The sequence below is a fragment of the Brevibacterium sp. H602 genome (assembly GCF_051172395.1).
Taxonomy (GTDB): domain Bacteria; phylum Actinomycetota; class Actinomycetes; order Actinomycetales; family Brevibacteriaceae; genus Brevibacterium.
Genome location: NZ_JBPIZD010000014.1, coordinates 1 through 56,998 on the forward strand (window position 1 = coordinate 1; position 56,998 = coordinate 56,998).

Genomic DNA, 56,998 nt, shown 5'->3' on the forward strand with positions numbered 1-56,998 from the left:
AGGTAGCAATTAGAGGGATTCTAGGACTTTGCGGACTCCGGCGTTGCGCAGGGACTCGTGGCGGACCGAGGCCCAATAGGACACCTGCTTGGAGAACAGCTCGGGCAGCACCTGCACCAAGCGGGAGTTTCCGTGGGCGAGGAAGTCGGGAAGGATGCCGATCCCGGCCCCGTGCGAGGTCGCGAGCACATGCGCATGCACCGAGGTGGACCGGAAGAATCCCTTCCCGCGCGGAAGTGCGTCGGCCGCCTCGTCGAGATCGTCGACCCGCAGCGAATTCTCGATGTAGTAGACCATCCGGTGGTCGGCCAGATCATCCAGCGTCTGCGGCATCGGATGCGAGGCGATGTAGTCCTGCGAAGCGTAGAGCTGGAGCCGGTAGTCGCGGATGTGCTTGGCGATCGAGCGTGGGGCATCCGGACGCCCGACGACGATCTCGATATCGACGCCCGACCGATATTGCCGGGCCCGCTGCGTGGCGGTGATCAGTTCGATCTGCAGTCCCAGATGCTGCCCCTGCAGTGCGGTGAGAGCCGGAACGGCGTACTCAAGAGCGAAAGCCTGCGGGCAGGCCAGCCGGATCGTCCCGGACAGAGCAGAGTTCGAGTGTGCATCGATGCGCCCCAGAGCGGCCTCGATGTCCTCGGCGATCGGCAGCAGCTGACGCCCGGCGGCGCTGAGCTCCCACCCGTCGGGGGAGGCCACGAGGACGCGATCGCCGTATGCCTTCTCAAGCGCGGCGATGCGCCTGGACACGGTCGTGTGGTTGAGACCGAGGCTGTGTGCCGCGGCCGTGAACTTCCCCAGCCGGGCGACGGCGAGCAGAGTCAGCAGATCCTCGGGGGCGATCTGCGGACCCGAACTGCCTGGTGCATAGGAAGCCATAGTGACCCCATTCTATCTGCGTCCGCGCACATAACCGGTGCGGAAGAGGTGAGGCTCCCCGCCGAGCTTCCGACCATCGACTGGCGTACTGTGAGAGGGAACACGTAAGAGTTGCTGAACATGATGCGAGGAGGCATATTATGGCGACGATTGGATGGGTAGGCCTGGGAAACATGGGCCGCCCGATGACTGCGAACCTGGTCAAGGCCGGTCACACCGTCAATGGTTTCGATCTCGTCCCCGAAGCCGTGGACGCAGCCGCGAAGAGCGGAGTGAACCCCGTGAATTCCATCGCCGAGGCGGTCGCCGGTGCCGATATCGTCTTCACGATGCTGCCCAAGGGTGAGCACGCGCGCACCGCCTACCTCGAGCCCGACGGCGTCCTGGCCAACGCGGACCAGAACACCCTCCTCATCGATTCCTCGACGATCGACTTCGATTCGGCCCGCCTCCTCCACTCCGAGGCGAAGAAGGCAGGCTTCCGCCTCATCGACGGTCCCGTCTCCGGCGGCGTCACCGGTGCCGAGGCCGGCACCTTGACGTTCATGCTCGGCGGCGACGACGCCGACATCGAAGAGGCCCGACCCGTCATCGAGGCAATGGCCGGGAACATCTTCCACGCCGGCGGTGACGCCGCAGGTCAGGCCGCGAAGATCGTCAACAACATGATGCTCTCGATCAGCCTTCAGGGTGTCGTCGAAGGCGCTGTGCTGGCCGATCGCTTCGGCCTCGATCCGAAGGTCTTCCACGATATTGCCAAGGTGTCCTCCGGCGACTCCTGGCCGCTGCGGACCTGGTATCCGGTGCCCGGCGTGACCACCACGGCCGCGGCGAACAACGAGTTCAAGCCCGGTTTCGCCACCGCACTCATGCACAAGGACGTCGGCCTGGCCCTCGCCGGCGCCGAGACCCAGGGAGTCGACCTCCCGGCGGCCACCCTCGTCCATGCACAGCTGCAGAAGCTCATTGACGAAGACCTTGGCGGACTCGACACCTCCGCGCTGATCAAGAACATCGACCCGAACGCCGAGGGCCTGCCGAAGTAAGCACTCAACCGACGCCGAGGCGGTTGGAACAAGCACAGCCCGCTCACCTTGGCAACATCGAGCTGCGGACGATCCAGGTCGAGGAATCACGATGATTTCGACCCGGATCGTCCGCATTTCGTTTCTCGGCCGGGCATCCTCGGCGACCTGAAACTTCGCGCGGCTCATGCAAGACTGGAGACATGAGTACGCCTGATTCCCCCTCACTGTCCGCCGACGACATCGCAGCCATCATCGGCAACCTCGAAGAGGTGGCTGACCGTGCCCGCGCCGCCGCCGAGTCGAGCGGTCGCAGCGGAGACGATGTGCGCGTGCTGCTGGCCACGAAGACGCAGCCGGCGGAGAAGATCCGCGTCGCCCTCGAACACGGGTTCACCCTCATCGGCGAGAACAAAGTGCAGGAGATCACCGGCAAGGCCGAGGCCCTCGCCGACCTCAACCCCGAGACCCACCTCATCGGACCTCTGCAGAAGAACAAGGTCAATCACACGCTGCGGCACGCGCACTGCATCCAGTCCGTCGACAACCTCCCGCTGGCCGAGAAGATCAATAACCGTCTCGACGTCCTGGATGAGACCGTCGACTACTTCATCCAGGTCAACACCTCCCGCGAAGACTCGAAGTTCGGCGTCGCACCCGAAGACGCCGAGGAGCTCATCACTGCGACCCGGGAACTCGGCCGGATGCGGCTGCGCGGACTCATGACGATCGGCCTGCCCGGCAGCAGTCCCGAAGAGATCCGCCCCAGCTACTCCGACCTGCGCGAACTCAGCGAGAAGCTGCGCGGAGCCGGGGTCATGCCCGCCGAGGCGACCGAGCTGTCGATGGGCATGAGCAACGACTTCGAACTCGCGATCGCCGAAGGCGCCACGATCGTCCGAGTCGGCTCGAGCATCTTCGGCGCCCGCGACTACTCCTGACCGGCAGTCCTTCCCGCCGCTGATCGGCAGCAACCGGAACCAACGCCGGATTGGTTGCACTCGGACCCGGCACCGGCCCGCCCGCGGACGGAGCCAACACCGGACCGGGCGCGAGCGGAACTGTCACACAATGACACCGGGGAGGCCTCCTCGGTGGGGGATCTGCGATCATAGAATCATGAACAGCAGTCCAGAATTCTCCGCGTCAGCCACCTCGTCGGCACGGGACGTCAAGGTCCGTGCGCCCGAACTCGTCGGCCGCCGATGGATGAACTCCGGCGGCAAGGATCTGACCCTGGCCGACCTGCGCGGAAAGGTCGTTCTCCTCGATTTCTGGACCTTCTGCTGCATCAACTGCCTCCACGTCCTCGACGAACTGCGCCCGCTGGAGGAGAAGTACGCACAAGAGCTCGTCATCATCGGCGTGCACTCGCCGAAATTCGAGTTCGAACGCACCGTCGAAGCCGTCGACCAGGCCGTCGAGCGCTACCAGGTCGAGCACCTCGTCCTCGACGACCCCGACCTCGTCACCTGGCAGGCCTACACCGCCCGCGCCTGGCCGACCTTGGCCGTCATCGACCCCGAGGGCTACCTCGTAGCGACCATGTCCGGTGAAGGCCACGCGGCCGGTCTCACCGAGATCATCGAGGGCCTCATCGAGGAACACTCGGCCAAGGGCACCCTCCACTCCGGTGACGGCCCCTACGTTCCACCGCCAGCCCCGGAGACGGACCTGTTCTACCCCGGAAAGGCCACGCGGCTGCCCTCGGGCCACCTCATCGTCGCCGATTCCGGACACCACAGCCTCGTCGAATACGACGACGATGCGGCCACGATCATCCGCCGCATCGGCACCGGTGAGCGCGGCGCAGACGATGGCGACTTCGCCTCGGCGAGCTTCAGCGAACCCGGCGGCATCACCGTGCTGCCTGCCGATCTGGCTGCCGAAGTCGGCTACCAGCTCGTCGTGGCCGACACCGTCAACCACACCCTGCGCGGAATCGACCTGGAGAACGAGACGGTCACGACCATCGCTGGCACCGGTGAGCAGCACATGGTCGGCGCCATCGACAACGTCCGCGGCAAGCCCGGTGAACTGGGACGATACGACGGACCCGCGGTAGACGTGAAGCTGTCGTCGCCGTGGGATGTCCTCTTCGTCCCCTCCACCGCCGAGGTGGTCGTGGCGATGGCCGGCAACCACACCATCTGGTCTTTCGATCCGAAGGACGGCACGATCCGCATCCTCTCGGGCACGATGAACGAGGGCCTGGTCGACGGTGACGGCGAGTCGGCGTGGTTCGCCCAGTCCTCCGGTCTCGACCTCGGGCCCGCGGGCGAGGTGTTCGTCGCCGACTCCGAGACCTCGGCGGTCCGCCGCCTCGACCCCGCCACCGGAGAGGTGTCCTCGCTGGTGGGTGTCGGACTCTTCGAATTCGGCTTCCGCGACGGACCGGCCGCCGAAGCCCGCCTGCAGCACCCGCTGGGAGTGCGCAGCCTGCCTGACGGGTCGGTCGCGATCGCCGACACCTACAACGGTGCGATCCGCCGCTTCGACCCGAAGACCGAGGAAGTCACGACCCTGGCGCGCGGCCTGCGTGAGCCCTCGGACATCGTCCTCATCGACAATGAGGACACCCCCGATGACGCCGAACTCATCATTGTCGAGTCCGCTGCGCACGCACTCACCCGGGTGAAGCTGCCCAAGGACGCCCAGAAGGTCGACGAAGGCGCATTGACGACGAAGCGCCCTTCGACCGAGATCGCCTCCGGTCCCGTGTCGCTGACCGTGAGCTTCACTGTCCCGGCAGGTCAGAAGCTCGACGACCGGTGGGGTGATCCCACGTTCCTGCAGGTGTCTGCGACGCCGCCGGAACTCATCTCCTCTGGAATGGGCGGAGCCGAGGGGCTCAGCCGAGATATCGTCATCAATCCCGAGTTCACCGAGGGGGTGCTGCACGTGACAGCGCGTGCCGCAGCCTGCGACGGTGAGCCAGGGGGAGAGATACCTCTGCATGCCGCCTGCCACCTCTACCAGCAGGACTGGGGCATCCCCGTCGAGCTCGTGGATTCGGCTCCGAACGCACTCACCCTCGACCTCCGCGGCACCTGAGCGCTCGGCCACCGGAGCGAGGGCCGCTTGCGGCACCTCCGCGCGGTCCGAGGTCAGGCAGCTCACGCGCGCTGCGCCTGCCTCGCTCGTGTCCGCTCAGCCGATGGTGACGTCGCCGAGGCGGCGCGGTTCGAAGCTCACCTGTGAGGACTTGACGACCACCGAGCCGCCGAGGACGAAGGAGAGCTTCTCGTCGAAGTCGTGTTCGGCGGCGGTGACGATGTCCCGGTAGCGTCCCTTGACCCGCACCTCGACCGTCGAGGGAGTGAGTTCGAGATCGTTTCCAGACGAGGTCAGCCCGATCTGCGGACTGCGCTCGAGCGACCAGGAGACATCGCCGATGATCTCGTTGTCCGTGTCGTAGCCGAAGACGCAGCCGGCCGGCATGAGCGTCTTCGACTTCATGCAGTCCTGCAGATGGTCGGTGACCTGCTCCTCCACGGTCTGTTCGAGCTTGGTCGTGGGCTCGGGCGAGAGCTTCACGGTGGGGGAATCGCCGGGGGCGGTCACCTCGGTGCGTTGGGATCGCGACTTCAGATACGTCGCATCGAAACCGACGAGGTAGCTCGCCGGGAACAGCACGGGCACACTTCCCGTGCTGACCCCGTATCCGTTGACCGTCGCCGTCGACGAGCCGGAGACATCCAGGGTCAGGGTCGGCCATTCTTCCTGTTCGATGGCCCAGCGATTGAAGAGCCCCGCGCTGGCAGGCAGGCGGACCATGTTGAGATCGACGGTCTGCTCCTGCGAGGACAGGTTGTAGCTGAGGCGGACCTTCGCATGATCGTCGTCGACGGAGACGGTCTCGCCCTCGGGCTCGCGCGGAAGGTCGGGAGCCGCCGAGAGCACCTCGTCACTGAGCGCCAAGGTCGACGACGGAGTCGGTGTGGACAGGTAGGAGAAGGCACTCTGCGCATCCCCGCGTTCGATCGCCGAGATATAGGCTTCGGCGGCTCGCGCGGGCGTGTAGACGGTGAAGTTGAGGAGGGGAACCGCTGCCACTGTGAGGACGACGACCGTCAGCGCTGAGATCAGAAGTCTGCGCGACGTTCGCATGGCGCTCCTGATTCGGTTGGGGGCTGAGGGGACTGGGCAGTTCTCAGTCTATCTGCCGCGGATCACTCGACCGGGTAGGCGTGCAGGGCAGAGGTGTCGACCTCGACGAAGACATGCGTGCCGACCTTGACGTTGGCACGCAGTTCGGAGATCGTCGCGCCGAGTCCCGGGTGCAGGACCCCGAATCCGATGGTCGGCTTTTCGCCCGCGTCTGACTCGGCGGTCGCCGCGGAATCCTCAGCCGACTCCGCGGATGCGTCGGACTTCGTCGAATCCGCCGGATCCGGCTGTCTGCGCGGCACTCCGGCGAGGTCGGCGAGGTCGACGTCGAGGGCGAGTCCCATCTCCGTGTCGACCGGTGAGAGCTTCGCCTGCAGACAGGAGCCGCGATCGCGCAGTCCCGTGACGATGGCTTCGAACACCGTCGCCGAGGTGAACGCCGGGTCGTGTTCGTCCAGTGACAGGAGGGCGGCACGCCACCCGAGGGTGACGAACACCTTCCCGTCGAGTTCGGTGCGGGCGCGCACGGCCGAATGGCCGATGGACAGCCATCCCTTCCGGGCCAGCCCGGAATAGACATTGACCCCGCTGAGCTCGGCTGGCAGCGAACCGCGCGGTTCGGTGACGATCTGCTCCAAGGAGCCGAGCGCGACGAGTTGGTCCTTTTCGATATCGGCCACCCCCGCCTCGGCGATGGTGTGGTCGGTCAGCGAATTCGAGCTGAAGACGACACCGCGGCCCTCTTGGGCGACGAGTTCGGCGAAGCGACCTCGCAGCCCGGTGCGCAGATGGCCGGGGACCGAACCGAACGGGTCGATGAGGGTCAGCCACTTCGCGCCGCTCGCCCAGCCCGCGGCCAGGGCGAGGCGGGCACGATCGGTCGCGTCGAGGTCATCGAGGCGACGGCGCAGAACGTCGGGACGCAGTCCGAATGATGTTAATGCAGCCGATGGATCCGCTGCCGATGCCGCCTCCCCAGATCCGGCATCGGCTTCGCGAAGATAGCTCTTCATCCAGCTGCGCACACGCAAGCGACCCGACCGGCGACCGGTCGGGAAGCGTGGTGGTGGTGCGACGTGGGGCAGGGCCGCCGCGGACAGCACCACCGAGGTGGTGCTGTCCGGGCTGCCCATGAGTCCGAGCATTGTCCCTGCTCGCAGACGTCCGAGGTCGATCTCGCGTCCGTCGAGCTGCAGCCCCGCGAGGGACAATTCATCGTTCAATGCGGTTTAGAACTCCGCGGGATCGTCGGAGGCGTTCATCCGCCGACGGGTGATGATGACGGCTGCTGCACCGACTGCGAGCAGACCGACACCGAGTGCCAGTCCTGTCATCTCGGCACCGGTGCGCGGCAGGTCGCTGCCCGAATCATTCGAGCCGCTGCCGTTCCCGGCCCCGTTGCCGCCCTCGTCGACGTCGGTGCCGTTGGTGAGCACGGTGAAGCTTCCGCCCTGGGGCTCATCGAAGCTCTCGGCCTGGGCGCGGACGTTGTAGGTGCCGAGCACGGCCTTGACCTTGGCCTGGACGCCGAACGTGACCTTGCCTTCGGAATCGGCTTCCTTGGTCATCGTGTAGCGGTCGACCTTGCCCTGGGCATGCTCGACCGTGATCGAGACCTTCTCGCCGGGCTGAGCGCCGCTGACACCGATCTTGATGCCGTCACTTAGGAAGTCCTCGGAGCTGACCTCGGTCGGGTTGATGAACATGGAGGCCTGCGCGGCTGCGGCAGGCTTCTTGTCCTCGGTGCCGGGGCTGGCCGGACCGGTGGACTCGGGAGCCCCGTCCTCGGCCTTCTTGTCGTCTTCGGCGCCGTCGGTCTCATCGACCTTGGGCTCGTCGGACTTCGGCGCTTCGTCCTTCGGACCCTCGGCCGGTCCCGGCTGCACGCCGTCGGCAGGAGCCTTGTCCTCGCCCTTGTCGGTTTCCGACGGGCTCGGCTTCGGCGCCTCGGTGGTGGGCTCTTCGGTCTTCGTCTCCGACGGGCTCGGCTTCGGCGCCTCGGTGGTGGGCTCCTCGGTCTTCGTCTCCGACGGGCTCGGCTTCGGAGCTTCCGTGGTCGGCTCTTCGGTCTTCGTCTCCGAAGGCTTGGGAGCCTCGGTGGTGGGCTCCTCGGTCTTCGTCTCAGAGGGCTCCGGGGACTTCGTCTCGCTGGGAGTCTCGTCCGGAGTCTTGATGGGACCGGTGGCCGACTCGCACTTGTCGTCGTCGCCCTTGCCCGGTTCGTCGACCTCGGAGGCCTTGGAGACGACGTCGAAGGTCACCTTCGAGGACTTCTTCTCGGACTTGAGATCGGTGAGGTAGAGCGAGTATTCGCCGACAGGCACTTTGGCACCGTCGGTGACGGTGAAGAAGTAGGTGCCGGAGACCTTTCCGTCTTCGTCGACCGTGAGCTTCTTGTCCGGCGAGTATTCGGTGCCATCGGTGCCGACGACGGTCACCGTGGCCTTCTGGTCCGGGCTGAATCCGGTGCCGGAGAAGCCGATTCCCTTCTTGTCGTCAGCGATGTCGGCGCGGGTCACCTGCGCCTGCGCAAGGGTCGCCTGCGGATCCGACTCGTCGGGAACCGAAGAATCCGCTTCGGAGCTGCTCGATGACTGCTGATCACCCTGGGCGCACAGCGGTTGCTGAGGGACCGAAGCGGTGGACTCTGTCGCTGCGAACGCCGGGGCGCCAGCAAGACCTGTCAATGCAACGGCTACTGCGGGGGCAAGCACAAGACGCGAGGTCTTCACAGTAATGCCTTTCGATTGTTGTCTACCCACGAAAGACGATGGACTCCCGGCATTCCTTGGCTTAAGAAGGGGAAGGCACCATCGTGCGCGGGTCCGTACAGCTCATTACCCTAAAGCATTCACCCGCCGCTATGGGGAGACACACGGGTAAAAATCAGGAGAATTCCCGGGAATCGTTACCGTTTTGTGACATAGTTTCGGCGCGTCGGTGGACTTCGCCGGCCGATTCTGCATGCTCGACTCATGGTTCGGCGGAGGGAGGAGGAGAGAAAGCTTGAGCGTGCGGGGTGCGCAACGACTACCATCGGAAGCGTGACTCTCCTTTCCGACCGCGACATCCGCGCCGAGCTCGACTCCGGACGCATCGCCCTCGACCCCTACGACCCGTCGCTGATCCAGCCGGCCAGCGTCGACGTGTGTCTCGACCGCTACTTCCGGCTCTTCGACAACCACAAGTACGCGGTCATCGACCCGAGCCTCGAGCAGCCCGAGCTCACCCGTTTCGTCGAAGCCGCTCCGGGGGAGCCCTTCGTCCTCCACCCGGGGGAGTTCGTCCTCGCCTCCACTCATGAGCTCGTGACTCTGCCCGTCGACGTCGCAGCCCGGCTCGAGGGCAAGTCCTCGCTCGGACGCCTCGGCCTCCTGACCCACTCGACCGCCGGATTCATCGATCCCGGCTTCAGCGGCCACGTCACCCTGGAGCTGTCGAACGTCGCGACGCTGCCGATCACTCTGTGGCCGGGAATGAAGATCGGTCAGCTCTGCTTCTTCCGCCTCAGCTCGGCAGCGGAGAATCCCTACGGTTCCCAGGCCACGGGCAACCGCTACCAAGGCCAGCGCGGCCCGACGGCTTCCCGTTCGCACCTCAATTTCTATCGGAGGGACATGTGATCACCCGCCGCGAACTGCGGCTGCAACGCGAAGCCGCTGAACGCGCCGCCCGGGAACAGGCCGACGCCGCGCGCTACCAGGCCCCCGACGCCGAGGTTTCGAGCGTCCCGAATGCGACCGGAGGCCAGGTCGGCCGTGACACTGCTGCCCCCGTGCCCACGGCCTCCGACGCTCAGGCCGCGAGCCGGCGGCGGACCGGGATGCCGTCGACGGGACGGCCCGGATACGGCGGTGACACGTCCGCGCCCGAGGACACGGCCACCTCGGCGGATCTGCGGGGTTTCCACCTCATCCTCCTCGATGACGCGGTCGAGGTCTCCGACGTCCTCGCGCTCATCCACAACAAGCTGCCCGATCTGCGCCCCGTACTCGACGAACACGGGCAGATGCGACTGAGCCGGCACTCCCGACTGAGCTCCGGGGCTGCCCTCGACCCGGCCGATGCCGCCGCGCTCGAAGTCCCCGACTGGGCTCGGCATGCCATCGTCATCGACTGCCCCAGAGACCGGCAGCCGACCCCGCCGCCGGACTGGTTCGCCGACGCCGACGGACTCCATGAAGCCTTCCCCAACGGAATGCCGGACCGGGAGGAGGAGCGGATGCTCAGCCTCATGCTCTCCGTCGCCTCCCGCCTCCACACCGGCGTGCGCCTGGCCGACGAACCCGGACTGCCGACGCGGGTGATCATCCCCGACCCGGAGGCGAAGGTCGACCTCTACATCTACTCCTCGTACTGGATGGAGCCGCCGGTCGCGCTCGACTTCGTGCGCCGCCATGCCCCGCACGCCTTCCAGCAGGCCCTGCCCACCCCCGACGAGGATGTGCTGGCCCAAGCGAGCATCGACGATCCGCTCTTCGACCCTTCCGCCCCGGTCATCCTCGACGGCTATGCCCTGCTCGTCCCGCTCGGCGAGATCGATGAATCCGCCGGCACCCTCGAGATCCGAGTGATGGAAGCCGAGTGGGTTCCGCCGATCGTCGCCGCCCACACCGACGCCCCGCAGATCGAATACCACGTGCACTGGATGGACACCGAGTCGAAGCGCTACCAGCCGAACCAGGGACGCCGCTTCCGACGGATGCGCGGTCGGGTGGCCGAGCTGACAGACGCGATCGGAGCCGAGCTGCTCGTCGGCTCGGACGGCATCGGACTCGATGAGAACGGCTTCCTCGTGACCAGCAGACAGCTGCGCGCGTGACCAGTCGTCGGAAACGCGAGTGAGCGGTGTCGTGCCGGGGCAGAGCCTGTCTCAGCTCACACCCAGCAATTGGGGAAACGACACCAGTTCGTGCGAAAATGACATGACGAACCTTTCTCACAAACAGGCATATGACGGAGGTGGCCGCCGGTGATAGTCATGACAGGGGCCTTCTTCGGGGCATCTGTCATCGCCTACCCTCTGGTTCGCCTACTCGGCCGCAACGCCTTCTTCTTCCTCGCTCTCGTCCCCTTCGCGGGACTGCTGTGGAGCCTGTCGACGATCCCAGAGATCTTCGGCCCCGCCGCCCAGCCGGTCGTGGAGAATCTCGACTGGCTACCCGAACTCGGCCTTGCCGGAATCTTCCGCCTCGACGTGCTCTCCTGGATCATGACGCTGCTGGTCACCGGGGTCGGAGCCCTCGTCTTCGTCTACTGCGCACGCTACTTCCCGCCCGACGAGCCGGGACTGGCGCGGTTCGCGGGAATCTTCATGGCCTTCGCCGGAATGATGTACGGGCTCGTCATCGCCGACGAACTGCTCATGCTCTACCTGTTCTGGGAAGGCACCACCGTCTTCTCCTACCTGCTCATCGGGCACAGCCAGTCCCGCCGCCGCTCCAGGCAGGCGGCACTGCAGGCCCTCATCGTCACCACCGCAGGCGGGCTGGCCATGCTCGTGGGCATGATCCTGCTCATCACCGCCACCGGCACCGGGCAGATCTCGACCCTGGTCGACCGAGCCCAGTCGGGCATGGACACCGGCGGAATCATCATCTCCGCCGTCATCCTCATCCTCGTCGGCGCGATCTCGAAGTCCGCGCTCATGCCGTTCCACTTCTGGCTGCCCGGCGCCATGGCCGCACCCACTCCGGTGAGCGCCTATCTGCACGCCGCGGCCATGGTCAAGGCGGGAATCTACCTCGTCCTGCGCCTGGCGCCTGGCTACAACAACATCCCCGGCTGGTCCGAGGTGCTGCTCACCCTGGGGCTGCTGACGATGTTCATCGGCGGTTGGCAGGCGTTGAAGCAGACCGACCTCAAACTGCTGCTGGCCTTCGGCACGGTCTCGCAGCTCGGCTTCCTCATCACCATGGCCTCGTTCGGCACTCCGGACATCACGAAGGCGGCTCTGGGTCTGCTCATCGCCCACGCCCTGTTCAAGTCCTGCCTGTTCCTGTGCGTCGGCATCATCGACCATCGCGCCGGCACCCGTGACCTGACGAAGCTCTCCGGCGGCTGGAGAGCCTTCCCCGTCGTCGCCGTGTGCGCGACGATCGCCGCCGCCTCGATGGCCGGACTGCCCCCACTGCTCGGCTTCGCCGCGAAGGAAGCCGCGTACTCGACCCTGCTGTCCTCGCCGGACAAGACCTCGGTCATCGCGTTCATCGGCATCATGATCGGTTCGATCCTCACCGTCGCCTACTCGGCCCGTTTCGTCTGGGGCGCGTTCTCCTCGAAGCCCGGAGTCGACGACATCGCCCGCCGCGACGAGAAGCTCACCCTCGTCGTCTCTCCGCTCATCCTCACCGCACTGACCCTGGCGCTCGGCCCGGGAGTCGGACTGCTCGACGGCTACTTCTCCGCGTGGACCTCCGGGCTGCCGGCCGTGGCCGAAGGCGACGGGCACTACCACCTCGCGCTGTGGCACGGGTTCGAACCGGCGCTCGCCTTCACCGCCGTCACCGTCGCCGCGGGCCTGGCCCTGTTCATCTTCCGCCGCCCCTTCGCGAAGGTCCAGGCGACGCTGCCGTCGGGGCTGGACTTCCATGAGCTCTACCGAAAGCTGATCGGCTGGATGGAGGCCCTGGCGCTGTGGGTCACCGCCCGCACCCAGCGCGGTTCGCTGCCGTTCTACCAGGGCGTGGTCTACTTCGTCCTCGTCGCCGGACTGGGGCTGGCGATCATCTCCAACGACACGTGGAACATCACGTTCCGGCTCTGGGACACCCCGCTGGACCTCATCGTCGCGGCCGTGCTCGTCATCGTCGCAATCGGTGCCACCCGGGCCAAGAAACGGTTCACCGCCGTCGTCGTCACCGGCATCTCCGGCTACGCCATGGTCGCCTACTTCGCCTTCGTCGGTGCTCCCGACCTGGCCCTGACCCAGGTGCTCGTCGAGACCATCACGATCGTCGTATTCGTCCTCGTCCTTCGTCGGCTCCCGGCACGCATCGGCGAGTCGACCGGTCGACTCACTCCCGCCTGGCGGGCGATCATCGGCGGGGCTGTTGGCATCACCATGATGCTCGTGGTTCTCATCGCCACCGGTGTGCGCGTGGCCGATCCGATCTCCGTCGACTTCGGTCAGCTCGCCTACGAGCTCGGTCACGGCAAGAACATCGTCAACGTCACCCTCGTCGATATCCGCGCGTGGGACACGATGGGCGAGATCTCGGTGCTCGTGGCCGCCGGAACCGGTATCGCCGGCCTCATCTTCGTCCGTGGTCGCGAAGGCCACCTGCACCGGTTCGAACGGAAGAAAGACGGCACCGAGGCGGCCGGCCGCATACGCTTCCAACCCGTGGCCGAGGACGTCGTCGACCTCCACCACGCCGGCCGCGGGGAGGGGCTGTCGCAGAAGCGTGCGTCCTGGCTCATCGCCGGACGGACCCTGGCTCCGCGCAATCGGTCGATCATCCTCGAGGTCACTGCCCGCCTGATCTTCCACGCCGTCATCGTCTTCTCCGTCTACCTGCTCTTCGCCGGCCACAACGATCCGGGCGGCGGATTCGCCGGCGGCCTCGTCGCCGGCCTCGCGCTCGTCGTCCGCTACCTCGCCGGCGGCAAGTACGAACTCGCCGAGGCGGCGCCCTTCACTCCCTCGGGAATGCTGGGCACCGGTCTGGTCACCGCGATCCTCACCGTCATCGGCGGGTGGATCTGGGGTGGGACGGTCTTCGAGTCCGTCTACATCGAGGGTGATCTGCCGGTGCTGGGCCACCTGTCCTTCGGTACGTCGACGTTCTTCGATATCGGCGTCTATCTCATCGTCGTCGGCCTCATGCTCGACATCCTCCGCTCGCTGGGAGCCGAGGTCGATCTGCACCAGGAGCGCGACGAGGCGATGCTGACCAACCGCATCCACGACAATGTGAACTTCTCCGAGGACATGGGTGCCACAGCCGAACATCGGGCCGTGTCCGAGATCATCGACCGCGTCAACGAACTCGACGTCGACAACGGTGCGGAAGGAGGCCGCCTATGAGCGTCTCCTTCATCATGGTCCTGGCCATGGGCGTCCTCTTCGCCGCCGGCATCTACCTCATGCTCGAACGCTCCCTGACCCGCGTTCTGCTCGGCTTCATCCTGCTCGGCAACGGAGCGAACCTGCTCATCATCCTCACCGCCGGCCGCGGCTCTCCGCCCCTGACCGACGGAGAGCACCTGTCGACCGAAGGCATGTCCGATCCGCTGCCGCACGCCCTCGTCCTCACAGCCATCGTCATCACCTTCTCCGTGACGGCGTTCCTGCTGGCGATGATCTACCGCTCTTGGAGGCTCATGCGCGCCGATTCGCTGCAGGATGACGACACCGACCTCCAGGTGGCGATCACGAAGCTCATCGACTCCGAGGCGGAGGCGAGCACCGACTACGACGACACCGAGTTCGGTGACGAAGCGGAGTCCCCGATCACCGGTGCCATCGACCTCGACGACGACGGCACGCCCGCAGAGCGCGAGGACCTCGCCGACGACATCGAGGACGCGTCGACCCCGGCCGAGGCCGATGCCATCGCCGAGGAGGCCGTGGACTCGCAGACGGAAGCACACAGCTCCGAGGAGGCCGAGGTCACCGAAGAGGCCAAAGACGCGAAACAGCAGGGAGACGACGCATGATCGATCTCCTGCCCGTGCTCGTTCCCCTGCCCGTTCTGCTGCCGCTCATCGGCGCCGGAATCGCGCTCGTCCTGTCGAAGCACACGCGGGCGCAGAACTTCGTGTCGATCGCGATCCTGGTCGCGGTCATGGTCATCGCTACGATCATGCTCTTCGGAGTCGATGCGCATGGGCCGCAGGTCGTGGCGATCGGCGGATGGCAGCCTCCGGCGGGCATCGTGCTCGTGGCCGACCGGCTGTCGGCGCTCATGCTCATCGTGTCCTCGCTGGTCACCCTGTGCGTGCTCGTCTACGCCCTGAGCCAGGACGCCAACGACGATTCGAACGAGACTCCGATCTCCGTGTTCAACCCCAGTTATCTGGTGCTGTGCGCGGGCATTGCGAACTCGTTCCTGGCCGGAGACCTGTTCAATCTCTACGTCGGCTTCGAGATGTTCCTCGTCGCCTCCTATGTGCTGCTCACCCTTGGTGCCACGGCGGAGCGGATCCGGGCGGGAGTCACCTATGTGATCATCTCGCTCGTGTCCTCGGTGATCTTCCTCGCCGCCATCGGCGTCATCTATGCAGCGTGCGGCACCGTGAACATGGCGCAGCTGTCCGAGAGGCTCTCGGACCTGCCCGCCGATGTGCAGATGATCCTCCACGTCCTCCTGCTGCTGGGCTTCGGCATCAAGGCCGCGATCTTCCCGCTGTCCTTCTGGCTGCCCGACTCCTATCCGACGGCACCGGCCCCGGTGACGGCGGTCTTCGCGGGACTGCTGACGAAGGTCGGCATCTATGCGATCATCCGCACGGAAACCCTGCTGTTCGCCGATTCCTCTCTGCGGGTGCCGCTGCTCATCGCGGCCGGGCTGACGATGCTCGTGGGCATCTTCGGCGCCATCGCGCAGTCGGAGATCAAGAGGATCGTGTCCTTCACCCTGGTCTCCCATATCGGCTATATGCTCTTCGGCGTGGCGCTGGGCACGAGTTTCGGCCTGTCCGCGGCGATCTACTACACGGTTCACCACATCATCGTCCAGACTGCGCTGTTCCTGGCCATCGGCCTCGTCGAAATGCGCGGCGGGTCCACCTCGACGAGATCGCTCGGCGGTCTCATGGTGCTCTCCCCGGTGATCACGATCATCTTCTTCATCCCGGCGCTCAACCTCTCCGGCATTCCGCCGTTCTCCGGGTTCATCGGAAAGGTCGCACTCTTCCTCGCCGGCTTCGACGACCACGCGTGGCTGCCGACCGTCCTCATCGTCGCCGGCACCGCGACGAGTCTGCTCACCCTCTACGTCATCGGACGTACCTTCAACCTCGCGTTCTGGCGTGATCCGGCCGATGTGGAGGAGCCGAACGAGGACCTCGTCGAGGAATTCACGGAGCGGAAGAAGACGCTGCTGGCGGGGAAGAAGTGGACCTCTCAGATCGGCGTTCCCCCTGCCATGGTGGTGGCCACCTCGGTGGTGGTGATCGCCTCCGTCGTTCTCACCGTCGCCGCCGAACCTCTGTGGGACATGTCGAACCGGGCGGCCGAGAACCTTTCGACGCCGATCGACTACGTCACGAACGTGCTCGGAGGTGATGAATGATGAGCGCCGACCGAGACCAGGGACAGCCCGGAGCCGACGGCCAGGACCGCGCAGCGGCACAGGACCGCGCAATGGACCAGGACAGGGCAGCGGCAAAGGGCCGGGCAGTGGGCCAGGACCGACCACCGGCGAACCGAGCACGGATGAGCCGGGGTCGCGGATTCATCCAGCAGCTCGTGCTGGTGGTCTCACTGGTTCTGCTGTGGCTGATGCTGTGGGATTCGATCACGGTGGTCACCGTGGTCACCGGAATCGTGCTGGCCTTCGTCGTCACGCGCGTGTTCTACCTCCCGCCCGTCGTGCTCTCCGGACGGTTCAACGTCTGGCATGCGACGGTGTTCGGTCTGTGGTTCCTCTATTCGGTCCTCCACGCCTCCATCGAAGTCGCCTGGTATGCGTTCCGCCGCAAAGCGGTCGGCGCCGGGTCGGTCGTCGCCTGCGATCTGCGAACGAGCTCGGACCTCGTGCTCACCCTCATCGCCGATACCGCCAGCCTCATCCCCGGCTCGATCATCATCGACAGCGATCGCGCCATGGGCATGCTCTACCTGCACTTCCTCGACTGCGATTCCGATGAGAAGGTGCGCAAGGCGAAAGCGCAGGTCTACTACATCGAAGAGCTGCTCATCCGCACACTCGGTTCGCACCGTGACCTCGCCGCACTGCGGGCCAGACCGGATCCGCTGGCCGAGGCCGAAGGAGGCCGCTCATGAATGAGATCGTCCTCCACACCCTCGTCGTCGCCGGTTCGGTGCTGTTGGCCGCCTCGGTCGTCATTGCGCTCTTCCGGATCGTCCGCGGTCCGTCGATCCTCGACCGCATGATCGGCACCGACGTCGTGCTGGCGGCGATCATGTGCGGCCTCGGCGGGTATATGGCCCTGTCCGACCGGACGGATCTGCTGCCCGTGCTCATCGTCCTCGCGATGCTCGGTTTCGTCGGTTCGGTGAGCGTGTCGCGGTATGTGTCGAAGTCCGATTCGATGACTCCCGGCGCCGAGGCGGGGGCGCTGTCCGAGTTCAGCGCCTCGGATTGGCATATGCCCCGCGACGCGGACGAGCCGAGTCCCGGAGCGGCCTCTGAGCCCCAGGCTCGGCCCAGCGACGACGTCACCGAGATCGCGGATCCCACCTACGACGCCCACGCCGACAGCGGCGGAGAGGGCGAGGGCACCGGACCCGATCCGGGACCCGATGACGCCGAGCATATTTCGAACGGCGACGGAGAGGAGAGCAATCGTGGTTCTTGACATCATCTCGGCCGTGCTCATCTTCCTCGGAGCTGTCCTGTCCCTGGCCGCCGCGGTCGGTCTCGTCCGCTTCGCTGACCTACTCTCGCGCATGCACGCGAGTGCGAAACCCCAGGTGCTGGGCCTGATGCTCGTCGCTGTGGCGATCGCGATCCAGTTCCCGACCTGGGCGACGGTGACGACTCTGGCGATCATCATCTCCTTCCAGCTCGTGACGATTCCCGTCGCCACCCATATGGTCGGCCGCGCCGGATATCGCACCAAACACCTGCGTCGATCTATGCTGTACCGAGATGAACTCGCCGAGGCGGTCGACCGTGCCGAGGCCCGAGAGATCGCCTGGGAACGCCAGAGAGGAACCGGAACAGACCACCATGACGGCTGACAATCACACCGAGCCCCAACCACTCGTCTTAGTCGCCGATGATGAGCCGGACGTCCTCGGAGCGGTCGTACCGTTCCTCGAACGCTCCGGATTCCGGGTGCTGCCTGCCAGCGACGGACTGCTCGCTCTCGACGAGATCCATCGTCACAAACCCGATGTGTGCGTCCTCGACGTGCTCATGCCCGGAGCCGACGGCCGGCAGGTGCTGCGCCGCCTGCGGCAGGAGGAGAACTGGGTTCCGGTGCTGCTGCTGACCCAGGTCGGCGAGGGCGTGGAGAGGGCGATGGCGCTCGAAGAGGGTGCCGACGACTACCTCAACAAACCCTTCGATCCGCACGAGCTCGTCGCGCGCATCCGTGCCGTGCTGCGGCGCACGCGCAATGACGGGCCGCCCTTGGCCACGGCGCCGGTGCTCGTGTCCAGCTTCGGCCTGCGCGTCGACCGTGTCGGACGCAGGGCGTGGCTGGGGCAGCGTGAACTCGTCATCACTCCGAAGGGCTTCACCCTGCTCGAGTACCTCATGGTGCACAAGGAAGAACTCATCGAACGCTCTCGGCTGCTCGAAGTGCTGTGGGGATTCGAAGAGGCCGTGGGCACTCGCGCCGTGGACTCCCGGGTTGCCGAGCTGCGTCGCGTGCTCGGCGAGGACGCCGCAGAACCGCGGTGGATCGCCACCGTGCAGGGGCGCGGCTACCGTTTCGTCGGTGAGGTCCGCGGCGAGGACGGACAGAGCCGTCTATGACGAACTTCCTTGTCTTCGAGATCCAAGTCTGGCTGTTCCTGCTGCTGCTCGTCATCGTGCTCGGCGGTCTGGCCGTCGGTGCCTGGTTCGGCTGGCGGTATCTGAAGAGGCGTGAGGCCGCGCTGCGGGAATCCATCGAGACGGCCGCGGCCGAGGATTCGATGACAAAGCGCAATCGGATGCTCATCCGACTCGACCATGAGCTGAAGAATCCGCTGACGGCGCTGCGCACCTCGGCGGCGAGCATCCGCGAGGTCGTCCGCGACGGCGGAACGCTCAGCGAGGTGGAGCCGGCCGCCAAGCAGGTCGACGTGTCCTCGCGCCGGGTAGCCCGACTGCTGGCCGATCTGCGCAAGCTCGCCGACGTCGAGACCCGCATCATCGAATACGCCCGCGTCGATCTCGATGCGCTCATCCATCAGGCCGTCGAGGATGCGTCGACGGCGCCGGGGGCCGAGGACCGGATGATTGTGGCGACCGTCGCCCGTGCTCCGTGGCGGCTGCCCGATGTCGCCGGTGAGGAGGATCTGCTGCTCACCGCAATCCTCAACCTGCTGGGCAATGCCCTCAAATACTCGTCGCAGGCCGAAGTCGTTGAGCTGCGCGCCAATGAGCAGATCATCGACGGGCACCGCTGGGTCGTCGTCGAGGTCGCGGATACGGGCAGCGGCATCCCGCTGGCCGAGCAGGAGAACGTCTGGGACGAGCTCTCCCGCGGTTCACGTGTGCGAGCGGTCGCCGGCTCCGGCATGGGCCTCTCGCTCGTGCGCGCCATCGTCACCCGGCACGGCGGATCCGTGCAGCTTTTCAGCCAGGAGGGCGTGGGCACCTCGGTGCGCATGGTCCTCCCTGTCCTCGCCGATGCCGCACCCGTGACCGTTCCGCAGATGTCGGATCATATGGATCGGGTCGCTGCCGGTTCGCATGCGGTGCAGCCGGTGCAGCAGGCGGATTCGCGGCAGGCGCCCGGATTCCTGCCTCCGCGTCAGCCCAATGAGGCTGAACTGCAGGGACGGATCCTCGGCACTCCGCGGCGGACGTCGAAGCGTCGTCTCGAGCGGGTCGACGGGAACCTGGTCAATCGTCGGACGGGCGAATCCGTCTCCGGCGGGTTCCCGCCGGATTCCGGTCAGCATTCGCAGTTCAAACCGCCGCGGCAGGCCCCGAACGGCGGAGGACAGAACCCGGGTTATGGCCAGCCGCCGGTCGGCAGCCAGCCGCACTCGGGCCCTCAGAATTCAGGGCCGCAGAGTTCCGGGCCGCGGCAGCCCGGACAGCCGCCGGTCGGAAGTCAGCCGCACTCGGGTCAGCAGAACTTCGGGCAGCCCCCTGTGGGGAGTCAGCCCAATTCCGGGCCGCAGAATTTCGGCCAGTCATACGCGGGCGGTCAGCCCAATTCGGGACCCCAGAACGTCGGCCAGCAGCCCGCCGGACAACCACCTGTCGGAAGCCAGCCCAATTCCGGTCCGCAGACGCCTCAGCACAGGTATGGGCAGGCTCAGCCGAATCAGAATGGCCCGGAAGCGGGGTACCCAGACCGTCGCCGGCAAGGTGACCAGCAATGAGACTAGTGACTGGGCGCATAGCATCGGATTTCTCCTCAGTGGGGATATTCGCGGCGAAGAGACCCGCTTCAGGGAGTCCTGCTTCGGGCAGGCCCGCGCCTGGAAACCCTGCCTCGGGCAGACCCGCCTCTGTGCGACGAGCCGCGGCCGCCGGCACTCTCGCACTGACGGTCCTCCTCAGCGGATGCTCGGTATTCCAGGTCCGCACGGAAGACAAGTCCGCCGGGCCGGTGCGCATCGGCGTGCAGGAGACCGCCGGACCCGAGCCCACGGGCAAGCCCACCGAAGCCGGCATCCCCGAGGGGATGACGAAGACTTCCGTGACGTTCGGCAGCAGCTGCCCGGTCGAAGTCACCTTCGCGATCGGCGATGACTGGAGAGACAGCACCGGAAGCACCGAGCAGTTCCATGTCTTCAACCACGGCGACGACACGACTCGCGGCGATACCATCCTCGTCAACTGCACCGACGAATACGGTGACAGTGCTCAGGAAGTGGTCGATCAGAAGAGGCGGTACAACTTCTCCGAACAGGACTCACAGGTGTTGGCCGAGCAGACGGGGTCGCTGGCCGCGGGCGAGTTCTGGAGCTATCAGGGTGAACTCGGCCCGACCGAGATCCTCGCTATCAACAACGAACCGACTTATGCCTTCGGGGTGCAGACTGGCTACAAGATCAACGGGCGCCTGGTGAATCTGTCCATCGAGATGCGCACACCGAAGACGAACACCGAAGTGGCGGAGGACTTCAAGAAGATGTTGCCGACGGTGACGATCGATGGTGAGAAGGTTCCGTCACCGAGTTTCCACTGACGTGCCAGGGAGCGCCGAACGACGTGGCGATCAGGCGCCCGCGAAGGAAATGCGCCCGCGATCCGGTCGACCGCCTCGGTGACCCGGGTCGGTCATCACAGCGGCCGACCGCCTCGGTGACTTCGACCGGTCATCATAGCGGTCGACCGCCTCGGCGATCTGAGGTTTCTCTGGATTTCACCCCGGAACGAACGTGGGGATCTAGGATGGGAAGATGACGACCCACGACGCAGTGACCCGACTCCTCGACGCCCGCCGCCTGCAAGGCCTCTTGACGAATCAGAGCGGCCGCGTCATCGCCCAGTACTCGTTTCTCAATTCCGAGGGGAATTCCTCCCTCAGCCACCTCGCCGATATCAGCGGGGAGACGCCCCGACGCATCACTCGCGGCGGTCAGTCCGTGGGACCGGCCGCGCTGAGTGAGAACGGCACGATCGTCTTCGCCTCCAAGCGCAAGGGCGAGGACGGCAAGGATGCCGAATCTCCGAGCCTGTGGGCGCTGCCGGACAACGGTGAGGCCCGCAAGCTTGCCGATCACGAGGGCGGTTTCTCCCGCATCGAGGTCAAGGGCGAGACCATCATCGTCGAGTTCCCCGTCCATACGTGGGCCGCCGACGAAAACGACCATCAGGAATTCAGCTCCGAACGCAGCGACGCGAAGGTCAGCGGAATCCTCCACACCGGTTTCCCCGTCCGTCGTTGGGATCATGATCTGGGGCCGGGCCGGCAGACCCTGGCCGTGGCCACCCTCGATGAGGCGGCCACCGACTTTCCCGAAGTCAGTGACGAGCTGAGTGCCCCGTCGGGCTTAGACTTCCGCTACCTGTCTCTGCCGTCCGGCCGTTTGGTCGATTGGGCCATCGACGACGAAGCCCGCTTCGTCCTCGTCCAGCTTGAGAAGCCGATCCCCGGGCAGCTCGAGGCCAGTGAGATCTGGCGCGTGGACCTCGACGGGGAACCCGAACTGCACCGTCTGACGAAACCGGCTGCCGATCACAGCTTCGACATCGAGGCCATCAGCCCCGACGGGACGAAAGCACTGGTCACTCGCGTACAGAACTGGACTCCGCAGACCAGCCTCGCGGCCGAACTCATGGTCCTCGATCTCGAGACGGCGGAACTGAATCCGGTGTGGCCGGATGGTGATTTCTGGTTCTCCCCGATCTGGGTGGACGGTTCGACCATCGTGGCCACCGCGGATGATCACGGTCGCGGCAGCATCTTCATCGGTGACATCAAGGATGCTCAGCCTCGGCGGCTGGTCGGGGGAGTCGATCAGAAGTATTCGTTCTCGGGGCTGGCTCTGCGCGAGGACACGGTCGTGGCGACCGCCTCGGCGATCGATGTCGCGCCGCTGCCGATCTCCGTCGACCTCGGAACCGGGGTCATCAGCGAGCTCGCGAACCCGGCGACGGTGCTCGAGGAAGAAGGCACCCTCACCGAGGTGGAGGTCCGTGCCGAGGATGGCACGCCGATCCGTGCGTGGCTGGTGCTGCCGGAGGGGGAGGGGCCGCACCCGCTCGTCGTCTTCGCCCACGGAGGACCGTGGGGATCGTGGAATGCCTGGACCTACCGGTGGAACCCAGGTCCCTTCGCAGCTGCCGGCTATGCGGTGCTGCTGCCGGATCCGGCGATCTCCACCGGCTACGGGCAGGCGATGATCGACCGCGGTCAGCAGCAGCTCGGCGGCACTCCCTTCACAGACATCATGGCGCTGACCGAGGTCGCAGGGGAGAGGGCGGACATCGATTCCGAACGCGTCGCCCTGGCCGGCGGGTCCTACGGCGGGTACATGGCCAACTGGGTGGCCGGGCACACCGGCAACGCGTTCAAGTGCATCGTCACCCACGCCTCGCTGTGGAACACCACGTCGATGGGACGGACGACGGACAATTCGTCGTGGGATCAGGCGATGCGGGAGCAGTCGGCGGAGTATTCGCCGCACCTGTTCGCCGATGACATCGAAGTGCCGATGCTCGTCATCCACGGCGACAAGGACTACCGGGTGCCGATCGGTCAGGGTCAGGAGCTGTGGTTGGATCTGCTCACTCGGGCGAAGACTCCGCTCGATGCCGATGGCGACACTCAGCATCGGTTCCTCTACTTCCCCGACGAGGGGCATTGGATCCTCGGCCGCGGGAACGCCGAGGTCTGGTACCGCACCGTGCTCGCGTTCCTCGATACGCATGTGCTCGGCATCGACGCGAATCGAGTCCGCACCCTGGGGTGAGCCGACAGTTGGTTCGTCGGTTTCCTGAGGTGGGGGCAGCAGTCGGTTCGTCCGGCCCCGCGCTGGGGCGGTAGCTGGCTCGTCCGCGCCCTGCGGTGAGCCGACAGCCGATTTGTCGAGACCCCGCACGTGGACTGCTCACCGATCGACACCCTGTTAGACGTGACCCTTCTGAAGGGGAAATTCACCAACCGATTCCGTACCCTGAATGAGGCGTTCGCAGAGCGATGGAAGGACCCTGATGACACAGACCGAACAGATCCCCGCCGAGGCGGTCATCCACAATGCGCGCATCCTCGACGGCGATCGGGCGACGTTCTCCGAGGAGACCGCTGACACGTGGATCGCGATCGCCGATGGAACGGTCACGGCACGGGGCCGCGGGGACGGCTGGAAGGACAGGGCCGCCTCGGCGAGAGTTGATGTCATCGACGCCGCCGGCGGATACGTGGCTCCCGCTTTCGTCGATATCCACTGTCACGGTGCGGGCGGTGCGAGCGCCGAGGACGGGAGCGAGGGGATCGATGCGATCCTCGACGTACACCGGGCCCATGGCACCGGCAGGCTCGCTCTGTCCTACGTCTCCGACACGATCGAGGGGCTGTGTGAGTCCCTGCGCGCGGGCGCCGGACTCGTCAGTGAGCGAGCCATGGTCATGGGCCTGCACGCCGAAGGCCCGTTCCTGTCCCCGGATTTCAAAGGTGCGCATGCGCCCGAAGTGCTCACATCGCCGACTCCGGAGGCGGTCGAAGCGATCCTCGAGGCGGCCGATGGAACTCTTTCGCAGATCACGATCGCTCCCGAGCTTCCCGGTGCTCTCGATGCGATCGGTCGGTTCTCTGCGGCAGGGGTGCGCGTGGCCGTCGGTCACACGGCTGCCGATTATGCGCTGGCCGCGCAGGCCTTCGAAATGGGGGCGAGCATCCTCACCCACGCGTTCAATGCGATGCCCGGAATCCATCACCGTGCTCCGGGACCGGTCCTCGCCGCGGCCGAGGCCGAGCACGTCACCGTCGAACTCATCAATGACGGCGTCCACGTCGTCGCCCCGGTCGCGCGTATGCTCCACGAACTCGCGCCCGGGCGCCTTGCTCTCATCACTGACGCCATGGCGGCGACCGGCCTGCATGATGGGAGCTATCACCTCGGTTCGCTCCCCGTCGAAGTCAAGGCTTCGGTAGCGCGCCTGGTCACCGCGGATGGCACTCAGGGCGCCATCGCGGGGTCCACGTTGACGATGGACGAGGCTGTGAAGCGGGCAGTCGCCGAGGTGGGACTCAGTCCGTTCGACGCTGTGCAGTCCGCAGGGTTCGTTCCATTGCGTGCGGGGGGCGGAATGCCGGAGTCGGGCGATTCTCTGCATGCGACGGGCGGTACCGCCGGTGCCGCCGGTGCGGGCAGCCTGTTGGCTCCCGGAATGTCGGCTGACCTCCTGCTGCTCGATGAGGACATGAGCATCCGGGCCTCTTCGTTGGGGGACTGAACCCAGCCGAACATGGCAGAACCGAGTTGAATCCGGCTGAACTTGGAAAGTGGGCACAGTTGTCCCCTGAAAGCGGGGGAGGCTATTTGTCGAACAGGGAGTCGACGATGTCGTCCGCGATGAAGCGGGCGTGGAGGATCGGCTTACGAGCCGGGTCCTTTGCGGCGGGCGGTATGTAGGCCGGTCGCCCGTCGAAGAGCATCACCGTGTCCCAATCGGTGCGGTCGAGCAGGTGGTGGTGATAGCTGCAGAGCAGCGCGAGATTGTTGATCTCGGTCTTGCCGCCGAGTGCCCACGGCCACACATGGTTGGCGTCGCACCAACCGGGAGGGGCATCGCAGCCAGGGAAGGTGCAACCTCGGTCACGGGCGGTGATCACTGCCAGCTGTTTGCGATTGGCGAAGCGCTGTTCTGTGGCCACCTGCATTGTCTTGGCCTTGTCGCTCATGAGGTGGAAGAACAGCGAGCCGTTGAGGCCGTTTCTCATCAGTTCCGTGATGGGAATGGGATTGTCGGCGCCCGTGGTGCCGTGTCCCGTGCCGTTGGCCAGATCTTCGGCGATGGCGTTGATGACGAGAGCATAAGGCGCTCCTGCAGTCGTCCGCTGCTTGTCGATCGTCGTGACGAGGCCGGCGAATCGTTCGTAGATCCATTCGCGCGCCGAGGGCTGTTCAGCGCTGACGTCGACGAAACCGCCGTCCTCACGAACACCGACGCCGGGGACGTCGGCCGGAGTCCGGGTCGTGCGGACTGCGTTGAGATCGGGTTCCGGAACTCGCTTCGCGTCATACCGGTCACCGGAGAGCACCGCATCGACGATCTCCAGCAGCTCTTTGTCAGGAAGCGGCGAGTTCGTTCTCTCAGAAGCAGCGGTCGCAGTGGCGGGATTGCCCGCGGTCGCGGAACCGAATGCGCCTATCGCTCCATCGGCCCCGTCTGCGGCTGTTGATTCGGCACCAGCGTTATCGGCACCGGCCTTGTCGTCTTCTCCCGCAGACTGGATTCGTGAGGTCAGAAGTCCGTTGAGAGTGCCGCCGGTGACGGGGTCGAGCAGTCCACGCAGCTCCCAGTCGCCGTTGGCCTTGGAACGCATGGACATGTTGTACGCAGAGCGGTCGGCCGAGTCATTCGGTTCTGCGCCGTCCGGGTCGATATAGCCCATGAGCTTGCCGAAGATCTCGCGCAGATCCTTGAGACGGACCTTGGGTGCGTTGTCGACCAAGCGCGTCTCGACGTCGGTGCGGACCGCCTGACTGACCCACGTGGGCAGCTTGCGCATGCAGTCTTCGATGACAGACGCCTGGGCGGCGGAGATCGTGCCGGCATGGAGGGCATCTGCGACGACTGGGTAGAGAGGCGGCAGAGCCTGTCCGGCCATGTCGACGCGTCCGCCGAGGTTCTTGGCCATATCGGTCCGACGGTTCGCCTCCGCGCCGGTGAGGTTGAATCGATTCTCGATGAGCGACTTCGTCGACTTGGCGCCGAAATCGCTGGGGGTTCCGACGCGTTCGCAGACGGAGAGTGCGAGCGTCGACAATGCATCGTTGATGCGTGTGATCGCCTCGACCCCATCGGCGAGCATGATGGCCTGATCTGGTCCCATGGGGCGATCGAACGCGCGCAGCTCGTCTTTGAGGCTCATCAGCTGAGTGATCGACGAGGTGACCTCGGGCGCGAAGCGGCTGAGATCTGCCCACTCCTTGTCGGCGAGCAGCGGGTGACCGCTGGTCTGCGGGGAGTTGTCGGCGTTCCGATCGGAATGATCGGAGCTGCGTTCGGGAGTGAGGGTCATGGGGATGAATTCCGTTCACCAACATCGTTGTTGTTGGAATCCAGTGTACGCTCATAATGTGTGGAACGCTATAGATGCTCGAAAAAAGTTTCGAACATAATTCTGATGTTCGTCACAGTTCGAGAATATCGACAAGCCTCGTTGAATCAGTGCAGGTCAGGGGCGGTGTCGGCTGCAGCTGAGGTGAACCGGCTTCGAATGTGTCAGTCGGTCGTGGCACGATTGGAGTATGGATGCCCTGCTCCTCATTGACACCGACGACGCCAGCTACCCCAGCGATGACGCCATGGAGACCCTCGGCGATATCGTCACCCGCACCCGCGCTGTGGGCGGTGTGCTCATCTTCGCGTCGACGAAGGCCGACCTCGCCGACACTCCCGACGGGGAGCTGAGCATCTTCGTCCCTGATGAAGAGGATCTTGTGCTCCGGTCCAAGAGTCCGGATGTGTTCGAAGGCGTCGACGATCTGGCCGCAGGTCTGCATGACCTCTCCGTCGACCGGATCATCATCGCCGGAGCCGACGCCACCGCGGCCGTGCCCGGCGCCGACGCCACCACGGGCGTGCCCGGGGCCGGAGCGGGCCAAGTCACCACTGACCCCGCCGCCCAGGCGGGAGGCGATGCCGATGCCAACGCCTCCTCGGCGGGCACCCCCGGAGCCGTCTACGCCTCGGCGATGGCGGGTCTTGTGTGCAACTTCGACGTCGTCGTCCTCTCCGACTCCACCACTGACCCCGATGGCAACCTCGTCGCCTGGGGCGATGTTGCCGCTGATGCCGGTGCCATGGTCAAGAAGACCGCCGATACCTGGCTGCGGATGTAGGCTCTGCCGCCTTCCCGAAATTGTTCTACATTGAGTAGAATGTGGGAGCGAGCTGAGAGGAGGGCCCATGACCGGATGGACGAAGTCCGTGCGTGCGCTCGCCGCCGCCCTCTTCACGACCCTCCTGGCCCTGCTCATGCACCTCGGTGCCGGTGGCGGCGTCTCGATTCCGGGCATTGTGGTCGTCTTCGTTCTCGTTCTCTGGGCGGCGATGATCGTCGCCGGCAGGCGTCTGGGCTACCTGACTCTGGCCGGTCTGCTCGGCCTCGGACAGGTGCTCATGCACCTGACGATGAGCTGGTCCGCACACACCTTCGCCCATGCGGGGACCCACGCGGGAACCGCTCAATCCGGAAGCGGGCAGGCCGGGGCCGCTGGTACCGGATCCACCTCCGCCGAGGCGGCCCTCCACGCCCACGCCGGACACATCGTCCCAGCCTCCGGCTCCCTTGACCTCGGTCCTGCCGCATCCGCTCTCGGACATGCGAGCCACGGGGCCACCTCGGTGGGGATGGTCATCGCACACGTCGTCGCCGTCCTCGTCACCGCCGTGATCCTCAAGCGCGGTGAGGACATCGTCCTCAGCATTCTGCAGCTGGCCCTGGGCCCGGTGATCGGCGCACTGCGAGCCCTCGCCGAGGCGGCCGGAGTCCTGGCCGACGAACCGTTCTGCAAGCTCTGCGCTTCGTTCCGGGTGCCGCAGCCGGTCACATCGGCGGTGGTCGGCCCGAACTACCGCCGCGGCCCTCCCGCGTTCGGCTGACATCCCAATCGGCGTTTGCAGCGCCGACCCACACCTGGTTTCCCGGGTGACCATCCATCTTCGGGTGACCGCCCAGACAGCGGCGGGCCGCCCCTCGGTGACAGTCGAACACGTCCGCGCACACCGCTGCGCGCAGAAGACACGTGCTCCGGCATCCCAGCCAGCACGTGCCCTGCACGCTTGCACTCGCACGAGCTGCGCGCAGGCATACGAACGCGGTGTGGCTGAGCGCCCGCAGCTTCGAGCAGCAGAGACTCTGCGACCGAAGATCCTCGTCGTCTGACGACAGAGGACACGCGGGACTGCCCGCGCCAGTAGGCGACCGCGGCGCGCCGACACGTGCTCTCGACTGCACCTGAATGACGAAAGTGCAGACATCATGCGAAAGAACATCACCCTGGCCCTTGCCCTGCCCATCGCCGTCGCCATCGGCCTGGCCGGCTGCGGCCAAGACGACCGCAGGGCCGCCGGTTCGGAACAGACCGACGGCAGCGGCTCCGCCTCGGCGGAATCCTCGGAAAGCGCAGTCGACGCCGAAGCGCTCAGCTTCGACGGCGCTTGGGTCAAGGCCGCCGACGACGGAATGACCGCAGTCTTCGGGGAGCTGAAGAACAACACCGACGCCGACATCAACCTCGTCGAGGCGAAATACGCGGACGCGGAGATGGTCCAACTCCACGAAACCGAAGGCGACGGCTCGGGCGGAATGTCCATGCAGGAGAAGAAGGGCGGCTTCACCATCCCGGCGGGAGAGAGCCTCCGCTTCGAGCCCGGAGGCGATCACATCATGATCATGGGGCTGAAGAAGGCGATCAAGCCGGGCGAGCAGATCAAGCTCGACCTCGTCACCGCCGACGACGAGACCGTCGAGGTCACAGCCGTGGCCAAGGAGTACTCCGGAGCTCAGGAAGACTACGCGCCCGGTGAAGCCGAAGGCTCCAGTGACGACCACGGCGACCACGGTGACCACTGAGTCCGGTCGCCCCGGCTTCAGCCGCCGAGGTCTCCTGACCTCGGCGGCCGCGGCCGGCGGTGCAGGCGTCGTCGGTGCCACGGCCGGATTCGCGCTCGGCCGCGGTCCCGGATCACAGGGCACGAGCGTTGGTGACGGCGGGCCGCCTCGGCGAGATCTGGATGGCGCGAATGGGCCGCAGACCGTGCCGTTCTACGGCACTCATCAATCCGGGGTCGAAACCCCACCACAGGCCTATGGGCACTTCATCGCATTCACGCTCAAGCCCGGAACCAAGGCCGCGGAGGCGGTGCGCTGGCTGCGGCTCCTCACCGCGGATGCGGCTGCGCTGACGCAGGGGCGGGCGCCCTTGGCCGACTCCGAATCCGAACTCGCCGTCGACCCTGCCCGGCTGACAGTGACTTTCGGATTCGGAGCCAGGCTGGTTGCCCTGGCCGGAAAGGAGCATGTTCCGGACTGGCTCAAGCCCTTGGAGGCGTTCTCGATCGATCGCCTCGATGAGGACCGATGCAAGGGCGACCTGCTCCTGCAGTTCTGCGGCGACGACCCGCTGACCTTGGCACATGCTCGGCGCATGCTGTTCAAGGATTCGCGCTCGTTCGCCGAGGTGGCCTGGCAGCGGGACGGATTCCGACGTGCCTACGGCAGCACGGGGGAGGGGAAGACCCAGCGGAATCTCTTCGGTCAGCTCGATGGCACGGCGAATCCGGGACCCGGATCCGAGGACTTCGCGCGGATCATCTGGGGACAGGGCACGAAGACCGCGAACCCGGTGTTCTCCGCTCGCGGGGAGCCGCCGGCCGACCTCGGAGCGCATCTGCCGGTATGGATGCGTGGGGGAACGACGCTGGTTCTGCGCGATATCGCGATGAACCTCGACACCTGGGATCAGGCCGACCGGCCGGCACGGGAGTTCTCGGTCGGGCGGACCATGGGCACCGGGGCACCGCTGTCGGGTGAGGACGAGTTCGACGTCCCGGACTTCACCGCGGTCGATCAGCGCGGACTGACGAAGATCTCACAGGTCGCGCATATCGCCCGAGCCCGCGACGGACTGGGTCCGGAGGTGCAGATCCACCGGCGCACGTTCAACTACGAGACCGGTGCGGGCGGGGATTCGGGGCTGCTGTTCGCGTCCTTCCAGGCCGATATCGAACGGCAGTTCCTGCCGATCCATCGCCGCCTCGCCGAGGTGGACCTGCTCAACGAATGGACGACCCCGATCGGGTCGACCGTGTGGGCGATCCCGCCCGGAGCGACCGAAGACGGGTACGTCGGGCAGGAGCTGTTCGACGGGTGAGGAAGCGGCGCGGCCGCCGGACAGGCAGGCACGGCCGCGTCCTCACTGAAAACGAGCGGCCGCCGGACCCGCAGAAGCGGGAACGGCGGCCGCGCAATGTCCGTGCTCACTGCGGTGCGTCAGGACTCGGTTCTGCCCGATGAGAGCAGTGACTCAGTCGGTGATCTCGGAGTCGAAGGCCTTCGGATTGTCCTTGATCCACTGGTCGACGGCGTCGCCTTCCTGACCTTCTTCGTACTCGTTGACGATGAGGTCCTCAAGCTCTCCGTACGTCTTGTCGTCGAGCTTGATCCCCTTGATGAGCTCGGCAGCCTCGGGGTTGTCCTCGCTGAAGCCGTCGGTGCCGAGGAAGTGCATCTTCTCCGGATCGCCCATGGCGTTCTGCGGATCCTTGAGCTCCTTGACGACGAAGGCGTTGTTCGCCCAGAACGGACGCCACAGGGTGACGACGATGTCTTCCTTCGCATCGATGGCATTGCCCAGCTCGGTGAGCATGGCCGGGGTCGAGGAGGTGACGAGCTCGAAGTCCTTCTCCAGGTCGTAGGCAGGCATCATCGAATCCTTCGTCACCTTGGTGAGACCGGCTCCGGGTTCGATGCCGACGATCTTGCCGTCGAACTCGTCGGCATTGTCTTTGAGCTCATCCATCGAATCGATGTCGACATAGTCGGGCACGACGATCGTGTTCTGCGCCTCGTCGTAGTAGGTGCTGATGTCCTCGATCTTGTCGCCGTACTCATCCATGTACTGCTTGTGGGTCTTCTCCGGCCAGGCGGAGGGGTAGATGTCGATGTCGCCGTTCGCCACTCCCGCACAGAGGATCGCAGCCCCGGAGATCGTCTCCAGCTCTGGCTCGTATCCGAGCTTCTCGAGCTGGTCCTCGAGCAGGAACGCGGTGCTGCGGCTGTCGGACTACGAAGAGATGTAGCCGATCTTGATCGTGCCCTTGTCGCCGCCGGAGCCGGAGTCCTTGCCGGCTTCCTGGGAACACCCGGTCAGGGCGAGGCCCAGGGCTGCGCAGGCGGCGACTGCGGTGGTGATTGTGCGTGACTTCATCGGTTTCCTCTTCGTGGTGGCTGCCCGAACGAGGAGGTGCTGCCGTCTCTGGCAGTCTCCGTCGTCCGAGCAGGAACGTGTGAACGCAGGAGCTTTTGTGATCACAAAATCTGGTATGGCTATGTAATCACAGTATTCACTCAACTTCCACCGGTTCAACGAACGTATCCGAGCGGACTGTGTCCCGAATCCGCACGACTGCAGGCCGGCGCGATCGGCGGAATGCACGCGACCTGTGTAATGTCAGCGCGATTTGGAGAATGCACGCGCGAACTGCGGAATGACAGCGCGAACTGCAGAATGTCAGAACAGCGGCTGCGGCAGGGCGTCTTCGAACTCGAGGAGGCGCCGCTTGGTCTCGAGCTCGTGACCGGGCAGCCCGCCCGAATACCCGCCGAGTCCGCTACCTGCGACAACACGATGGCAGGGGACGATGATCGGGATCGGATTGAGTCCCATGATCCCGCCGACGGCACGGGCCGGGATCCCGGTTCCGCTCGCCTCGGCGAGCTGTCCGTAGGTGACTGTGGTCCCCGCGGGGACTTCTTCGGCCAAGGCCGTCAAAACTGTCCTCGCGACGTCCGAGACCTGACCGAAGTCCACGGGCAGGTCGAATTCGCCGAGGCGGCCGTCGAAGTACGCACGCACCTGGGCGACCGCCTCGGCGAGGATCGGGTCCGAGCCGGCGGCCACCTCGGCGGGGATGGAAACGTCGGCGGTCGCCTCGGTGAGGATCGGGTCCGACCTTTCGGCCGCCCCAGCGGGGATCGGATCGGCGGCGTCGCTCGCCTCGGCGGATCTGCGCCATTCGAGTCGGACGATGGACCGGCCGTCGCTCGTCACGGTGAGGGGTCCGACGAAGGTGTCGACGGTTCCCGAAGCGGTTGCCATGGGATGTCCTCCGTTCGGGCCCGCGCACCGATAACGGTGTCAACGGCGATTCTCAGTCGAGTCTACTCATACAGCTGTGCCCTCCCGACTCGTCCGAGTCGGGAGGGCACAGCATATTCATGACCGCACACCGGGCATTGGGGAAGTCCGCAGCTGAGCCGACGGTGTCGTCCGTAAGCGAAGCTGCTGCCGCGGCGCGACAGAATCACTCCTCGTCAGGCAGTTCACCTTCGTAGGCATCGGGGTTGGCCTTCAGCCACTCGGCGATGGCCTTTTTGCCATCATCCTTGTACTTGTTGACGACCAGGTCCTCGAGGTCTCCGTACTGCTTGTCATCCATCTTGATCTTCCCGACGTAGTCAGCAGCGTCGGAGAACTCTTCGCCGAAGCCCTTGGTCGCGGTGAAGTGGAGCTTCTCGGGGTCTCCCATCGCGCCCTTCGGGTCCTCGAGGTCCTTGACCGGGTACTCGTTGTTGGCCCAGAACGGACGCCACAGGGTGACGACGATGTCCTTCTCCGCGTCGGTCGCATTGCCGAGCTCCGTGAGCATGGCAGCGGTCGACGAGGTGACGAGCTCGTATTCGTCGTCGAGACCGTATTCGGGAATCATCGCCTTGGTGGCCTTCGTCAGACCGGCTCCGGGCTCGATTCCGATGATCTCGCCGCCGAAGTCCTTGCCCTTGCCCTTGAGGTCCTCGATCGAGTTGATGTCCTTCATGTACTTCGGGACGGCGATCGTGAGGACGGCGTTGTCGTAGTAGGCGCCGAGGTCTTCGAGGTCGTCACCGTATTCGTCGATGTACTGCTTGTGCGTGACCTCGGGCCACGAGGACGGATACATGTCGATATCGCCGTTAGCGACACCGGCGTAGAGGACGGCCGCGTCGTTGAAGGTCTGGGTCTCGACGTTGTAGCCCATCTTCTCCAGCTGATCTTCGAGCAGGAGCGAGATGCTCTGGCCGTCGGTCCAGCCGGTGACGTAGCCGAGTTTGATGTCGCCCTTGTCGCCGCCTCCGCCGTCGTCCTTCGCCGCTTCCTGCGAGCAACCGGTCAGGGCAAGGCCGAGGGCTGCGACTGCAGCGACGATCGGGGTGAGGAATCTTCTTTTCATTGTGTGTTCCTTTTCTCTAGTGATCGACTAATCAGACTGTGTGGTTCATCGACTCAGGCCGCTGCTGCAGCCGCCTTGTTCTTCGCGCTGCGACGACGCATCCCCGCGACGAGCGAGTGCGGGTAGTCCTTCGCGTTGCCCAGGGCTGCGGTGACGCGATCGAGGTAGACCGCGATGATCACCACGCCGAGTCCGGCTTCGACGCCGAGCGGCAGGTTCTGGGTGGCGATCGCTTCGACGACGTTCTTTCCGAGTCCGTCGGCGCCGACCATGCCGGCGATGACGGCCATCGCCAGTGCGAGCATGATGACCTGGTTGATGCCGGCCATGATCGTCGGCGTGGCCAAGGGCAGCTGGACTCCGCGGAGGATCTGGCCGGGAGTCGCACCGAAGGACTGTCCGGCTTCGACCGTCTCCGAGTCGACCCCGCGGATGCCGAGTTCGGTGAACCGCACACCCGGGGGCAGAGCGAAGATCACCGTTGCCACGAGGCCGGGAACGACGCCGATGCCGAAGAAGGTGACCGCCGGGATGAGGTAGACGAATGCCGGCATCGTCTGCATGAAGTCGAGGATCGGTTTGATGACCGCCGAGGCTCTGTTGCTGCGCGCGGCCAGAATGCCGACCGGGACGGCGATGATGATGGCGATGACAGCGGCGATGATGATCAGCGCCAGGGTCTGCATCGCGGCCACCCATTGGTCCATCGTCATGATGAAGAACAGAGTGATGAGCGTGCCCACGGCCATCTGCCACGAGCGGAAGATCCAGCCGATGAGCGCCAGCAGAATGATGATGACGAGCGGGTGGAGGTCGACGAGCACGTCGGTGAGGACTTCGATGAGGAAGTTGAACAGCCAGGTGACGGCGTCGAAGAACCACGCGACGTTGTCCTTGAGCCAGTCGAAGACGGTGTCGACCCAGGCTCCGATCGGAATTCTGATGTTCTCCATCAGCGCTCACTCCTTTCACCGGTGGCCTGCGGTGCGACGGCATCATCACCTTCGGCGAGTACCTGGTCGATGATTCCGGTGTCGACCGGCTCGGGCCAGTCTTCGACAGCGGCTTCCGTCGAGGCCTCGTCGTTGCCGTTCTGTGTGCCGAGCGCAGCGAGTAGGGTCGCTCGGGGGACGACGCCGACGAGTTCGCCGTCCGCGTCGGTGACGGGCACCGGCAGGGGCATCTCTGCGGTCGGGAGGAAGAGATCGATGAGCAGGTCGTCCGGAGAGGCGGGGTGGGCGACCGGCTTGATGATCTCGTCGAGAGTCGTGGCACCGGTTCGGATGTGTTCGATGCAGTCGCGGTCGCTGACGAGGCCGAGGAACTTCCGGTTCCTGTCCGTGACGTACACGCCCGAGACGCTGTTCTCGCGCATGGTGCGCAGCGCGACCCGGGGGCCGTTCTGATTGCTCACGGTCTGCCGTGCCTTCTCCATGACGTTGTTGGCAGTCAGCACGCGGGCCCGGTCGACGTCATGGACGAACTGTGCCACGTAGTCGTTGGCCGGGTCGGTGAGGATGTCCTCCGGGGTGCCGACCTGGACGATGCGTCCGTTGCGCATGACCGCGATCCGGTCACCGAGGAACATCGCCTCATTGAGGTCGTGGGTGATGAAGATGATGGTCTTCTTCAGCTCCCGCTGCAGCTCGACGAGCTGTTCCTGCATCTCGCGCCGGATCAGCGGGTCGAGGGCGGAGAAGGCTTCGTCCATGAGGAGGATGTCGGTCTCGGCCGCCAGCGCACGGGCCAGGCCGACGCGCTGCTGCATACCGCCGGAGAGCTGTTCGGGGAACTTGTCGCCCCAGCCTTCGAGGCCGACGGCCTTGAGCCAGCGGTCGGCGGCCTTGTCTCGCTCCGCCTTCGCGACTCCGCGGATCTCGAGCGCATAGGCGGCATTGTCGCGGACGGTGCGGTGCGGGAGCAGCGCGAAGTGCTGGAACACCATCGAGATGTGTTCGCTGCGGACTTTGCGCAGTGCGGCCGAGTCGATCTTCGCGATGTCGGTGCCCAGCACCTCGACGGATCCGGCGGTGGGTGCCCAGAGTCCGTTGAGAGTGCGGATCAGGGTCGACTTGCCCGAGCCCGACAGGCCCATGACGACGAAGATCTCGCCGGCCTCGACTTCGAAGCTCGCGTCGATGACGGCGGCCGTTCCGAGCTTCGTCAGATCATCACGGTCAGCGCCCTCTTCGAGTCGTTTGACGACTTCGTTTTCGCGCTTTCCGAAAACCTTGTAGACGTGTGACGCTTTGACAACGCTCACGTGCTTCCTCCTTGCATTCTTGGCAGTCCGCAAGAACGAGAGGCTTCACCCCCGTTTGCACGGTTCGGTGCTCGCAGATCAGATCCGAATAGCTCAATTGCGCACGCGCCTCACCGCACACGGATATCTGATCCACCATTGTAGTTTTGTTCAGGGTTTTCGGCAGAGATTTTGCCCCGAGTATCCGGCGCGTCACCCTTGACTGCTGCTCTGACCTGGGAAAACACACAGTCGTGCGTTACTTGATTGTTATAATCATCGATTGAAGCATGTAGGTATGCCGCTAATGGGTTTGCTACCGGTTACGGGATTTTGATGCGGTAGGCGGCCTTGCCTTCAGGATTCTTGCCTTCAGGATTTCTGCAGCGATTCCGTGAGGAAGCGGATGACGGCCGGAGTGACCACCTCGGCGAATTCTTCGAAGAATCCGTGTCGGCCTTCCGGCAGAATGCGCAGCTGAGATCCGGGGATGCGCTCGTGGAGGATCCGGGCATTCTCCACCGGGTTCATCCGATCGGCATCGCCGTGCATGATCAGCGTCGGGGCGGAGATCTCGGGCAGCCGGTCCCAGGCATTGTGGTTGGCGCTCACGCGCAGATGGGCAGATGATTCGGCGGCCGTCATCGTGTCGTCGCCGAGCATCTTGCTGTACTTCGCCGATACCGTCCATTCGGGGGTGTAGAAGAGGTCGAAGAGGTACTGGGTATGCTCATCACCGCGCAGCCTCGCCAGTGCCTGGCCGACTTCACGCGGACGCTTGACGGCATGCGTCCCGCCGGGAGAGGTGCACCCGAGGACGAGAGCGCTCACCCGCTCCGGATGGTTGAGTGCCAGCATCTGTGTGATGCGCCCACCCATGGACGTGCCGTAGACCGCGGCCCGATCCACGCCGAGGTGGTCGAGCACGTCCGCGGCATCATCGGCGAAGCTCGCCGTCGACAGCTCCCCGAGCTCACCCCGGCTGCCGCCCGTTCCGCGATAGTCGAACGTGATCGTGCGGAAGTCCGCTTCGAAGTCCCCGCGCAGGTCATCCCACCACTCGTGCGAGTTCGACTGACCTTGCAGGAGGAGCAGGGCAGGAGCGTCCTCCGGCCCGCTGACCTGGATCTCGAGGGGGAATCCATCGCGCGCGCTGATCCTGTCCACCTGCATCGTCTCCACCCGTGTCCTCCTGCCCGCGCGCGCCTGGTCACCGCCTACGCTTGAGAAATGAAATCATTGCCGTTCCTCAATCCTGCCGCAGGATCGCCCGTGGTGCGCAATCCTGGGCGACCTGCCGTCATCGTGCCGACACAGGCGATCGATGCCGATGAGCTCGCCGCCGAATGCGCCGCGGCCGCTGCGACCGGAATCGTCGACGCCGTCGAATGGCGCATCGATCCGCTGCTCGTAGTCGCCTCCGGTTCCGCGCAAGGTGGCGTGCACAGGAGTGCGCACAGCCTCGCCGAGGCGGCCCTTCGTCTGCTTCCGAGTGCACTCACAGCGGAGCTGCCGATCCTCCTGACCGTCCGCACCTGTTTCGAGGGCGGGCAGGTGGAGATCACGGAGGATGATTACGCCGAGGTGGTGCGGGAACTCATCGCCGGGGTAGCCGGCAATGTGGACTCAGGCGTTCCCGTGGCCATTGACGTCGAGATCGATCGGGCCGAGTCGGGCTCCCTCATCGCCTCGGCGCGGGAAGCGGGCGTGCCCGTCGTCGCCTCACACCACAATTTCGAGTCCACGGACTCTGCCGAGCGCCTGCTGAAGACGTTCGCTGCGATGAGCGAGGCCGGAGCGCATGTGGCCAAGGTGGCGATGATGCCGCAGGCACCGGCCGATGTTCTGCGTCTCCTGGAGGCGACTGCCGCGGCGGATGCCTCGCTGCCGGTTCCCGTGCTTGGAATCTCGATGGGTTGCTTGGGGCGGACGAGCAGGATCATGGGCGCCGACTTCGGCAGCTGCGCCACATTCGCGCAGATCGGTCAGGCTTCGGCGCCGGGGCAGATCGAGGCATCGGTCCTCGCCGAGATCCTCGACCGCGTCGGACCTAGGTGTGGATGAGCGGCCTCAAAGTTCATACGCAGTGATCTTGATCAGGGCGTATGAATTTCTGACTCGCGTTTGCTGGCGGGCCGGGCTCAACCGGCAGATTACGTCGGGAAGCAGACGGCCCGCGAAGCATGAGCTTCGCGGGCCGCTTCTCTGCTGCAGAAGCAGCAGAAGGTCAGCCGAAGATCAGTCAGTGACCTCTTCGATCTGCTTGCGGAACTTCTTCGGCAGGGCCTCATCGCCGAAGTTGTTGCGCACGGTGTTCGCGGCGATGCGCTGAACCACGAGCTGAGCCACGGCCACACCTACACCGGAGACGATCGTCCAGGCCAGGGCCTCGGACATCGAGATCTCGTCATCGACGGGGTTCGACGGCGCCGGGCGCTTCGTCGACTTCTCCCACGCGAAGGTCAGGGTCTTGCGAGCGACGAATGCAGCTGCGATAGGCGCTCCCACGCCGATGATCTGCCAAGCGAGCTTTCCCATGCTCGTGTCCTTTCCTTTGAACATTGAGTCCCACCACTCTCACGAGCCGCGGGAACCTATTCCGTCGAAGTCAACACTAACGCAGGACGATGCGCGCGAGGCCACCCGAGATTGAACGAGGTCGAGAAAGTTCGCTCATTTCATACTTTTGGGGGATGTGCCGGGCAGACCGGGGGAGATAGCGTGAGAGCACGCTTCGATCGGGCAAGGGAAGGTCTGGGTCGAAACGTGAAGAGAAAGGCACACGATGCTGAGGAAGTGGAAGACGCGCGTCGTCACCGGACTGTTCGTCTGTGGCGCCCTCGGATTCCTGCTTGCGCTGCTGCCGGGAATGTCCGGCGTCTTCTGGCCGGTGTGGCTGATCAGCTGCGCCGCCTGCATCCTCGGGCTCGTTCTCGCCTTCACTCTCCCCTCGGCGAAACCCGCCGACGCTCTGCCCCGAGCCTGAGGGCTCGGGGCAGCGCATCCCCGAAGGCGCCCAGAGTCCGGCCACCCCGGGGCAGCGCATCCCCGAAGGCGCCTGCCGCTCACTCGGAGCCGGCGGCTCCCACGGCCTCACCGACCGCGAATGATCTCCTGGAACCTGTCAGTCAAAGTCTGATCGACTGAGATCGCGTTCCCGTCGAGTTCGCGCAGCGCGACCGCCGTGCGCATCGACGAGACGTACCAAGCCCCATCCGCCGCCTTGACGTCGTCGAGGCTCAGGTCGGCATATTCGGCACGCAGGCCCAGATCCTCCGCATGATCGAAGATCAGGCGCTGAGTCGTTCCCGACAGCAGACCCGCCTCCGGATTCGGCGTGAGGAGGCGGTCGCCTCGGCGGATGATGAGATTCGCGGTCGGTCCTTCGAGCACGATTCCGTCATGGGAGACGAACAGCGCCTCATCGGCGTCATTGGACGCGGCATAGCGGCCGGCGGCCTGATTGACCGCATACGACAGAGTCTTCGCGCCGATGAGCAGCCACGGAGCCTTGCTGCCGATATAGGCGTCGAAGCCGCGATCGAGGCTGACGGCGGTGACACCTTGCTCCCGAGCTGTACGGATGTGGTCGTCCACGGGCACGGGAAAGGCCCACCCGCGGCCTCGGTACTCTCCGTTCGCGTCCTGCTCCCCGCGGGAGAGCGCGTAGCGGATCCCGAACTCGGCATTTGCCGGATCGGCGGCGGCCACCTCGGCGATGAGGGAATCGATGACCCGATCCCACAGCCCTTGGTCGGGATCGGGCAGATCCAGCGCCGAGGCGGACGCGCGGAACCGGGTGAAGTGCCGTTCCCGCGACACCACGGTGGCACCGTGCGCACCCATGCTCACCAGCACGGTTTCGAAGATGCCGTCCCCGCGATGAGCGGAGAGATCAGTGACGGGTAGCTGGGCGGCACGCAGATCGGTGAGCTCGAACGTGCCGGTGGTGGGGTCGACGAGGATGAGCGGATCGGTCATGCGGTACCTCCGAAGAGCAGGCCGAGGGCGTAGGTCACGGCGGCGGCGCCGAAGCCGATGCCGAGTTGGCGCAGGGCGCGGGGGCCGGGCGATTTGCCGGAGAGCAGGCCGACGATGCCGCCGGTGAACAGCAGCGCGATGCCGACGAGGCCGGCGGACAGGAACACGGCGGGCAGCCCGGACATGCCGAAGATATAGGGCAGGATCGGGATGAGCGCGCCGGAGGAGAAGAAGCAGAAGCTCGACAGGGCGGCGCCGAGGCCGGTGCCCAGTTCGTCGCGGTCGACCTCGGAGTCGAGGTTCGGCAGCCTCGGTGCCTGTTTGTTCTTCGCCGCCGCGATCGTGCGGTTGGCGCGTGCCTCGGCCTCCCGGGCTTCCATTCCGCGGGCGCGGAAGACGAGGGCGAGCTCGTTGGCGTCGATGTTGAGATCGGCCAGAGCGTGCCGGGATTCGGGGTCGGGGGTGGAGGCGTCGAGGAGTTCGCGCTGGGAGCGCACCGAGATGTACTCGCCGGCTCCCATCGACAGGGCTCCGGCGAGCAGTCCGGAGACGCCGGTGAGCAGGATGACGGTGTTCGAGACTCCTGCCGCGCCGACGCCGAGGACGAGGGCGAGGTTCGAGACCAAGCCGTCGTTGGCGCCGAAGACGGCGGCACGGAAGTTCCCCGACAGGCGGGCGCGGGAACGGGCGGCCAGGGCACGGACCACCTCGGCGTGGATGCGTTCGTCGGCGGCCATCTCCGCCGAGGCGGCTTCTTCCTCGTCATACGGCGAACTCGTCTCGGATTGTTGAGCAAGGGCGAGGACGAACACGGAGCCGAACATGCGACCGAGGAACGCCAGGCAGCGGGTGACGAGATCGGCGGAACGGCGCTTCTGGGCGTGTTCGCCGAGGAGGGAGATCCAATGCTCCTGATGCCGGGATTCCGCTGCGGCGAGGCTGAGCAGGATCTCACGGTCCTCGCCCTTACGGCGTTCGGCGAGGTTGCGATACACCCGTTCCTCGAGCCGTTCGTTGGCGAGGTAGCGCTGCCAGCGGCGAATGGTCCGTCTGTCGGGGGAGGCGGGCGGAGTCCCTCCTGCGGAGTCATGGGTCGTCACTGGTCCAAGTCTAATCCGGTGGTGTGGTTGCGGCACGGGGTGGGGTGGGGGAGAGCGGTGGGAGCGACCGTCGGTGCGGACGCGGCGACCGCAGAGAATCCGCATGCGGACCGCAGGCAGTCCGCGCATGCGAAACCAATCAGTGACCGGTTGTTATCAATTCGTAACCTTAAAGCCGGCTGTGGTGCGTTAGATTAATGACCAATGTGAGTTGTGTCACCGTTTCGTTATAGAAGCATGTGATTCGTTACCAATGACGAGTCATAGCGAAGCGTCAGAATCGAGCTTCCCCGCAAGCGCAGCTGTAAAGAGGCCGACACCGGTATGGACGAGCAGTCATGCCGTGGCGGTCGCTTCCGGTGCGCCGTCATGTGCGATTCCTCTGGACACAGACAAAGGAGCGAAAGGAACTCCATGAAGTTGCGCACGAAGAGCTGGCTGGCGGTCACCGCCACGGCCGGACTGGTCCTCGGCGGGGTGAGCCCGACACTGGCGGCGGGCACCGCGGGACCGACTGAACACACCGATATGGGCGTCAACGGGGACGCCGTGATGGAGCATCTGCAGAAGATCTCCGATATCTCCACCTCGCACGCGGATGAAGGATTCCGTGCGCTGGGCACGCCCGGCTACGAAGAAGCCGTGGAATACGTCGAATCCACCCTCGAGGCGACCGGAGCGTTCGACGTGAAGCGTCAGGCCTTCGACGTCGAGAGCCAGGACTTCGGCACCGTCGACGTCAAGGTCAACGGAGAAGAGGTCAAGGTCACGACCGCCGAATACACCGAGGGTACGACCGAGCCTTTGACCGATCTGCCCGTCGTGTTGCCGGTCGATGACGACAACAGCGACCTTGCCGGCGGACAGCTCGGCTGCCAGGCGAGCGACTTCGATGACAGCGCCGAGGGCGCCCTCGTGCTCGTGTCCCGCGGCGAATGCGCCTTCGGCGACAAGACCAAGGCCGCCACCGAAGCCGGTGCCGCCGCCGTCATCATCTACAACAATGACAAAGAGAACCCCGACGAGGAGCTCAACGCCACTCTCGGCGAACGCATGGAGGGCAGTGCGCCGACCGTGACGGTCACCTACAACGTCGGCTCCGACCTCCTGAAGAAGGTCGAAGACGCAGGCGCGGAGGCCGGCGCAGAGACCGGCAGTCAGACGGACGCCGAGGCAGGACTCGGGCAAGGTGCCGACGAAGCCGATGAGGCCGAAGGAGGTCAGGCAGAGGCACAGGACGCCGCGGCCCTGACCGCCGACTTCACGCTCGAGACCGAATTCACCACGAAGGAGACGTGGAACGTCATCGCCGAGACCAAGGCCGGCGACCATGACAACGTCCAGATGTTCGGTGCCCACCTCGACGGCGTCGAAGAAGGCCCGGGCGCCAACGACAACGGCTCCGGATCTGCGGCACTCCTTGCTTCGGCCGAAGCGCTCGCCGAACAGCCGACCGAGGTCGACAACGCCATCCGCTTCGGCTGGTGGGGCGCAGAAGAGGTCGGACTCGTCGGGTCGACGGAGTACGTCGCAAGCCTCGACGATGCTGAGCTGAGCAAGGTCAAGTCGTACATGAACTTCGACATGATCGGCTCTGACAACTACATCGTCGGCACGCTCGACTCCGACGGCTCCGATGTGCCGATCCCCGACGGCGTCAACGTCCCCGAAGGCTCGGCCGAGCTCGAGAAGGTCTTCACCGACTACTTTGCCGACATCGACCAGCCCAACGTCGGCACCGACTTCTCCGGGCGCTCGGACTACCAGGCGTTCATCGACAACGGCATTCCGGCCAGCGGTCTGTTCTCCGGCGCCGACGGCACGAAGACCGCCGAGGAAGCCGAGATGTTCGGCGGCACCGTCGGTGCGAAGCACGACACGAACTACCACCAGGCCACGGACACGATCGAGAACGTGAGCAAGGAGTCCATCGACATCTTCGCTCCCGCCATCGGCTTCGCCGTCCACACGCTGGCCTATGACCTCACCGACGCGCCGACGGATCCTCCGACCGATCCGACGACTCCGCCCACGGATCCCACTGATCCGCCCACGGAGACGCCGACCGAGGCTCCTGATGAGCGAGCTCTGAGCATCGACCCGAAGACGATCGAGGCGCCGGACTTCGTCAGTGAGAAGGGCGTCCAGGTCGCGGCCACCGGCTGCACCGCCGACACCACGGCGACGATGACGGTGACCCCGAACAACGGGAAGATCGAGAAGTTCGAACAGACAGCCGAGGTCGGAGACGACGGCACCGCTCGATTCGGAGTCCGCGGACTCGATGCATCGATGGTCGACAGCTACATCGGAACCTACGATGTCACCGTCGACTGCGAAGGCGGAGACCCGCTGACCGGATCCTTCGAAGTTGTCGCCGAGGGTGACGGACCCGGAGCCGGTGACGGCGGCAACGGTGGCGGCGGAGGAGACCTGCCGCGCACCGGCAACGAAGCCCTGCCGCTGATCCTGTCGGCCGGAGCGCTCATCGCGCTCGGTCTGGCGATGACGCTGGGTTCGCGCCGGCGCCGCGGCTGAGCAGAGGAATCACACCGTCACCGAGGCGGAGCTTCGTCGAGATCTGATCGACGATGACGCGCCGTCTCGGTGAGGGGCACGAACTGCGCGGGCCGGTGACCGAGGAGGCCACCGGCCCGCGCAGTTGTGTCCGTGACCTGACTGGACCGGGGGAGTGGACTCCGACTTGGTGGAACTCCGGACTGAGACGATTCCGCTCAGTCGGCGGCGGTCTTCAGCTGACGCCCAACCCGTCAAGGGACAATGGTCTTCTGTGACTCCCAAACGCTTCTTCACCTTCTTCGCCATCGCCGAGACCGTGACCTGGACTCTGCTGCTGATCGGCATGTTCCTCAAGTACGTCACCCACACCACCGAGGTGGGGGTGCGGATCGGCGGAGGCATTCACGGCTTCATGTTCATCTGCTTCGTCATCGCCGTCATCGGCGTCGGCACCTCGCAGCAGTGGAGCAAACGCCGCATCGCCACGGGACTGGGATCGGCGATCATTCCCTACGCCACGATTCCCTTCGAACGTTCAGTGGAGAAGACCGGATCCCTCGAAGGCGACTGGGGTCTGGGTCGCAACGGCCGCACCCCGCAGACCTGGTTCGAGAAGCTCACCTCGTGGTGCATCCGCTTCCCGTGGGCGGCCATCGGCATCGGAGTCATCTTCGTCATCCTCGTCTTCTCGGGTCTGCTCATCGCCGGACCGCCATGGGAATGGGGCAAGTGAACTTGATCACTGCATCGGTGGTGTGAAGGAAGGCTTCCACCGCACGGTTGACGGTCAGGGTGGGCCGCCTCGGCGAGATTCTGCCTTTGAGCGCAAGGGTTTCCACCCTGTTGCGTGCCGGTGGGCTGGCCTAGGATGAAAGGGGCCGGCCGGCGATCGGTCGGTCGGCACATCCCACTGCGATGAAAGGCCCACTGATGGACCTGCTCTTCGGCGCCGGAGGAATCGGCGTCCTCGTGATCATCATCCTGATCGCGCTGTTCGTGATCCTGCGCTCCTACAAGATCGCCTCACCGTCCGAGGCGCTCATCATCACCGGTCGGAACGCCTCGGGCGCTTCGGGAACCGGTCGCATCGTCATCGGGGGTCGCTCGGTCGTCTATCCGATCGTGCAGAAGGCGTTCATCCTGTCGCTGTCCTCGCGGCAGATCTCCGTCGAGATCGACGGCATCTCCATCAACGGCATCGCCCTGCGTCTGCGCGGCGTCGCCCAGGTCAAGGTCGGCGGCACCGAGGATGATGTGCGCAAGGCCGCACAGCGCTTCCTCGACCAGCAGGACCAGATCGACCACTACTCGAAGGAGATCCTCTCCGGCACCCTGCGCGCCGTGGTCGGCACCCTCACCGTCGAGCAGATCATCCAGGACCGCGCTTCCTTCGCCGCGCAGGTGCAGGAAGAGTCCGCGCACTCGATGAACAACCAGGGCCTCATCATCGACACGTTCCAGATCTCGGCCGTCGAGGACGAAGGCAGCTACCTGCGCGACTGGGGTCGTCCGCAGGCCGCCGAAGTAGCGAAGAACGCCGCCATCGCCGAGGCGAACGCCGGCCGTGCTTCGGCCGTCGAGCAGGCGCAGCAGAACGAAGAGACCCAGAAGCAGCAGGCGCTCACCGATCAGGCGATCGCCGAACAACAGCAGCAGTTGGCGCGCTGCGCAGGGCCGCGCTGAAGGAAGAGGCCGATCAGCGACAGGCCACGGCAGACAACGCCGGCCCGCTGGCCGCAGCAGCCGAGAAGCAGAAGCTGCTGGAGAAAGACCGGATCGTGGCGAAGGAGGCCGCGGAGCTGCGCGCCGAACAGCTCGACGCCGAAGTGCGCAGACCTGCCGACGCTGAACGCTACCGGCAGCAAGCCGCGGCCGATGCCCGCGCATATGAGATCGAGGCGCAGGGCCGGGCCGAGGCCGCCGCCGAGCTCCACCGTCGGTCGAAGGACGCCGAGGCGATCCGCCTCGAAGGTGAAGCCGAGGCCGATGCGATTCGTGCCCGCGGTGAGGCCGAAGCCGAGGCGCTGCGTGCACAGGCCGAGGCCTACAAGCAGTTCAACGAAGCGGCCGTGCTGTCGAAGGTGCTCGAGGTGCTGCCCTCGGTCGCCGGGGAGCTGGTGGCGCCGTATGCGAACATCAAGGACCTCTCGATCGTGTCCACCGACGGCGAGTCGAAGCTCGCGAACTCCGTGTCGAACAACCTCTCGCAGGTCCTCGAGGTCGTGCGCGGAACGACCGGTGTCGACCTCACCGACCTCGTGGCCAAGGCGAAGCGCTCCGGTGGAGCCGGCTCGAGTGGTGATGGTTCGGGCGAACCCGGTGGAAACGGCGGTTCTGGCGAGCCCGGCAGGAACACGCCAGGTGGTTCGTCCGGGACGGGCCGCTCCTCGAGCGAGGTCGTCGACGGAGTCGTCGCTGACGATGCGTCTGCCAGGTCGCGATCGACAGGCACGGGATTCGATCCGAAGGCCTTCCTCGATGACAGCGGGGTCGACCTCGACCGGATCGGCGACGAGGTGAAGAAGGCCACCGGCTTCGACGTGCAGGCCTATATCGACGAGGCGAAGCGCCGCCTCGACGAGAGCGGTGCGAGCACGTCCAGGACGGATGCGGCAGACATCCCCGACAGCGATGAGCCCGGCGACGATCAGGACGACGACAGCAAGGGCACCCAGAGCTGACAGCCGCCCCGGATGAGGGGCGCCCACATCACGCAGCAGCGGCCGCCGAGGACATCCTCGGCGGCCGCTTCTTGCGTGGAGCGTGCCGCGGTGCCGACTGACCGAGCGACGATGTGCCCTGCGGGCGGGGTCCGGTGTGCTCCGGCTCTTCCTTCCGGCACATCGGATGCATAAACAAATGTGCATATGTTAATGTGTTGAGTCGAGGAGGTATCAATGGCTCACGATCATGCGCATGGTTCAGGTTCGCGGCGGCAGCTGCGGATCGTCTTCGGCATCGTCGCGACGATCTTCGTGTTTCAGCTCATCGGTTCGGTGGTCACGGGCAGTCTTGCGCTGCTCATCGACACCGGCCACAACGCCGTCGATCTCATCGGCATCGGCATCGCGCTCTTCGCGGCGAGCTTGATCAGCAAACCGACGGGCGGACAGAAGACCTGGGGGTTCCGCCGGGCGGAAGTACTCGCGGCCGGCGCCCAGGCGACTCTGCTGCTGGGGCTCGGCGTCTACAGCCTCATCGAAGGCATCCGGAGATTCTTCGTCCCGCCGGAGGTGCCCGGCCCGGGCCTGCTGCTCTTCGGTGCCATCGGCCTCGTCGGCAACCTCGTCTCCATCGTCATCCTCAGCTCCTCGAAGGAAGACTCCCTCAACCTCAAGGCCGCATTCCTCGAGGTCATCGCCGATGCACTCGGCTCGGTGGCCGTGGTCTTCGCCGCTCTGGCGATCTGGCTCTTCGGTTGGGAGCGCGCCGATGCGGTGGCTGCTCTGGTCATCGCGGCGCTCATCGTTCCCAGAGCGTTCGCCATCCTGCGCGAGACCGGATCGATCCTGCTCGAAGAGGCACCGAAGGAGCTCGACCTCGACAAGGTCCGCGAGCATCTCGAAGCGGTCGAGCATGTGCAGGAAGTCCACGACCTCCACATCACGCGCATCGACTCGAATCTGCCGGTGCTCACCGCTCATGTCGTTCTCGCGGATGAATGCTTCTATGACGGGCATGCTCCGCGCATCCTCAAGGCTCTGCAGGAATGCCTGACAGAGCACCACAAGATCGCGATCGAACACTCGACGTTCCAGTTCGACCGGGCGAAGGACGCCGCCGAGGAGACTCACACCCACGACTGAGGCGGCCCCGCCTGCCGGTCGGTGCCCGGTGAGGGGAGGGCCGCCTCGGCGAACCTTGTCCTACTGTCCGGGCAGGATCTCCACTGAATCCGTGCGGAAGCGTTCGAGCTTGGCCGGGTCGATGGAGACTCCGAAGCCGACGCCGGTGGGCACGTCGACCTTGCCGTCGTACATGACGATCTCCTCGGTGATGTCCTCGTGGAAGAACCGATTCGAGCCGGAGATGTCGCCGGGCAGGGTGAAGCCCGGCAGCGAGGCCAGCGCCGCATTCGCCGCCCGCCCCAGACCGGTTTCGACCATTCCGCCGTGCCAGACGGCGACGCCGTGGGCGGCGGCGAGATCGTGGATCTTCTTCGCCTCGATGAACCCGCCGACCCGTCCGGGCTTGATGTTGATCACCGAGGTGGCGCCGAGCATGATCGCGTCCGCGGCCGCCTCGGCGGAGACGATCGACTCGTCGAGGCACATCGGGGTGTCCATGAGCTTGGCGAGCTCGGCGTGCTGGCGGATGTCGGCCTCGCCGAGGGGCTGTTCGATGAGCAGGAGACCGTAGTCGTCGAGGCGGCGCAGGTGTGCGGCGTCGACGAGAGTGTAAGCGGCGTTCGCGTCGACCTGGAAGCCGAAGTCGTCGCCGAAGGCCTTGCGCACCGCGGCCACCGGGGCGATGTCCTTGCCGGGCTTGATCTTCAACTTGATCCGGGCATACCCCTCTTCGAGGTAGCCGCCGATGACCTTGACGGTCTCCTCGACGGAATCCTGGATGCCGACGGACACTCCTGAAGGCACGGAGTCGACCACTCCGCCCAGGTAGTCCTTGAATGACTGGTTGTTGAGCTTGAGCTGAGCCTCGATGACGGCCATCTCCAGAGCCGACTTCGCCATCGGGTGGCCGATGACATGACGCAGATGCCAGCCGACGGTCTCCGCGGTGAGATTCTCGACGTCGAAGAGCAGCGGTGCCAGCCAGCGGCGAGTGACATCGATGCCGGCGGCCACATATTCGGAGGAGTAGAGCGGAGAGATCATCGCCACGGACTCGCCCCACCCGGTGACCTCGCCCTGCGGGGTGTCGAAGACAGCCTCGACGAGGTAGCAGTCCTTCTCCGTCTCCCTCATGAACGAGGTCTCGAACGGGGTGACGAGGGGAATCGAGACTTGGTGGAGGGTGACTGACTTGAGTTTCATATGCCGGGCTCCTGCTTCGCAACGGGGCGGATGGGTCTTCGCTTCCACCTTATGCCAGCGTTCCGCAAAGAGGCGGCGAGTATCGCGAATCAGGTCCGGAAGAACCCTGGAGCGGCGGGCCGGCGATTGATAGTGTGAACAAAAGTCTTCCTGTCAGCAAGGGGGCCATCGTCGTGAATGACCACCTGCGCACTTTCACCGCGCGCAGACAGTCCTGGTTCGGCCTCAAGCTGCCGGTCAAAACCGCCCTCGCACAACCTGCGCTCCACCCTCTGCTGCGAACGATCGCGCCCCGGATCAGAGGGCTGAAGATCGGTCGCCTTCCCGCCCCCATCGAACTCACCGAGATCCGCGGACGAGCGGGCGGAGCCGACTTCATCCTCGTCGAGCCCTTCCGCTGCGAGATCGCCAAAGAGTTCTACTGGGGAAGGGGCCGACGCACCGAACCCGAAGACGCGTTCGCCCTCGACCTCATGGTCGCGCTCAGCGCCGATGCCGATGTCTTCCTCGACATCGGTGCCTACACCGGGGTCTTCACCATGGCCGTCCTCGCCGCGAACGAGAATGTGCGCGCCCACGTCTTCGAGATCATCCCCGCTGTGGTCGCGGGTGTGGAGAAGAACGTCGAACGCAACGGCTTCAACAGCCGCGTGACCGTCCACCCGACCGGGGTCGGCAGCCCCGACACCTGGATGAAGGTGCCCATCGGGGACGGGGGATCGGCACTGCCGTCGTTCTACTCCTCCGATATGCACTTCGATTCCGACGCCGAGGTGCGCTTCACTTCTCTCGACGCACTCCTGCCCGAGGTGCTGGCAGAGACGTCGGGACGCGATGCGCAGTCCCACGCCGGGGAAGGTGTTCCCGACGTTTCAGGTCGGGGCGAGGCACCGCGCGTGACGGTGAAGATCGACGTCGAAGGCGGTGAGAACGATGTCTTCGCTCACGGGCAGGACTTCCTCGCCGCGCTGCACCCGGACATCCTCTGCGAAGTCCTCGATGACCGCGCGAAACCACGCGAACTCATGGGCCACCTCGGCGAGCACGGCTACCACTACTACCTCGTCGGCGAAGATCGACTAAACGCGCGGACGACGATCCGCCCGGATCCTCACCTGCGCGACTGGCTGTTCACGCTGAAGTCACCGGATCAGATGCGCGCGGCGGGCTACCCGGTCGACTGAAGCCCTGCTGCCGACAGTTAACTGTGCGCCGATTGCACATTTTCGGCTCGAAACTGGCAATCTGCGCACACTTAACTGCGTAGGGGAGGCCCCGGCGCACTGGCAGCGGGACTGGTCGGCGGCAGCGAAAGGAAGCCGCCCGACCCGCTTCAGCCCTGCAGCTGATCGGCGATGAGAGCGGCCAGCAGAGCGGTGCGCGGGGCGATCTCGTCGATGACGGCGTGTTCGTGTTCGGCGTGCGCCCCATCGCCGACGGCACCGAGACCGTCGAGAGTGGCAATGCCGTCACCGGCAGTGAAGTTCCCGTCCGAGGCACCGCCCACAGACACTCCCTGCGGCGCGGGCAGCCCGAGTTCGCCGGCGAGAGCCGTCGCCCTGTCGAAGAGCGCAGCCGACTGCTCAGGTTCGAACGGAGGCCGGTTGATTCCACCGAGCACCTCCGTCGTCGAGCCCTCCACCTGCGGCTTCGCAGCCAACTCACGGATCTGCGCATCCACGCGTTCGAGTTCGGCGGCGGTGCGGGCGCGCACATCGATGTCCACCCGCGCCTCGGCCGGCACAGTGTTCGACGTGGTCCCCGCGCTGATCACGGTCGGCACCACCGTCGTCCCGGCCGCGGCATCGGCCAGGTCGGCCACCAACGGCAGAGTCAGAGCCAGGGCCATTCCCGCGTTGATGCCCTTCTCCGGTTCGAGACCCGCGTGCGAGGCCTTGCCGGTGAACTTCAGGACGTAGTTGCTCGTGCCCTTCCGCTCGAGTTTGAGCGCCCCGCCGGCGCTCGCCTCCATGACGAACACGGCCTTCGCCTCGGCCGCCTCGGCGCGGATGAGGTCCGACGAGGACACGGATCCGATCTCCTCATCACCGGTGACGAGGATCGACAGACCGTCCAGCCCGCCCTCGCCGAGGTGGTCGGCCACCATCGCGGTCGCGTGTACGCTCATGATCGCCCCGGTGAGCATGTCGAAGCTGCCGGGACCGCGGAGGATCCCATCATCGGTGGAGAAGGGGATGCGCTCGAGGGTGCCGTGCGGCCACACCGTGTCCTGGTGGTTGAGCAGGACGACGCGGGCCGGTCCGGTGCCGAAGCGCAGACGCAGGTGGGCGGTGCCGTCGACCTCGAGCAGTTCCGCCTCGGCACCGAGGCGGTCCCCCAGGAGCGCGGCGAAGTCCCGTGCTCCTGCGGCCACGGCGGCCTTGTCGTGCGAGGGGGTTTCGAGGGAGATGACCCGTTCGATGTCGGCGAGCATGTCGGGCAGACGTCGCTTCGCCTGTTCGACGAAGTCAGCGGGCAGGGGTGCAGATGATGTGGTCGAAGTCATAGGGCGAGTCTACGGAAGGTCGATTGCCGGCATCGCAGGTGTCCGGATGGTGCCTGTGGACGGCGGCCGCGCACAAACCCAGCTGTCTGTGGTTTGCTAGTCCTATGGGTGAGGCAGTCAGCTCGAAGCGGTACACGCCGGAGGAACGCACACTGTATCGGGAGAAGCTCGCGGAGAACCTCGAGCTCTTCGATACCTACCTTCGTCATGCGGATTTCAAATCGGCGGGCACGATCGGGCTCGAACTCGAGCTCAACCTCGTCGGCGAGGGCAATCAGCCGAGCCTGCGGAACAAGGAGGTGCTCGATCGCCTCGATGACGAATACCAGTCCGAGATCGGAGGGTTCAACCTCGAACTCAACCATCCCGTGCTCCAGGTGGCCGGGCGGGGGCTGAAGACCCTCGAAGCCGGTGTCGCCCACCGCTTGGAGAAAGCGCAGAAGGCCGCCGAGGAGGACGGACTCAAGGTCGTGTCGATCGGCACCCTGCCGACCCTGACCACCGAATTCCTCACCGACGAGAAGTGGATGACCGAGGAGAACCGCTACGAGGCGCTGAGCAACTCGGTCATCGACGCCCGCGGCGAGTATGTCCGCATCGAACTCGGCCGTGAAGAGCGGTACAAGGCGGAGTTCTCCGACATCGCTCCGGAGTCCTCCTGCACGTCGATGCAGCTGCACCTGCAGGTGGCGCCGAACCGGTTCGCCGACGCGTGGAACGCCTCGCAGGCGATCGCCGGGGCGCAGGTGGCGATGGCAGCGAACTCACCGCTGTTCGTCGGCCGCAAGCTGTGGCACGAATCCCGGATCCCGATCTTCGCGCAGTCCATCGACACCCGCACACCCGAACTCGTCAACCAGGGCGTGCGTCCGCGCGTATGGTTCGGCGAACGGTGGATCACCAGCGTCTTCGACCTCTTCGAGGAGAACGTCCGCTACTTCCCGCCGCTGCTGCCCGAGATCAAGGACTTCGTCGAATTCCGTGCCGCCGACGCTCCGAAGCTCTTCGAACTCAATCTGCACAACGGCACGGTGTGGCGTTGGAACCGTCCCATCTACAACTCCGGTGACGGAGGCGCACACATCCGTGTCGAGAACCGACTGCTGCCGGCCGGTCCGACCCCGGTCGACATGGTCGCCGACGCCGCCTTCTACTACGGCCTGGCCGAGTTCCTCGTCGGGGAGAACCGTCCCGTGTGGTCGCGGATGTCATTCGCCGAGGCGGAGGAGAACTTCAACGCCTGCGCCAAAGACGGGATCGAGGCCCGGGTGACCTGGCCGAAGATCGGACGCATCGGCGTGGCCGACCTCGTCACCGATGTGCTCGCACCGCAGGCCAGGCGCGGACTCTCACGCCTGAATATCGACAAGGACGTCATCGACGAATACATGTCGATCATCGAAGGCCGTGCCGAAAGCCGCGTCAACGGTGCGACCTGGCAGCTGAAGGCTCTCGAGAGCCTCGCGCCCGGCAGCCGCCAGGACTCACCCGAACGCGCCGAGGGCATCACAGCGATGATGGATGCCTATCTCGCGAACCAGGCGACCGGGAAGCCCGTCCACACCTGGGAGATCCCCACCCGCTGAGGCTGACTTCTCCTCACGGGGCAGGCGACGAGACTCAGAGGCGTTCGACCTCGACGAAGACGACGTCGGCGCTGCCTCCGGGGTTCGAGACCTCGTGCTCGGACCCTGCCGGGCGTGTGTAGGAGACTCCGGCCTCGAGTTCGGCGCGGATCTCGGTGCCGTCCGAATTGCGCACGAGCATCGTGCCCGTGACCATCGGCACGACGACGTACTCGTACTCGTGCTTGTGCATCGGGATGACGCCATCGGGGCGGATCGTCCACTTCGTCACTCGGAAGACGCCGTTGTCGAGCTGGACCTCGCCGGTCGAACCGGTGTCTGCTGCATTGCCTTCGGTCATGGTGATCTCCTTCGATACGCGAGCGGCTCCCGTGGAATCGAGCGGAAGCCGGGACGGACCAGACGCACTCACTGTATCGTCCTGTGCGGACTCGACTTGAACCGATCCACCCGGGCTAGCATGAGTGATATGCGATACCCACTTGCTGACATCGACAACGTCGACGATGACATCCGCGCCCAGATCCTCGAGGTCGCCGAGAAGTCGGGCTTCGTGCCCAATGTCTTCCTCGCCCTGGCCCGCCGACCGGACGAATTCCGCGCCTTCTTCGCCTACTACGACGCGCTCATGGAGAAGGAGACGGGGAACCTGACCAAGGCCGATCGGGAGATGATCGTCGTGGCCACCTCGGCGATCAATCACTGCCTCTACTGCGTCGTCGCGCACGGAGCGATGCTGCGGATCTTCCAGAAGGACGCGCTCATCGCCGATGTCATCGCCACGAACTACCGCCAAGCCGATATCAGCCCACGTCAGATGGCCATGCTCGACTTCGCCGTCAAGGTCTGCGAAGAGCCATGGGCCGTGGGCGACGCCGACCACCAGAAGCTTGCCGACCACGGATTCGACGCCGAAGACGCCTGGGACATCGCCGCGATCACCGGCTTCTTCGGCCTGTCCAACCGCATGGCCCACATCTCCGGAATGCTCCCGAACCCGGAATTCTACACCCTCGGCCGCCTCCCGCGTGAGAAGAAGTGAACCGATGACCTCATCCACCCCCGCCGAGGCGGGCCCCGCCACCCGCGCCTCCGCCGTTTCCGGTCCGGCCGCCTCCGCCGAAACCATCCCGGCCGCCTCCGCCCGATCCGGGCTCGTCAGACCCTTCGCCGCGATGGGCATCGTCGCCACCGTCGGGCAGATGCAGCGCGCCGGTCGTGACACCATCGCCATGTGCCTGGGAGAACCGACCCAGGGCGCGCCCAGTCCTGTGCTCGCCCGCGCCGCCGAGGTCATGAACGACGGCACTGGACTCGGATACTCGCCGATCTTCGGCATCCCCGAACTGCGCGAAGCCATCGCCTCCCACTACCGCGATTGGTACGGACTCGACATCGCGCCCGACCGCATCGCCGTGACGACCGGGTCCTCAGGCGCCTTCCAGACGACGTTCCTCACCTGCTTCGACGTCGGTGACCGGGTGGCCCTGGCCCGACCCGGATACGGGGCATACAAGAACATCCTCGCGGCACTCGGCTGCGAGGTCGTCGAACTCGACTGCGGTGCCGACGAAGGGTTCCAGCCCACCGTCGACCTCTTGGCCGCCGCCCATGCTGAGGCCCCGCTCAAGGGGCTCATGCTCGCCTCACCCGCGAACCCGACGGGCACGATGATCGGCCCCGAGGCGCTCGGCCGCCTCGTTGAGTGGTGCCGGGACAACGGGGTGCAGGTGATCTCCGATGAGATCTACCACGGCATCAGCTATATCGGCACCCGCGGCGAATGCGCACTCGCCCACGACGACTCGGCCGTCGTCATCTCCTCGTTCTCCAAATACTGGGGCATGACCGGGTGGCGACTCGGCTGGGCGATCCTGCCCGAAGCGCTCGTCGCCCCGGCTCAGAACGTCACCGGCAACCTCTCCCTGTGCGCCCCGGTCCCGGCGCAGTACGCGGCGGTCGCGGCCTTTGCGGACGAGTCCTATGCCGAATGCGAGGCCGCAGTGGCTTCGTTCGCCGGTGCCCGCGAACACGTCCTGGGCGCCCGCGCGGACCTCGGCTTCGGCGAGATGGCCCCACCCGACGGCGCCTTCTATATGTACGCCAGAATCGACGACATTCTCGACCGCGCGGGAATTGCCACGGCCGGCCAGTGGTGCGCGCAGGTGCTCGAGGCCACCGGCGTCGCGCTCGCCCCCGGTGACGACTTCGACTCCGTCGCCGGCTCTCGTTCGGTGCGCCTGTCGCTGGCCGTCGGAGCGGACCGTACGGCCGAAGCCATCGACCGCATCCTCGACTTCATGGGATGAGCCCTGAACGTCGTGAGCTGAGTCCCGGCGAGGGGGTCCGATGAGCGCCGAGGATGTGCGGGCGGGAGGGCCGCCTCCCGCGGGCAAGGCCCTGCCGGTGCTCGGCATCATTCTGGCCGCCGTCCTGCTCGGATCGGCCGGACTGTTCGTCATCCTCGCCGAGGCGACCGCCCCCACCGCCGCCTTCCTGCGGTGCTGGTTAGCGGTCATTGTGCTCGCCCCGTTAGCGGTGCTCGAGCTGCGGCGGCACGGCCGTTTCCCGCCGAAGGCGATCCTCATCGCCGCGGTCTCGGGAGCGGCACTCGGCATCGACTATGTGCTGTGGGCGCAGAGTGTGCTCGATGCCGGGCTGGGCGTGTCCACGGTCCTCATCAGCGTGCAGGTGATCGTGTTCCCGGCGCTGGTGTGGGCGTTCGGCGGTTCCCGGCCGGGATGGCTGTTCATCGGGTGCGTGCCGATCATGATCATCGGCATGCTGCTGACCGGGGGAGTGTTCGGTGCCGACGAGACGGCGGCGAATCCGACGCGGGGAGCGATCTTCGGGGTCCTGTCCGGTGTGCTCTACGGCGTGTACATCTTCGGCATCCACCACAGCCGGAAGGTCGCCGGAGACTTCGTCGTCGCCCCGGTCCAGGTGGGCACGATCGCGGCCGGTGTGATGACTGCGGTTGCCGGGCTGACCCTCGGCGGCCTCGACTTCGACCTCGGCTGGGCCGGTTGGGGCTGGATGATCGCCCTGGCCGTCTGCGGTCAGGCGCTGTCGTGGGTGCTGCTGAGCATTTCGAGTCCGCTGGTGCCGGTGCCGATGACCGCGGCGCTCATGCTGCTTCAACCGCTGTCCGCAGTGGTGCTCGGATCCCTCATCGCCGGGGAACGGCTGCAGGCGGGACAGTGGATCGGTGCCGTCCTCGTGGCCCTCATCGTCTGGGTCGTCGGTGGGGGACCCGAAGCGCTCACACGTCGTCGACGTCGGTAGGGGTGGGCTGCCTCGGCGAGAGATTCGCTGCGGTGGGCTGGGAACGGTGGGCCGCCTCGGCGAAGGAATCGCTGCGGAAGCAGCGCCCCGGGTGGAACTCAGTGTTCGTGGGCCTCGATCGTGTGGGCGATGGCGTCGACGATGATGTGGGCGACGTGGTCGTCCTTGAGCGAATAGTAGGCTTCGCGGCCGATCCGATTGACGCCGACGAGGTGGAGCCCGCGGAGGAACTTCAGGTGCTGGGACACCAGTGGCTGGGACAGTCCGGTCGCCTCGACGATGTGCGTGACCGTGGCCTCGCCGTGGGTGAGGACGAGCAGCATCTTCAGCCGGGAGGGTGTGCCGAGTGCCTTGAAGAGGTCGGCGGTCTCGGTGATGGCTTCGAGATGGTCCTCGGGGTTGAGCAGGAGCTGCTCGACATCGTCACTGACGGGGACGGAATCGGGAACGGAAGCCATGAGTGCAGATTACCGGACAACCGGCGTGGTCATGCGATATCAGGCACAGTGGGGTGGTTGCGCCTGTCGCGGGGTTCGGGCGGTCGGGGCTGCCAGCGCCTCAGTCGAGCGCTTCGACGTCGGCCTGCGAGCCGAGGAGGTCATCGGCCAAGGACTCCCACTGACCGTAGGCGTCCGGAAGTGCCGACCGCTGCACGGACTGCGCGGCTTCGGTCGGTGACATCGAATCCCAGCCGTCGATCTGGTTGAGGCCGGGGTTCTCGACCTCGGGGTTGATCCCGTAGAACGCCTTGGCCGCGTAGATCGGATCGGTGAGCTGATGGGGCTCGCCCCAGCCTTGTGAAGGACGCTGCTGGAACAGGCCGACCGAATCACGGTCGCCGGAGTCCAGATTGCGCAGCGAGGACTCCTGCAGCGCCGTCATGAGGGCGATCCTGATCGCATGGTCGTCGAAGTTGCCGCCGCGGCCGACGCCGATGATGAGCCGAGCGTTGTCGATCTGCTGCTGGCTGAGCTGGTTGACCGAAGCCATCTGCATCTGCCTGATCTTCGTGGAACCGAACGAAATGGGGGAATTGAGGATGATGACGGCGCCCACGACCAGTGCCATCACTGCTGCCCCGAGCCCGATGAGGGCACCAGTGAGCATGGACCGGCGGCCCTTGCGAGATGAGGTCAGACGAGGCATGAATATAACGATAATGCAACAAACTTAAGTGTGCATGGGGCAACGCCGAGGTTTTTATCACAGGAAGGTCACGGCCGAGAGGCGGCGAGGGTGCGAGCGGAGCCGAGTGCGGGCTCGTCTCGGACGGCCCCGCACAGCTTAGGCTTGAACCATGGTGAGAATCGTTCGGCGCAACAACCGCCCACCCCTGATGACCTGCCTCATCGTG

The 56,998-nt window shown here is 65.6% G+C and carries 52 protein-coding genes and 1 pseudogene (1 of these 53 cut by a window edge); 33 read left to right on the plus strand and 20 right to left on the minus strand.

What is annotated here, in order from left to right; all coding sequences use genetic code 11:
- Window positions 1-9: 9 nt before the first annotated feature.
- Window positions 10-885, minus strand: coding sequence for a LysR family transcriptional regulator (locus tag ACSBQT_RS11700; protein WP_435001791.1), 876 nt, complete (start codon window positions 883-885; stop codon window positions 10-12).
- Window positions 886-1,025: 140 nt separating this feature from the next.
- Between ACSBQT_RS11700 and mmsB the strand changes: the two genes are divergently transcribed.
- From mmsB to ACSBQT_RS11715, 3 genes are all read left to right on the plus strand, one after another.
- On the plus strand, window positions 1,026-1,931 hold the full coding sequence (mmsB, locus tag ACSBQT_RS11705; RefSeq protein ID WP_410709124.1) for a 3-hydroxyisobutyrate dehydrogenase: 906 nt from the start codon (window positions 1,026-1,028) through the stop codon (window positions 1,929-1,931).
- Window positions 1,932-2,113: 182 nt separating this feature from the next.
- Window positions 2,114-2,851 carry a YggS family pyridoxal phosphate-dependent enzyme gene (locus tag ACSBQT_RS11710; protein ID WP_435001792.1) on the plus strand — a complete coding sequence of 246 codons (738 nt, stop codon included), beginning with the start codon at window positions 2,114-2,116 and terminating at the stop codon, window positions 2,849-2,851.
- Window positions 2,852-3,029: 178 nt separating this feature from the next.
- Window positions 3,030-4,964, plus strand: a complete 1,935-nt coding sequence (locus ACSBQT_RS11715; RefSeq protein WP_435001793.1) for an NHL domain-containing thioredoxin family protein — start codon at window positions 3,030-3,032, stop codon at window positions 4,962-4,964.
- Window positions 4,965-5,060: 96 nt separating this feature from the next.
- Here the strand turns inward: ACSBQT_RS11715 and ACSBQT_RS11720 are convergent, their stop codons facing one another.
- From ACSBQT_RS11720 to ACSBQT_RS11730, 3 genes are all read right to left on the minus strand, one after another.
- On the minus strand, window positions 5,061-6,020 hold the full coding sequence (locus ACSBQT_RS11720; protein ID WP_435001794.1) for a hypothetical protein: 960 nt from the start codon (window positions 6,018-6,020) through the stop codon (window positions 5,061-5,063).
- A 62-nt stretch (window positions 6,021-6,082) separates the two neighbouring features.
- Window positions 6,083-7,243, minus strand: coding sequence for an ABC transporter (locus tag ACSBQT_RS11725; protein ID WP_435001795.1), 1,161 nt, complete (start codon window positions 7,241-7,243; stop codon window positions 6,083-6,085).
- Between the two features lie 6 nt (window positions 7,244-7,249).
- A complete protein-coding gene (locus ACSBQT_RS11730) occupies window positions 7,250-8,707 on the minus strand; it encodes an LPXTG cell wall anchor domain-containing protein (protein WP_435001796.1) in 1,458 nt (485 codons plus the stop codon).
- A gap of 357 nt (window positions 8,708-9,064) precedes the next feature.
- Here ACSBQT_RS11730 and dcd point away from each other — a divergent pair, with 357 nt between their 5' ends.
- From dcd to ACSBQT_RS11795, 13 genes are all read left to right on the plus strand, one after another.
- Window positions 9,065-9,643 carry a dCTP deaminase gene (dcd, locus tag ACSBQT_RS11735; RefSeq protein ID WP_139468980.1) on the plus strand — a complete coding sequence of 193 codons (579 nt, stop codon included), beginning with the start codon at window positions 9,065-9,067 and terminating at the stop codon, window positions 9,641-9,643.
- Complete coding sequence (locus ACSBQT_RS11740) at window positions 9,640-10,842, plus strand: hypothetical protein (RefSeq protein WP_435001797.1); 1,203 nt, start codon at window positions 9,640-9,642, stop codon at window positions 10,840-10,842. The genes dcd and ACSBQT_RS11740 overlap by 4 nt, the downstream gene beginning before the upstream one ends.
- Before the next feature lie 159 nt (window positions 10,843-11,001).
- Window positions 11,002-14,049, plus strand: coding sequence for a Na+/H+ antiporter subunit A (locus ACSBQT_RS11745; RefSeq protein WP_410709925.1), 3,048 nt, complete (start codon window positions 11,002-11,004; stop codon window positions 14,047-14,049).
- Window positions 14,046-14,681, plus strand: a complete 636-nt coding sequence (locus ACSBQT_RS11750; protein ID WP_410709115.1) for a Na(+)/H(+) antiporter subunit C — start codon at window positions 14,046-14,048, stop codon at window positions 14,679-14,681. Before ACSBQT_RS11745 ends, ACSBQT_RS11750 begins: the two co-directional genes overlap by 4 nt.
- Window positions 14,678-16,258, plus strand: coding sequence for a Na+/H+ antiporter subunit D (locus ACSBQT_RS11755; RefSeq protein WP_435001798.1), 1,581 nt, complete (start codon window positions 14,678-14,680; stop codon window positions 16,256-16,258). Before ACSBQT_RS11750 ends, ACSBQT_RS11755 begins: the two co-directional genes overlap by 4 nt.
- Window positions 16,258-16,971: a Na+/H+ antiporter subunit E gene (locus ACSBQT_RS11760; RefSeq protein WP_410709113.1), complete on the plus strand. Its 714-nt coding sequence runs from the start codon at window positions 16,258-16,260 to the stop codon at window positions 16,969-16,971. The genes ACSBQT_RS11755 and ACSBQT_RS11760 overlap by 1 nt, the downstream gene beginning before the upstream one ends.
- Window positions 16,968-17,507, plus strand: a complete 540-nt coding sequence (locus ACSBQT_RS11765) for a monovalent cation/H+ antiporter complex subunit F (RefSeq protein WP_435001799.1) — start codon at window positions 16,968-16,970, stop codon at window positions 17,505-17,507. Before ACSBQT_RS11760 ends, ACSBQT_RS11765 begins: the two co-directional genes overlap by 4 nt.
- Complete coding sequence (mnhG, locus tag ACSBQT_RS11770; RefSeq protein ID WP_410709111.1) at window positions 17,497-17,892, plus strand: monovalent cation/H(+) antiporter subunit G; 396 nt, start codon at window positions 17,497-17,499, stop codon at window positions 17,890-17,892. Before ACSBQT_RS11765 ends, mnhG begins: the two co-directional genes overlap by 11 nt.
- Window positions 17,882-18,634: a response regulator transcription factor gene (locus ACSBQT_RS11775; protein ID WP_410709110.1), complete on the plus strand. Its 753-nt coding sequence runs from the start codon at window positions 17,882-17,884 to the stop codon at window positions 18,632-18,634. The genes mnhG and ACSBQT_RS11775 overlap by 11 nt, the downstream gene beginning before the upstream one ends.
- Complete coding sequence (locus ACSBQT_RS11780; RefSeq protein ID WP_435001800.1) at window positions 18,631-20,199, plus strand: ATP-binding protein; 1,569 nt, start codon at window positions 18,631-18,633, stop codon at window positions 20,197-20,199. The genes ACSBQT_RS11775 and ACSBQT_RS11780 overlap by 4 nt, the downstream gene beginning before the upstream one ends.
- A 131-nt stretch (window positions 20,200-20,330) precedes the next feature.
- Complete coding sequence (locus tag ACSBQT_RS11785; RefSeq protein ID WP_435001801.1) at window positions 20,331-21,011, plus strand: hypothetical protein; 681 nt, start codon at window positions 20,331-20,333, stop codon at window positions 21,009-21,011.
- A 214-nt stretch (window positions 21,012-21,225) separates the two neighbouring features.
- Window positions 21,226-23,241, plus strand: a complete 2,016-nt coding sequence (locus tag ACSBQT_RS11790) for a S9 family peptidase (protein ID WP_435001802.1) — start codon at window positions 21,226-21,228, stop codon at window positions 23,239-23,241.
- A gap of 241 nt (window positions 23,242-23,482) precedes the next feature.
- Window positions 23,483-24,724, plus strand: a complete 1,242-nt coding sequence (locus tag ACSBQT_RS11795; protein ID WP_435001803.1) for an N-acetylglucosamine-6-phosphate deacetylase — start codon at window positions 23,483-23,485, stop codon at window positions 24,722-24,724.
- Between the two features lie 82 nt (window positions 24,725-24,806).
- Here ACSBQT_RS11795 and ACSBQT_RS11800 read toward each other — a convergent pair whose 3' ends face one another.
- Window positions 24,807-26,516, minus strand: coding sequence for a DUF222 domain-containing protein (locus ACSBQT_RS11800; protein WP_435001804.1), 1,710 nt, complete (start codon window positions 26,514-26,516; stop codon window positions 24,807-24,809).
- Window positions 26,517-26,745: 229 nt separating this feature from the next.
- On the opposite strand from ACSBQT_RS11800, the gene ACSBQT_RS11805 reads away from it, so the two are divergent.
- From ACSBQT_RS11805 to ACSBQT_RS11820, 4 genes are all read left to right on the plus strand, one after another.
- Entirely contained in the window at window positions 26,746-27,339 is a 594-nt protein-coding gene (locus ACSBQT_RS11805; protein ID WP_435001805.1) for a hypothetical protein, read from the plus strand.
- 67 nt (window positions 27,340-27,406) lie between these two features.
- A complete protein-coding gene (locus ACSBQT_RS11810; RefSeq protein WP_435001806.1) occupies window positions 27,407-28,102 on the plus strand; it encodes a hypothetical protein in 696 nt (231 codons plus the stop codon).
- Window positions 28,103-28,481: 379 nt separating this feature from the next.
- Window positions 28,482-29,075 (plus strand): copper chaperone PCu(A)C, encoded by a 594-nt coding sequence (locus ACSBQT_RS11815; protein ID WP_435001807.1) that lies wholly within the window; start codon window positions 28,482-28,484, stop codon window positions 29,073-29,075.
- Window positions 29,044-30,375, plus strand: coding sequence for a Dyp-type peroxidase (locus ACSBQT_RS11820; protein ID WP_435001808.1), 1,332 nt, complete (start codon window positions 29,044-29,046; stop codon window positions 30,373-30,375). The genes ACSBQT_RS11815 and ACSBQT_RS11820 overlap by 32 nt, the downstream gene beginning before the upstream one ends.
- A 153-nt stretch (window positions 30,376-30,528) precedes the next feature.
- On the opposite strand, the pseudogene ACSBQT_RS11825 reads toward ACSBQT_RS11820, so the two are convergent.
- The 7 genes and pseudogenes from ACSBQT_RS11825 to ACSBQT_RS11855 all read right to left on the minus strand — a co-directional run.
- Window positions 30,529-31,269, minus strand: a pseudogene (locus tag ACSBQT_RS11825) (glycine betaine ABC transporter substrate-binding protein); the annotation flags it as partial.
- 18 nt (window positions 31,270-31,287) lie between these two features.
- Window positions 31,288-31,431: a hypothetical protein gene (locus ACSBQT_RS11830; RefSeq protein WP_435001809.1), complete on the minus strand. Its 144-nt coding sequence runs from the start codon at window positions 31,429-31,431 to the stop codon at window positions 31,288-31,290.
- A gap of 303 nt (window positions 31,432-31,734) precedes the next feature.
- Window positions 31,735-32,322, minus strand: coding sequence for a methylated-DNA--[protein]-cysteine S-methyltransferase (locus ACSBQT_RS11835; protein ID WP_410709098.1), 588 nt, complete (start codon window positions 32,320-32,322; stop codon window positions 31,735-31,737).
- Window positions 32,323-32,527: 205 nt separating this feature from the next.
- Window positions 32,528-33,433 (minus strand): glycine betaine ABC transporter substrate-binding protein, encoded by a 906-nt coding sequence (locus ACSBQT_RS11840; protein ID WP_410709097.1) that lies wholly within the window; start codon window positions 33,431-33,433, stop codon window positions 32,528-32,530.
- A 53-nt stretch (window positions 33,434-33,486) separates the two neighbouring features.
- Complete coding sequence (locus ACSBQT_RS11845) at window positions 33,487-34,386, minus strand: ABC transporter permease (RefSeq protein WP_181271519.1); 900 nt, start codon at window positions 34,384-34,386, stop codon at window positions 33,487-33,489.
- Entirely contained in the window at window positions 34,386-35,696 is a 1,311-nt protein-coding gene (locus tag ACSBQT_RS11850; protein WP_435001810.1) for a quaternary amine ABC transporter ATP-binding protein, read from the minus strand. The genes ACSBQT_RS11845 and ACSBQT_RS11850 overlap by 1 nt, the downstream gene beginning before the upstream one ends.
- Before the next feature lie 351 nt (window positions 35,697-36,047).
- Window positions 36,048-36,848 (minus strand): alpha/beta fold hydrolase, encoded by an 801-nt coding sequence (locus ACSBQT_RS11855; protein ID WP_435001866.1) that lies wholly within the window; start codon window positions 36,846-36,848, stop codon window positions 36,048-36,050.
- Between the two features lie 57 nt (window positions 36,849-36,905).
- Here ACSBQT_RS11855 and aroD point away from each other — a divergent pair, with 57 nt between their 5' ends.
- Window positions 36,906-37,739, plus strand: a complete 834-nt coding sequence (aroD, locus tag ACSBQT_RS11860; protein WP_435001811.1) for a type I 3-dehydroquinate dehydratase — start codon at window positions 36,906-36,908, stop codon at window positions 37,737-37,739.
- 174 nt (window positions 37,740-37,913) lie between these two features.
- Here the strand turns inward: aroD and ACSBQT_RS11865 are convergent, their stop codons facing one another.
- A complete protein-coding gene (locus ACSBQT_RS11865) occupies window positions 37,914-38,213 on the minus strand; it encodes a DUF4235 domain-containing protein (protein ID WP_092010107.1) in 300 nt (99 codons plus the stop codon).
- 247 nt (window positions 38,214-38,460) lie between these two features.
- Between ACSBQT_RS11865 and ACSBQT_RS11870 the strand changes: the two genes are divergently transcribed.
- On the plus strand, window positions 38,461-38,661 hold the full coding sequence (locus ACSBQT_RS11870) for a hypothetical protein (protein ID WP_139468999.1): 201 nt from the start codon (window positions 38,461-38,463) through the stop codon (window positions 38,659-38,661).
- Between the two features lie 107 nt (window positions 38,662-38,768).
- Here ACSBQT_RS11870 and ACSBQT_RS11875 read toward each other — a convergent pair whose 3' ends face one another.
- Both ACSBQT_RS11875 and ACSBQT_RS11880 read right to left on the minus strand, forming a co-directional pair.
- The gene (locus ACSBQT_RS11875; protein WP_435001812.1) at window positions 38,769-39,656 is read right to left on the minus strand and encodes an aminotransferase class IV; all 888 of its coding nucleotides are present in this window, start codon (window positions 39,654-39,656) and stop codon (window positions 38,769-38,771) included.
- The gene (locus ACSBQT_RS11880) at window positions 39,653-40,756 is read right to left on the minus strand and encodes a VIT1/CCC1 transporter family protein (protein WP_435001813.1); all 1,104 of its coding nucleotides are present in this window, start codon (window positions 40,754-40,756) and stop codon (window positions 39,653-39,655) included. The genes ACSBQT_RS11875 and ACSBQT_RS11880 overlap by 4 nt, the downstream gene beginning before the upstream one ends.
- Before the next feature lie 414 nt (window positions 40,757-41,170).
- Here ACSBQT_RS11880 and ACSBQT_RS11885 point away from each other — a divergent pair, with 414 nt between their 5' ends.
- The 5 genes from ACSBQT_RS11885 to ACSBQT_RS11905 all read left to right on the plus strand — a co-directional run bounded on the left by ACSBQT_RS11885 (window position 41,171) and on the right by ACSBQT_RS11905 (window position 47,082).
- On the plus strand, window positions 41,171-43,294 hold the full coding sequence (locus ACSBQT_RS11885) for a M28 family peptidase (protein WP_435001814.1): 2,124 nt from the start codon (window positions 41,171-41,173) through the stop codon (window positions 43,292-43,294).
- Window positions 43,295-43,547: 253 nt separating this feature from the next.
- Entirely contained in the window at window positions 43,548-44,009 is a 462-nt protein-coding gene (locus tag ACSBQT_RS11890; RefSeq protein ID WP_435001815.1) for a DUF3817 domain-containing protein, read from the plus strand.
- A 197-nt stretch (window positions 44,010-44,206) separates the two neighbouring features.
- Window positions 44,207-44,959, plus strand: a complete 753-nt coding sequence (locus ACSBQT_RS11895) for an SPFH domain-containing protein (protein WP_435001816.1) — start codon at window positions 44,207-44,209, stop codon at window positions 44,957-44,959.
- A 95-nt stretch (window positions 44,960-45,054) separates the two neighbouring features.
- Complete coding sequence (locus ACSBQT_RS11900) at window positions 45,055-45,957, plus strand: flotillin domain-containing protein (RefSeq protein ID WP_435001817.1); 903 nt, start codon at window positions 45,055-45,057, stop codon at window positions 45,955-45,957.
- A gap of 216 nt (window positions 45,958-46,173) precedes the next feature.
- Complete coding sequence (locus tag ACSBQT_RS11905) at window positions 46,174-47,082, plus strand: cation diffusion facilitator family transporter (RefSeq protein ID WP_435001818.1); 909 nt, start codon at window positions 46,174-46,176, stop codon at window positions 47,080-47,082.
- 60 nt (window positions 47,083-47,142) lie between these two features.
- Here ACSBQT_RS11905 and menC read toward each other — a convergent pair whose 3' ends face one another.
- The gene (menC, locus tag ACSBQT_RS11910) at window positions 47,143-48,267 is read right to left on the minus strand and encodes an o-succinylbenzoate synthase (RefSeq protein WP_435001819.1); all 1,125 of its coding nucleotides are present in this window, start codon (window positions 48,265-48,267) and stop codon (window positions 47,143-47,145) included.
- 173 nt (window positions 48,268-48,440) lie between these two features.
- Here menC and ACSBQT_RS11915 point away from each other — a divergent pair, with 173 nt between their 5' ends.
- The gene (locus ACSBQT_RS11915; RefSeq protein ID WP_435001820.1) at window positions 48,441-49,451 is read left to right on the plus strand and encodes an FkbM family methyltransferase; all 1,011 of its coding nucleotides are present in this window, start codon (window positions 48,441-48,443) and stop codon (window positions 49,449-49,451) included.
- A 149-nt stretch (window positions 49,452-49,600) separates the two neighbouring features.
- Here ACSBQT_RS11915 and ACSBQT_RS11920 read toward each other — a convergent pair whose 3' ends face one another.
- Window positions 49,601-50,773 carry a M20 family metallopeptidase gene (locus tag ACSBQT_RS11920; RefSeq protein ID WP_410709083.1) on the minus strand — a complete coding sequence of 391 codons (1,173 nt, stop codon included), beginning with the start codon at window positions 50,771-50,773 and terminating at the stop codon, window positions 49,601-49,603.
- Window positions 50,774-50,877: 104 nt separating this feature from the next.
- Between ACSBQT_RS11920 and ACSBQT_RS11925 the strand changes: the two genes are divergently transcribed.
- Window positions 50,878-52,359: a glutamate--cysteine ligase gene (locus tag ACSBQT_RS11925; RefSeq protein ID WP_410709082.1), complete on the plus strand. Its 1,482-nt coding sequence runs from the start codon at window positions 50,878-50,880 to the stop codon at window positions 52,357-52,359.
- Between the two features lie 34 nt (window positions 52,360-52,393).
- Here ACSBQT_RS11925 and ACSBQT_RS11930 read toward each other — a convergent pair whose 3' ends face one another.
- A complete protein-coding gene (locus ACSBQT_RS11930) occupies window positions 52,394-52,699 on the minus strand; it encodes a cupin domain-containing protein (protein ID WP_410709080.1) in 306 nt (101 codons plus the stop codon).
- A gap of 129 nt (window positions 52,700-52,828) precedes the next feature.
- Between ACSBQT_RS11930 and ACSBQT_RS11935 the strand changes: the two genes are divergently transcribed.
- From ACSBQT_RS11935 to ACSBQT_RS11945, 3 genes are read left to right on the plus strand one after another with little or no spacing between them, the layout of a single operon-like run.
- Window positions 52,829-53,401, plus strand: a complete 573-nt coding sequence (locus ACSBQT_RS11935) for a peroxidase-related enzyme (protein WP_410709079.1) — start codon at window positions 52,829-52,831, stop codon at window positions 53,399-53,401.
- Between the two features lie 4 nt (window positions 53,402-53,405).
- Entirely contained in the window at window positions 53,406-54,668 is a 1,263-nt protein-coding gene (locus ACSBQT_RS11940; protein WP_435001821.1) for a pyridoxal phosphate-dependent aminotransferase, read from the plus strand.
- A gap of 40 nt (window positions 54,669-54,708) precedes the next feature.
- Window positions 54,709-55,644, plus strand: a complete 936-nt coding sequence (locus ACSBQT_RS11945; RefSeq protein ID WP_435001822.1) for a DMT family transporter — start codon at window positions 54,709-54,711, stop codon at window positions 55,642-55,644.
- Window positions 55,645-55,742: 98 nt separating this feature from the next.
- Here ACSBQT_RS11945 and ACSBQT_RS11950 read toward each other — a convergent pair whose 3' ends face one another.
- Window positions 55,743-56,102: an ArsR/SmtB family transcription factor gene (locus ACSBQT_RS11950; protein ID WP_435001823.1), complete on the minus strand. Its 360-nt coding sequence runs from the start codon at window positions 56,100-56,102 to the stop codon at window positions 55,743-55,745.
- A 100-nt stretch (window positions 56,103-56,202) separates the two neighbouring features.
- Window positions 56,203-56,790: a peptidoglycan-binding protein gene (locus ACSBQT_RS11955; protein WP_435001824.1), complete on the minus strand. Its 588-nt coding sequence runs from the start codon at window positions 56,788-56,790 to the stop codon at window positions 56,203-56,205.
- 151 nt (window positions 56,791-56,941) lie between these two features.
- Here ACSBQT_RS11955 and ACSBQT_RS11960 point away from each other — a divergent pair, with 151 nt between their 5' ends.
- Window positions 56,942-56,998 carry the 5' end (the start) of a hypothetical protein gene (locus ACSBQT_RS11960; RefSeq protein ID WP_435001825.1) on the plus strand. It continues 210 nt past the right edge of the window, so the window shows 57 of its 267 coding nt (coding positions 1-57); it begins with the start codon at window positions 56,942-56,944; the stop codon falls past the right edge of the window.

Bases quoted from the DNA above. Each gene is read 5' to 3' on its own strand.
- ACSBQT_RS11720 (WP_435001794.1), bottom strand. From the start codon at position 6,020: ATGCGAACGTCGCGCAGACTTCTGATCTCAGCGCTGACGGTCGTCGTC.
- ACSBQT_RS11950 (WP_435001823.1), bottom strand. From the start codon at position 56,102: ATGGCTTCCGTTCCCGATTCCGTCCCCGTCAGTGACGATGTCGAGCAG.
- ACSBQT_RS11930 (WP_410709080.1), bottom strand. From the start codon at position 52,699: ATGACCGAAGGCAATGCAGCAGACACCGGTTCGACCGGCGAGGTCCAG.
- ACSBQT_RS11765 (WP_435001799.1), top strand. From the start codon at position 16,968: ATGAATGAGATCGTCCTCCACACCCTCGTCGTCGCCGGTTCGGTGCTG.
- ACSBQT_RS11865 (WP_092010107.1), bottom strand. From the start codon at position 38,213: ATGGGAAAGCTCGCTTGGCAGATCATCGGCGTGGGAGCGCCTATCGCA.
- ACSBQT_RS11745 (WP_410709925.1), top strand. From the start codon at position 11,002: ATGACAGGGGCCTTCTTCGGGGCATCTGTCATCGCCTACCCTCTGGTT.
- ACSBQT_RS11920 (WP_410709083.1), bottom strand. From the start codon at position 50,773: ATGACTTCGACCACATCATCTGCACCCCTGCCCGCTGACTTCGTCGAA.
- ACSBQT_RS11780 (WP_435001800.1), top strand. From the start codon at position 18,631: ATGACGAACTTCCTTGTCTTCGAGATCCAAGTCTGGCTGTTCCTGCTG.
- ACSBQT_RS11775 (WP_410709110.1), top strand. From the start codon at position 17,882: ATGACGGCTGACAATCACACCGAGCCCCAACCACTCGTCTTAGTCGCC.
- ACSBQT_RS11795 (WP_435001803.1), top strand. From the start codon at position 23,483: ATGACACAGACCGAACAGATCCCCGCCGAGGCGGTCATCCACAATGCG.
- ACSBQT_RS11715 (WP_435001793.1), top strand. From the start codon at position 3,030: ATGAACAGCAGTCCAGAATTCTCCGCGTCAGCCACCTCGTCGGCACGG.
- ACSBQT_RS11750 (WP_410709115.1), top strand. From the start codon at position 14,046: ATGAGCGTCTCCTTCATCATGGTCCTGGCCATGGGCGTCCTCTTCGCC.
- ACSBQT_RS11805 (WP_435001805.1), top strand. From the start codon at position 26,746: ATGGATGCCCTGCTCCTCATTGACACCGACGACGCCAGCTACCCCAGC.
- ACSBQT_RS11855 (WP_435001866.1), bottom strand. From the start codon at position 36,848: ATGCAGGTGGACAGGATCAGCGCGCGCGATGGATTCCCCCTCGAGATC.
- ACSBQT_RS11790 (WP_435001802.1), top strand. From the start codon at position 21,226: ATGACGACCCACGACGCAGTGACCCGACTCCTCGACGCCCGCCGCCTG.
- ACSBQT_RS11800 (WP_435001804.1), bottom strand. From the start codon at position 26,516: ATGACCCTCACTCCCGAACGCAGCTCCGATCATTCCGATCGGAACGCC.
- ACSBQT_RS11885 (WP_435001814.1), top strand. From the start codon at position 41,171: ATGAAGTTGCGCACGAAGAGCTGGCTGGCGGTCACCGCCACGGCCGGA.
- ACSBQT_RS11940 (WP_435001821.1), top strand. From the start codon at position 53,406: ATGACCTCATCCACCCCCGCCGAGGCGGGCCCCGCCACCCGCGCCTCC.
- aroD (WP_435001811.1), top strand. From the start codon at position 36,906: ATGAAATCATTGCCGTTCCTCAATCCTGCCGCAGGATCGCCCGTGGTG.
- ACSBQT_RS11895 (WP_435001816.1), top strand. From the start codon at position 44,207: ATGGACCTGCTCTTCGGCGCCGGAGGAATCGGCGTCCTCGTGATCATC.
- menC (WP_435001819.1), bottom strand. From the start codon at position 48,267: ATGAAACTCAAGTCAGTCACCCTCCACCAAGTCTCGATTCCCCTCGTC.
- ACSBQT_RS11905 (WP_435001818.1), top strand. From the start codon at position 46,174: ATGGCTCACGATCATGCGCATGGTTCAGGTTCGCGGCGGCAGCTGCGG.
- ACSBQT_RS11845 (WP_181271519.1), bottom strand. From the start codon at position 34,386: ATGGAGAACATCAGAATTCCGATCGGAGCCTGGGTCGACACCGTCTTC.
- ACSBQT_RS11870 (WP_139468999.1), top strand. From the start codon at position 38,461: ATGCTGAGGAAGTGGAAGACGCGCGTCGTCACCGGACTGTTCGTCTGT.
- ACSBQT_RS11925 (WP_410709082.1), top strand. From the start codon at position 50,878: ATGGGTGAGGCAGTCAGCTCGAAGCGGTACACGCCGGAGGAACGCACA.
- ACSBQT_RS11955 (WP_435001824.1), bottom strand. From the start codon at position 56,790: ATGCCTCGTCTGACCTCATCTCGCAAGGGCCGCCGGTCCATGCTCACT.
- ACSBQT_RS11760 (WP_410709113.1), top strand. From the start codon at position 16,258: ATGAGCGCCGACCGAGACCAGGGACAGCCCGGAGCCGACGGCCAGGAC.
- ACSBQT_RS11830 (WP_435001809.1), bottom strand. From the start codon at position 31,431: ATGAAGTCACGCACAATCACCACCGCAGTCGCCGCCTGCGCAGCCCTG.
- ACSBQT_RS11835 (WP_410709098.1), bottom strand. From the start codon at position 32,322: ATGGCAACCGCTTCGGGAACCGTCGACACCTTCGTCGGACCCCTCACC.
- ACSBQT_RS11935 (WP_410709079.1), top strand. From the start codon at position 52,829: ATGCGATACCCACTTGCTGACATCGACAACGTCGACGATGACATCCGC.
- ACSBQT_RS11875 (WP_435001812.1), bottom strand. From the start codon at position 39,656: ATGACCGATCCGCTCATCCTCGTCGACCCCACCACCGGCACGTTCGAG.
- ACSBQT_RS11815 (WP_435001807.1), top strand. From the start codon at position 28,482: ATGCGAAAGAACATCACCCTGGCCCTTGCCCTGCCCATCGCCGTCGCC.
- ACSBQT_RS11945 (WP_435001822.1), top strand. From the start codon at position 54,709: ATGAGCGCCGAGGATGTGCGGGCGGGAGGGCCGCCTCCCGCGGGCAAG.
- ACSBQT_RS11755 (WP_435001798.1), top strand. From the start codon at position 14,678: ATGATCGATCTCCTGCCCGTGCTCGTTCCCCTGCCCGTTCTGCTGCCG.
- ACSBQT_RS11810 (WP_435001806.1), top strand. From the start codon at position 27,407: ATGACCGGATGGACGAAGTCCGTGCGTGCGCTCGCCGCCGCCCTCTTC.
- ACSBQT_RS11700 (WP_435001791.1), bottom strand. From the start codon at position 885: ATGGCTTCCTATGCACCAGGCAGTTCGGGTCCGCAGATCGCCCCCGAG.
- mmsB (WP_410709124.1), top strand. From the start codon at position 1,026: ATGGCGACGATTGGATGGGTAGGCCTGGGAAACATGGGCCGCCCGATG.
- ACSBQT_RS11710 (WP_435001792.1), top strand. From the start codon at position 2,114: ATGAGTACGCCTGATTCCCCCTCACTGTCCGCCGACGACATCGCAGCC.
- ACSBQT_RS11840 (WP_410709097.1), bottom strand. From the start codon at position 33,433: ATGAAAAGAAGATTCCTCACCCCGATCGTCGCTGCAGTCGCAGCCCTC.